Below are 56,641 nucleotides of genomic sequence, written 5' to 3' on the forward strand. Positions count from 1 at the left end.
CCTGCACCGAGATTTTCTATGACCACGGCGACCACATCTGGGGCGGCCCTCCGGGATCGCCAGAAGAAGATGGCGACCGCTTCATCGAAATCTGGAACATCGTTTTCATGCAAAACGAGCAGTTCGAAGACGGCTCCATGCGCGCGCTGGACATGCAGTCCATCGATACCGGCATGGGTCTGGAACGGATTGGCGCGCTGCTTCAGGGTAAGCACGACAACTACGACACCGACCTGATGCGCTCGCTGATCGAAGCATCCGCTGATGCCACTTCGTCCGACCCCGATGGTCCGGGCAAAACGCATCACCGCGTGATCGCCGACCACCTGCGGTCTACGTCCTTCCTGATAGCCGATGGCGTCATGCCGTCGAACGACGGTCGCGGCTATGTTCTGCGCCGCATCATGCGCCGTGCGATGCGTCACGCGCACCTGCTGGGCGCGAAAGACCCGCTGATGCACCGCCTTGTTCCCGCGTTGGTCCGTCAAATGGGCGCGGCCTACCCTGAACTGGGCACCGCGCAGGCTCTGATCGAAGAAACCCTGCTGCTGGAAGAAAACCGTTTCCGCCAGACGCTGGATCGCGGTCTGAAGCTGTTGGACGAAGAGCTTGCGAACCTTCCCGAAGGTGCCGCCCTGCCCGGCGAAACCGCGTTCAAACTGTATGACACATACGGCTTCCCGCTGGACCTGACGCAGGACGCGCTGCGTGAAAAGGACCTAACGGTCGACACCGACGGTTTCGACACAGCCATGGCCGAACAAAAGGCCAAGGCGCGTGCGGCATGGTCTGGCACAGGCGAAGCGGCCGATGCTGCCATCTGGTTCGACATCGCCGAAGAACACGGCACGACCGATTTCCTTGGCTATGACACCGAAACAGCGGAAGGCCAGATCATGGCCATCGTCGCGGACGGTGCAAAGGTCGACGGCGCCAAGGCTGGCGACAAAGTACAGATCGTTCTGAACCAAACGCCGTTCTATGCAGAAAGCGGTGGTCAGGTTGGCGACACAGGTGTGATCACCACTGATGGCGCCAAGGCGACCGTCACCGACACACGCAAAGTGGCCGATGTGTTCATCCACTTCGCAGACGTCACCGAGGGTGAGATCAAAGCGGGCGATGCTGCAAAGCTGGACGTGGATCACGCACGCCGCACCAACATTCGTGCAAACCACTCGGCCACGCACTTGTTGAACGAAGCCCTGCGCCGCGCGCTGGGTGATCACGTCGCACAGCGCGGGTCGCTGAACGCAGCAGACCGCCTGCGTTTTGACTTCAGCCACGCCAAGGCCCTGACGGCAGACGAGCTGACAACGATCGAGCGTGAGGTGAACGATTACATCCGCCAGAACGCACCGGTCGAAACCCGCATCATGACGCCCGACGATGCCCGCGCGATGGGTGCGCAGGCGCTGTTTGGTGAAAAGTACGGCGATGAGGTGCGTGTTGTGTCCATGGGCACCGACGCGTCCTCGGGCAAAGGTTCAAACCGCGACACGTATTCGCTCGAACTCTGCGGTGGTACGCACGTGGCACGCACCGGTGAGATCGGTCTGTTCGTGACACTGGGCGACAGCGCGTCTTCTGCCGGCGTTCGCCGGATCGAAGCGCTGACAGGTGAGGCCGCGATGGATTACCTGCGCGGTCAGGACCGGATCGTTTCAGAACTGGCGGGCGAGTTGAAAGCCACGGCTGCTGACCTGCCCGCGCGGGTCAAAGCGCTAATGGACGAACGCAAAGCGCTGAACAACGAAGTGGCCCAGTTGCGTCGTGAACTCGCAATGTCCGGTGGCAGCGGTCAGGCCCCTGCTGAGGCGAAAGAGATCAACGGCGTGAAGTTCCACGCACAGGTTCTGTCGGGCGTTTCCGGCAAAGACCTGCCCCCGCTGATCGACGAGCATAAAGCACGTCTGGTCAGCGGTGCGGTTCTGTTGATTGCTGATACAGGCGGCAAAGCGGCTGTTGCGGCGGGCGTGACCGACGACCTGAAAGACAAACTGTCTGCGGTCGATCTGGTGCGTGCAGCGGTTCCGGAACTCGGTGGCAAAGGCGGCGGTGGCCGTCCTGATATGGCGCAGGGTGGCGGTGCAAGCACGGACAACGCCGAGGCTGCGATCAAAGCTGCCGAGGCCGTGGTGGCGGGCTGATGCCCGCCTACATCATCGCCCGGATCACCGTGACCGATCCGGACGATTACAAAGAATATGCCGCCCAAACAGTTGCCTTGGCCGAGGCTGCGGGCGGCAAATTTTTGGTCAAAGCAGGTCGGCAGAAAATTGTCGAAGGCAGCGCGCCGGAACGGCACGTGATTGTCGAGTTCCCGACATTGGAACAGGCCGAAGCCTGGTACAACTCGGACGCTTATCAAGCCATTCTACCAATCGCGCTGCGATCTAGCGAACGCGACATCATTATTGTGGAGGGACTATAAATGCCGGCACTCTGGATTGCCCACGTGCACGTAACCGACGCCGAATCCTACGGCAAATACGCCAAACTGGCAGGCCCAGTGATTGCTGAACACGGTGGTCATTTTCTGGCCCGTGGCGGTGACTACCACATTCTGGAAGGCGCACAGCGCGAACGCCATGTGGTTGCACAGTTCCCGTCGAAACAGGCAGCCATCGATTGCTACCATTCGGACGGCTACCAAGAGGCGCTGAGCCATGCGCGCAACGCGTCTGAACGGGATCTGATCGTCGTCGAAATTACCGACTGATCGAGAAATAGTCGGCTAAATTAAAAAAACCCTCCCCCGTTCTGGGGGAGGGTTTTTCTTTTGTTATTAGGCTTGTTTCGCCATCCGCTTACGCTCATGCGGATCCAGATAGCGTTTGCGCAGACGGATCGACGACGGAGTAACTTCGACCAGTTCATCATCGTTGATGTACGCAATCGCCTCTTCAAGGCTGAAGTTGATGTGTGGTGTCAAACGAACCGCATCGTCGGTGCCGGAGGCACGAACGTTGGTCAGCTTCTTACCCTTCAGCGGGTTCACCTCGAGGTCGTTGTCGCGGGAATGTTCACCGATGATCATACCCTGATAGACCTTGGCCTGCGGGCCCACGAACATGCGGCCACGCTCTTCAAGGTTCCACAGCGCATAGGCCACGGCCTCACCGTCTTCCATCGAGATCAGAACACCAGCGCGACGGCCCGGGATCGGGCCTTTGTGCGGTGCCCAACCGTGGAACACGCGGTTCAGAACGCCTGTGCCGCGCGTGTCGGTCAGGAATTCGCCGTGATAGCCGATCAGACCACGGGACGGAACGTGAGCAACGATACGTGTCTTACCCGCACCGGCCTGTTTCATCTCGGCCAGTTCGCCCTTACGCGCACCGGTGATCTTTTCGATAACCGCGCCCGAGTATTCGTCGTCCACGTCGATGGTAACTTCTTCGATCGGCTCGATACGCTGACCGTTTTCGTCTTCGCGCATGATAACCTGCGGACGCGAGATCGACAGTTCGAACCCTTCACGACGCATGTTTTCGATCAGAACACCCATCTGAAGTTCGCCACGACCGGACACCTCAAATGCTTCGCCGCCCGGCGTATCTTCGATCTTGATCGCGACGTTCGATTCCGCCTCTTTCATCAGACGTTCACGGATGACGCGGCTTTGAACCTTTTTGCCTTCGCGGCCAGCCAGCGGGCTGTCGTTGATGCCAAAGGTCACTGTGATTGTCGGCGGATCGATGGGCTGTGCTTCCAGCGGCTCGTCAACGGCCAACGCACAGATCGTGTCGGACACGGTCGATTTGGACATACCGGCCAGCGAAACGATGTCGCCTGCCTGTGCCTCTTCGATGTCCTGCTGGGCAAGACCACGGAACGCGCGGATTTTGGTCACGCGGAACTGTTCGATTTTTTGGCCGATACGGGACAGAGCCTGAACGGTTGCACCAACCTTCAGCGTGCCGGACTCAACGCGACCAGTCAGGATGCGGCCCACGAACGGGTCAGAGCCCAGAGTGGTCGCCAGCATGCGGAAATCTTCGCCCTGACGGGACACCTGACGCGGACGCGGCACGTGGTTGACGATCAGGTTAAACAGCGCCGCAAGATCCTTGCGCGGACCGTCCAGTTCGGCATCGGCCCAGCCGGAACGACCGGAAGCATACAGATGCGGGAAGTCCAGCTGGTCTTCATCGGCACCGAGGCTTGCGAACAGGTCAAAACATTCGTCCAGCGCACGGTCGGGTTCCGCATCAGGTTTGTCGACCTTGTTCAGAACAACAATCGGACGCAGGCCCAAGGACAGCGCCTTGGAGGTCACGAATTTGGTCTGAGGCATCGGGCCCTCGGCGGCGTCAACCAGCAGCACAACGCCGTCCACCATGGACAGGATGCGTTCAACCTCGCCACCAAAGTCAGCGTGGCCGGGGGTATCGACGATGTTGATGCGCGTGCCTTTCCATTCGACCGAAGTCGCCTTGGCCAGAATGGTGATGCCGCGTTCACGTTCCAGATCGTTCGAGTCCATGGCGCGTTCAGCAACGGCCTGGTTTTCCCGGAACGCGCCGGATTGTTTCAAGAGTTCATCCACCAGCGTTGTCTTGCCGTGGTCCACGTGGGCAATGATCGCAACGTTGCGAAGATCCATGGGAATAAGCCTTTTCAGTGTGTCGGGCGTCGCGTAGCCCCCTAACGCACAAAAGGCCAGCCCCTAAAGCGTCACAGGGGTGGAAAAGCGCGGAATGTGACTGATGCGACGTGGCGTAGGGCTGAAAGCCCCTGATTTGGTCGCTTAGAAGGCGACCTTGGCGCCCTCGGCAATTGTGCGCGGTGAGGCGTTCAGCGTTTCAATGGCGAACCCGGCAGCAGCCTTGTAGCGGGCCATGAATTCACGACGCTCGTCCTCGGGCACGACATCGTTGATGTCATCGAATTCGCCACCACAGCGTTCGTCGATCAGGTTCAACAGGCCGAACGGCCCTGCCCCGCGGTTGCGCAGCACGACTTGGGACACGTCTTCGCAGAAACGCGCGTCAAAATCGTCGAAGGCGGTTTCGTTCAGCCCGTGCGCGATCAGCGATGCGCCCAGATTGCGCGCGTCAACGATGGCCTGGCTCGCGCCGTTCGATCCTGTGGGATACATCGGGTGTGCGGCGTCACCGATCAGAACCACGCGGCCATCGGCCCAGCTGGGCACAGGATCGCGGTCGATCATCGGGTATTCGTAGACAGTGCCTGCTTTGGACAGGAATTCGGGCACGTTGATCCAGTCGTATTCCCAACCATCAAAATGATGGATGAAATCTTCGATCTCGACCTTTTTGTTCCAGTCGCCACCCTTCCAGCCTTCGGAATTGTCGACGGTCACTTCCGCGATCCAGTTGACCTCGGACAGGCCGGTTTCGGGATCGGCAGGTGAGATCGGGTAGAACACGATCCGGTGGCGTGCACGCCCCAGACCAACGAAGGACGCACCTGTGCGAATTGGGGCTGCAGGGCTGGTGCCACGCCACATGATCGCGCCGCCCCAGTGGATCGGGGGCTGGTCAGGGTACATCTGCGCGCGAACTGCGGAATGGATACCATCGGCGGCGATCAGCATGCTGGCCGTTTCTTGCGCCGTTGTGCCGTCAGCGGCGACGGTTTCAACCGTCACCGTATCGTCGTCATTGTTGGTGTATCCGGTCACGCGCACGCCCAAACGGACCGCATCCGGGCCAAGACGATCCAGCACTTCTTGGTACAGCAACATCTGCAACTTGCCGCGATGCACCGAATACTGTGGCCAGTTATAGCCCGCTTCCAGTCCGCGCGGTTCAGAGTAAACAGGGTTGCCCTTTAGCCCGACCAACGCCCATTCACGGCATTTCACGCCGATCTGGTCCAGCTTTTCTGCGCCAATGCCCAGATCGAACAACTCGCGCACTGCGTTCGGTTGTACGTTGATACCAACGCCCAATGGCTTCAGTTCGCTCACCGTTTCCAGAACAACGCAAGGGACGCCGATTTGATGCAGCGTCAAAGCCATGCTCATACCCGCGATACCGCCACCGGCGATCAGAACTTTGGGCTGGGACATGGCACACTCCTCAAACTAGCCGTTTCCGCGCGCCTCGTGGCTAGCACAAGGCACGCCGGAAAGGCCAGATTGGAACTGCACTTACTATTTGGTCTCTTCGAACAATTCGCGACCAATCAGCATGCGGCGGATTTCGGACGTGCCCGCGCCGATCTCATACAGCTTGGCATCGCGCAGAAGACGCCCCGTGGGGAAGTCGTTGATATAGCCGTTGCCACCCAGTGTCTGGATCGCTTCCAGCGCGACCTGAGTTGCTTTTTCCGCAGCATACAGGATGCAACCCGCAGCATCTTTACGGGTGGTTTCGCCACGGTCACAGGCAGCAGCAACGGCATAGACGTACGACCGGCAGGCGTTTAGCGTGACATACATGTCCGCCAGTTTGCCCTGCATCAGCTGGAAAGTCCCGATGGGTTTTCCGAACTGTTCGCGATCATGCACGTAAGGCACCACCACATCCAGACAGGCCGCCATGATCCCCAAGGGGCCCGCCGCCAGCACGACGCGCTCATAGTCCAGACCGCTCATCAGAATACGAACGCCCTGGCCCTCTTGCCCGAGGACATTTTCAAACGGCACTTCGCAGTCTTCAAAGATCAGTTCGGCCGTGTTCGACCCGCGCATACCCAGCTTGTCCAGCTTTTGACCGGTCGAGAAACCTGCCATTCCCCTTTCGATCAGGAAAGCTGTGATGCCCTTCGGGCCGGCGTCCGGATCGGTTTTGGCATAAACGATCAGCGTGTCGGCATCGGGACCGTTGGTGATCCACATCTTGTTACCGTTCAGAATGAAACGGTCGTTCCGTTTTTCCGCCCGCAGACGCATCGACACAACATCAGAGCCCGCGCCCGGTTCGCTCATGGCAAGTGCACCGACGTTGTCGCCACTGATCAAGCCCGGCAGATACTTTTCTTTTTGTTCGTCAGTACCATTCCGCCGAAGCTGGTTCACACAAAGATTGGAATGCGCGCCATAAGACAGCCCAACAGAAGCAGACGCTCGGCTGACTTCTTCAACCGCAACACAATGGGCCAGATAGCCCATACCGGTTCCGCCATCTTCTTCAGAGACGGTCATACCGAGCAAGCCCAGATCCCCCATCTTTTTCCAAAGATCTGTGGGGAATTGGTTGTCTAAATCTATCTGTCGCGCGAGTGGCGCGATTTCTGTTTGTGCGAACTTGTGAACGACGTCACGCAACGCCTCAATCTCATCGCCCAAAGCGAAGTTCATGGATGCTTGGAACAATCCGGTCTCCTCCCAAGAGGCAGGTGCTGGACTTATTCTTGGATTCCAACACTCTGCAATACAGCCTGTACGTAACAGTCAATCACCTGATCCCTGTTCAGTTCACCGTCTTCACGGAACCAAACAGTGATCCCTGTCATCATCGCCAACAGTGCACGTGTTTGAACGGCAGCATTTGCGACTTTGAAAGTGCCTTCCTTGACACCTTGTTCCAGAACCTCGCGCAGGATCGCCTCGTATTCGTCGCGCTTGACGTAAACGTCCTGACGGCCCGTTTCCTCAAGGCTGCGCAACTCCATGTAGGCGATAAAGACGTGATCTGGAAAATCCAGCTGATAGCTGATGTGGAAACGGGCAAAGGCGACCAAGCGGTTCCTTGTTCCCTCCACACCCTCCATGGCGTCATTTGCCGCAGCCAGAAGATCAACCATGTGGGTCATCATCAGATCCACAAGGATGTCCTGTTTGCTAGGGAAGTGGTTGTAGATTGCTCCGGGCTGTATCCCGACCGCATTCGCAATGTCGCGCATGGACACAGCGCTATAGCCGCTTTTGGCAAAAAGACGGAGGGCATTCAGCCGGATCGTCTCTTTCGTGTCTTTCGAGCGCTGTTGCAACATATGCGTCTGGTCCGCTTATTACGAATGGGCGTTCATTTATTGAACGACAAATGCCCGTTTTCAAGCCACTGCTGAAAAAATACTCACCCTTTCAACTTACTACTTTCGGGTCCCTAGCCCTTGGCCCATAGGGCCGGTGTTTTATTCAGAAAGGCCGCGATGCCTTTTTCGGCACAATCGCTTTCCCAAGCGTCGGCCAATTGTTCGATGGTGCCGTCGATCACCGAAGCGTCGATTTGCGCCCCCAATGACCGGATCAGGCGTTTAGTCCGGCCCACCGCTTCTTTCGGAAGCTTCAGATAGGGTGCGACGGCTTCTTTGATTGCCATGTCCAACTGGTCTGCGGAAACAGACCGCGCAACCAGTCCCAGTGCGACCGCACGGGGGCCTTGGAAAAGCTCGGCATTCATCATGACCTGACGCGCGGCCCCCTCCCCGATCCGTGCAAGGACATAGGGCGAAATCGTCGCCGGAATGATGCCAAGGCGTGTTTCGGTAAAGCCGAAGCGACAGTCATCGGCCGTAACCGCCATATCGCAAACACAGGCCAGACCTGCGCCGCCGCCCATGGCCACGCCTTCCACCCTCCCGATCAAAGGAACAGGCATTTCGTTCAACGCTTTCAGCATGTTGGCCAGACGACGCGCCTCGGCCATGCGGCCCGCACGATCCGCTTTGATCTGCGTCATCATCCACGACAGATCACCACCGGCGCAAAACACACCCTCTGCGCCCTGCAAGACAACAACGCGCATCTCCGGCGTGTCCGCTGCCAATGCCGCGAACGCGACCAGTTCATCCATCATTTCGGCCGAAATGGCGTTTTTACGGTCGGGACGGTTCAGGATCAGATGGGCGACACCATCCGCCCCCAGTTCGACCTTCAACGTGTTGAATTGGTTCATACTGTGTCCCCCCGAAGGCTACGCGCGAATTCAGCGGCAACCATCATTGCGTCACGGTCCAGACCCGTTTCAAATCCCTCAGCCGTCAGCATATCAAAAACAGCTTCGGTCGCGACATTCCCTTTGGCTCCCGGTGCATAGGGACATCCGCCCAAACCGCCAACCGCCGCGTCAAAGACGCGGAGGCCATGGCCAACGCTGACACGGATGTTGTCGATGGCGCGACCGGCGGTGTCGTGGAAATGTCCCGCCAGCCTTTCAGCTGGCACGCGTTCTGTGACCGCCCGCAACATCGCATCCACGGTTTCGCTCGTGCCCTGCCCGATGGTGTCGCCAAGCGAGACCTCATAGCAGCCCAGTTCAATCAAATCCGCCGCGACCCGCGCAACCTGCTCTGGTGGTGTACGTCCGTCATAGGGGCAGTCGGTTACGCAAGACACATAGCCACGCACCGGAATGTTGGCCTTTCGAGCCGCCTCAACCACTGACGCAAAGCGTTCAAGGCTTTCCGCGATCGAGCAGTTGATGTTTTTCTGGCTGAACCCTTCCGAGGCCGAGCCGAAAATCGCAACCTCATCTGCCTTTGCGTCGATGGCGGCCTCAAGCCCCTTCATGTTGGGCGTCAGCGCCGTGTAGCGCACCCCGTCAACCCGCGTGATCCCGGCCATGACGTCTGCGCTGTCCGCCATTTGCGGCACCCATTTCGGGGACACGAAACTGGCTGTTTCGATTTTGCGTAAGCCAGCCTGCGACAGAAGATCGACCAGTTTGATCTTGTCCGCCGTGGCTATCATTGCCTTTTCGTTTTGCAGGCCGTCGCGCGGGGCCATTTCGAACAGGGTGACGAAATCAGACATGGCTTATTCGTCCTCCTGCATACGCACCAATAGTGCGCCCTGTTCGACCTGATCGCCTTCGGACACCAACATTTCCGCGATAACGCCGTCTTGGGCTGCGGTGATGGCGTGTTCCATTTTCATGGCTTCCATAACCAGCAGCCGATCCCCTTCCGACACGCTGTCGCCCGCCTTGGCAACGACTGCGATCACATTGCCGGGCATCGGCGCTGTCAAAGCCCCCGCCTTGCCAGAAGACGCGGATGCGGACGGATCGAAGAACTTGAAGAAACGGTCGTGCCCTGCGGTTTGGACAAGCACACCATGGCCAGTTTTGTGGACGATGGCCCGCGATTTCACGCCGTTTTCCTCGACCCAAAGCTCTGGCCCATTTCGCAATACGGCTGAAAACGTCACCTCGCCCAGAGGCGTGGTCACGTTGGTTTCTGAGGCAATGGTTTCGACAAAGATCGAAATGTTCGGATCGCCTTCAAATGTCACCACCTGACGCGCAGCACCCCATAGACGGAAGTTAGCAAAGGGATCTTCCGCATCAGCAGGTCGCACCGCGGCAAGCGCGGCCAGCGCCAGAGTTTGCGCTGTCGGATCGGGTCGTGCGGTCAGGTCTGCGCCTTTGCGGTCGATCAGCCCCGTATCGACGCGACCAGCGGCGAAATCCGCATCAATGACCAAGGCCGACAGAAACGCGCGGTTCGTCACGCAACCGTGGACGACCAGTTCCTCTAAAGCCTTCGACATCTTCAGCAATGCCGCGTTGCGGTTCGGGCCTGTTACGATCAGCTTGGCAATCATGGGATCGTAATGGGGCGAAATCACATCGCCCTGCCGCACGCCCGTATCGACCCGCACACCGTTGTCGGCAGTAGGAAAAACCAGAATGTCCAGCGTGCCAGTTGCCGGAAGGAAGCCGTTTGACGGGTCTTCGGCATAAAGGCGCACTTCGAACGCGTGGCCTGTCGCGGTGATCTGATCTTGCGTCACAGGCAGGGCCTGCCCTTCGGCAACGGCAATCTGCATCGCCACCAGATCAAAGCCTGTGATTTCTTCGGTCACGGGATGTTCGACCTGAAGGCGTGTGTTCATTTCCATGAACCAGAAGCCATCGGGCCGCAGCGGACCAGAGCCGTCAACGATGAATTCAACCGTACCTGCGCCCTGATAATTCACGGCCTTAGCGGCTGCGACCGCCGCGGCGCCCATGGCCTGACGGACATCTTCGGGCATATCTGGCGCGGGGGCCTCTTCGATCACCTTCTGATGGCGGCGCTGCATGGAACAATCGCGCTCGAACAGATGAATGACGTTGCCATGCGCATCGCCCATCACCTGCATTTCGATGTGACGCGGGTTCTGGATGAACTTTTCGATCAAGCAGGCGGGATCACCGAAACTGGACTGAGCCTCACGCTGGGCCGAGGCCAAGGCATTTGCAAAATCAGCTGGCTTTTCGACCAGACGCATGCCCTTGCCACCGCCACCTGCGCGCGCTTTGATCAGGACCGGATAGCCGATCTCATTAGCTTGTTTTGCTAGAAAATTGGCATCCTGATTGTCGCCGTGATAGCCGGGCACGACAGGCACACCTGCCTTTTCCATCAAGGCCTTAGCTTTGTCTTTTAAACCCATCGCACGGATCGCGTCGGCGGATGGGCCGATAAAGATCAGACCCGCTTTTGCGACGGCGTCAACAAAGTCAGGGTTCTCAGACAGAAAGCCGTAACCCGGATGAATCGCGTCTGCGCCAGTGCGCTTGGCTGCGTCGATGATCCGATCGCCAAGAAGGTAGCTTTCGCCAACAGGTGCGGCACCGATGTGTACCGCTTGATCAGCCAGTTCCACATGCATCGCGTTAAGGTCAGCATCGGAATAAACAGCAACCGTTTCGATGCCCAATTCACGCGCGGTGCGGATGACGCGGCAGGCAATCTCGCCTCGGTTTGCAATCAGGATTTTCTTGATCATGCTCATCCCCATCACATCCGGAACAGGCCAAAGCGCGTTTCTTCGATCGGCGCGTTCAGCGTTGTGGACAGCGACAACCCAAGGACATCGCGGGTTTTGGTGGGGTCGATAATGCCATCATCCCACAGACGCGCCGAAGCATAGAGCGGGTGACTTTGTTCTTCGAACATCTCTTCCGTGGGTTTGCGGAAGGCAGCTTCGTCCTCGTCGCTCCAGACCTCGCCGCGTTTTTCCATCGCGGACCGTTTGACCTGCGCCAACGTCTTGGCGGCCTGTTCGCCTCCCATCACGGAAATCCGGCTGTTGGGCCACGTCCACAGGAACCGCGGCGAGTAGGCCCGCCCCGCCATTCCGTAATTGCCCGCGCCGTAGGAACCGCCGACCAGCATCGTGATTTTGGGAACCGATGTCGTCGATACAGCAGTCACCAACTTTGCGCCATGACGGGCAATGCCACCCGCTTCGGCCGCTTTGCCCACCATGAAACCGGTAATATTCTGCAGGAAGACCAAGGGAATACCGCGCTGGCTGCACAGTTCAACAAAGTGCGCCCCTTTGACGGCGCTTTCCGAAAAGAGAACACCATTGTTGGCGATGATCCCCACGGGGATGCCATGGACATGCGCAAAGCCACAAACCAGCGTTTCGCCGAACTGCGATTTGAACTCATCAAAGCGCGATCCATCCACGGTTCGCGCGATGATCTCGCGGATGTCATAGGGTTTCTTCGGATCGGCAGGCACGATGCCCATGATCTCGGCCGGATCATACGCTGGTGCTTCGGGCGTGGTGCGAGTGATCGTGGCCTTGGGCTGGGTACCCAGATTCGACACAATGCGCCGCGCGATTTGAAGAGCATGGGCGTCGTCTTCGGCCAGATGGTCGGCGACACCTGATGTGCGCGCATGCAATTCGCCGCCGCCCAATTCTTCTGCGGTGACCGTCTCGCCTGTTGCCGCTTTGACAAGTGGCGGACCGGCAAGGAAGATCGTTCCCTGCCCGCGCACAATGATCGTCTCGTCGCTCATGGCAGGCACATAAGCGCCGCCGGCCGTGCACGAGCCCATCACTACAGCTATCTGCGGGATGCCGCGCGCGCTCATGTTCGCCTGGTTAAAGAAGATGCGGCCAAAATGGTCGCGATCCGGAAAGACCTCATCCTGATTGGGAAGGTTCGCGCCACCGGAATCCACCAGATAGATGCAGGGCAGGTGGTTTTCAGCCGCGATTTCTTGCGCGCGGAGATGTTTTTTGACCGTCATCGGATAGTAGGTGCCGCCCTTGACCGTCGCGTCATTGGCCAGAACCATGACATCACGACCCGCGACACGCCCCACGCCGGCAATCGCGCCGCTTGCGGGAATGTCTCCACCATATAGACCGTGCGCTGCAAATAGACCGACTTCCAAGAACGGAGAGCCTGGATCCAAGAGAGCCTGCACTCGATCACGTGGCAGCATTTTCCCACGGGAGAGATGACGCTCTTTCGAACGTTCATTGCCACCCTGTAAAGCGTGTTCCGCTGCATGCTGCACCACATCCATCTGCGCCTGCATGGCCGCGCGATTCTGCGCAAAGTCTTCTGAACGCGGAGAAATCTGGCTTTTTATCATTGCTCACCATTTATGAATGATCATTCATATTTCTTCTACTTTTGCCGCGATTTTAGGCACTTGTCCAGCATGCAAATGCGCCATGGAAAATTACGCAACGGCGCAAATACAGGTCGAAAGCTGCGAACTCTTTGAAAAGGAACTTGATTTTTATCCATTGGCAGAGTTTCGATTGCACAGCGCGACGGCGCCTGCCTGACACCGCAAGGAAAGACCCATCCATGCCCATCCAGAACGCCCCCTTCGAACAAGCCGAATACGATCGACGCATCGCCCTGACCCGCAAAGCGATGGTCGAGGCTGGAATCGAAGTTCTTTTTGTCACCAACCCGTCCAACCAGAATTGGCTGACCGGCTATGACGGTTGGTCGTTTTACGTCCATCAGGGCGTAATCCTGACACATGATGGACCGCCAATTTGGTGGGGCCGGATGCAGGATGCGAATGGCGCGAGACGCACTGTCTGGATGGAAGACGAACAAATCATCTACTACGCCGACCGCTATATCCAAGCGACCGACATCCATCCGATGGAAGACCTTGCCAGCCATCTGCGTATTATGGGCTATGGCGACAAGCGCATCGGTATCGAGATGGAGACGTATTTCTTTACCGCCAAGGCATTTGCCGTGCTGGCAGATACTCTTCCCGAAGCGACCTTCATCGACGCATCAACCCTTGTGAACTGGCAACGCCTGATCAAATCGGATGCCGAAATCGGCTTTATGCGCCGCGCCGCTCGGATTTCGGAACTGGTGATCGAACGGGCCATCGAACTGGCAGAGCCAGGAATGCGCAAACATGATCTGGTCGGTGAATTGTTCAAAACCTCTGTGCAGGGTGAAGCGGACAGTTGGGGCGACTACCCCGCGATTGTGCCCTTGCTGCCCTCGGGCGAAGATGCCTCGGCCCCGCACCTGACATGGAATGGTGAGGCACTGAAATCTGGCGAGGCAACGTTTATTGAACAATCCGGCTGTTACCGCCGCTATCACGCACCCCTTTGCCGGACGATTTTCTTCGGAAAACCGCCGACCCATTTCAGCGATGCATCCAAAGCGCTGACCGAGGGGCTGAATGCGGGCATCGAAGTGGCCCGTGCAGGCAACCGTGCCTGTGACATTGCGCGCGCACTCGATGCCGAACTGCACAAAGTCGGTATCGAACGTCCCAACCGCTGCGGTTATGCCGTGGGTCTCAGCTATCCTCCCGATTGGGGTGAACATACTGTCAGCCTTCGCGCCTCCGATGAAACCGTGCTAGAACCGGGCATGACGTTCCATTTCATGCCAGGCTTGTGGATGGATGACTGGGGGCTGGAGACCACCGAAACCATCGTGATCCGCGAAGACGGCCCAGCCGAGCCCCTGTGCAACATTCCGCGCCAGCTGTTCATCAAGGACTAAGCCATGACCCCTGCCCGTCTGGACCACTGCAAAGAGATTCTTGAAAGGCTGATCGCCTTTGAAACCGTCTCGACGGACAGCAACTTTGAAATGATCCACTACCTTGCCGGCCTTTTGACCGAATCCGGTGCGACCGTGGATGTGATGACCTCGCCTGAGGGTGGAAAGGCGAATATTTTTGCGACTTTGGGCGAAAGCCGCCAAGGCGGGCTGCTTTTGTCCGGTCACACCGACGTGGTGCCTGTCGAGGATCAGGCTTGGTCCAGTGACCCGTTCAAAATGGTTGAAAAGGATGACCGTCTTTACGGGCGCGGCACCTGTGACATGAAGGGGTTCATTGCCGCCTGTATGGCGTCGCTGGATGTGTTGAAGGACGCGTCGCAATACCAGCCAATCCATTTCGCCTTTACCCACGACGAAGAAGTCGGCTGTCTGGGCGCACATACCTTGGTGCAGGAAATGCGGGAACGTGACCTGCGCCCCCGCTTGGCGATTGTGGGCGAACCCACGTCGATGCGGATCATTGAGGGGCACAAAGGCTGCTGTGAATACACCGTTACGTTCTCAGGAACCGACGGCCACGGATCGCGCCCCGAGATCGAGGTCAATGCAGTCGAATACGCCACGCAATATGTGACGCGCCTTTTGGAAGTTCGCAAAGAACTTGAGGCCCGTGCACCGGAAGGATCGCAGTTTGTCCCGCCATGGAGCACGATCAATGTCGGGGCCCTACATGGTGGCAGCGCCCATAATGTGATTGCATCCAAGGCAACGCTTGAATGGGAAACGCGGCCCGTCAACATGGCCGACCTGAACTATGTCAAAGACGAAATGGCCGCCTGTCAGAATGCCCTGATCGACCGAATGCATTCTGTATCGAGCAAAGCGGATATTCATCTGGAAATCATCGGGGAAACCCCCGGATTGGAACCGATGAAAAACAACGAAGCACGCGATCTGGTAAGCACTTTGACCGGTGCCAACGGGTCTGATCTGGTCCCCTTTGGCACAGAAGCAGGACTGTTTCAGGGACTGGGGATGGATGTGGTTGTTTGCGGGCCCGGCTCGATCGAACAAGCGCACAAGGCAGATGAATTTGTCAGCCTTGAACAGCTGGATCTTTGTCTGGATATGCTGGCCAGACTGCCCCGTGCGCTGGCGGCAAGTGCCTAAAGCAGCGGACAGGCGATACTGATTTCGGTCTCTTCTATCGAAACATCAGCTGGTAACAACCTGTGATGTTTTAACAAATGCAATGCGACCCGCCGTGCATCCTGTCGAAAATCATGGTGCAGAACAAAGCTTAGCCGCCCCTCATCCAGAAGACGCCGGTTGGTGTCATCCAAGTCATGCGCGGCAAACACATCGATGTCGCGCCCGGCTTCGGAAAAGGCCTCAAGCACGGCGCGGTTGCCGCCGCCAATCGAATAAACGCATGTGATATCGGGGGTCTGCGCCAAAGCTGACAGAACGCTCGCCTTGGTCGTCGTATTCATCCCCAAGCCTTCCGACACCGTTATGATCGGCGTGTCAGGCAGATGACGCGCCATGTGGTTAGCAAAACCAACTCGCCGGTGCTCTTCCCCCAAAAACAACTGGCTGGAAAGCGTGATCAGAATACCGCCATTGCGCTGTCTCATGCGCTGCATCAGATAGCCCGCAGTCGCCCCAGCCTTGCGGTTTTCCATGCCCACATAGGCCAACCGCAGCGGATCGGCGACGTCGGTTACATAGGTAACAACAGGTATCCCCCGCTCTGCGATTTGGGACAGGCAGGCTTCGATCCTTGGGGTCGCAGGACATTTCAGAACGATCCCATGACTGCCCCGCCGAGCGATGGCTTTCAGCTTTGCGACGATATCCCTGTCATCAATTCGTTCAAACAGATGGAACCGCGCGCGGATCGAGGCGGGCTTGACCAGTGGCAGCTCTGCCTCAAACGCCCAACGCACGGCCGAGAAAAAGCGCCGTGGCGACTGGATGAAAACATCGATGGTAAACCGGCGCCCTTCGATCCGGCTGGCTGCATATTGCCGTTCCAGTTCTTCAATCGCGGCGGCGACACGATCCTTGGTGATCTGGCGAACATGCGACCGCGCATGCAGCGCCCTATCGACGGTCGCAGCGCTCAGTCCCGCCTGAAAGGCAATTTCCTTGATCGTGAATTTCTGAGTCATACCGGATTTGAGGTCTTTTTGAGGTGATTTACAACTACTTTTACCAAGTAGACGCACGCATCCTTGGCGACGAGGAGGATACAGCCATGACACTTCAGGAAAGACCGTCCAGACCCGTTTGGATCACCCAAGACAGCGGAGATTTCGAGCATTTCAAAACGCTTGTGTCGCAACGCACGCAGCCCAGCAGCGTCCCGAACGCGGCGATGGTTGTTGAAAACGTGCCCGTCTACGAGGGCACAAAGGTGGATGCCGCTGCAAACAACCCCGAGGCCCGCAAGGCGCTGATGGCGGAATGGGCGCAGGTGTTTTCCGACGGCGCGGGCATTATCGTGGTAAAGCAGGCCCTGCCCGATCACGCGGTGATTGATGAGGCCTCCGAGGTGTTCGATCGGATCATCGAACGTGAAAAGACCGAAAACCAAGGCGGCGGCGACCATTTCGCCAAGCCAGGCGCCAACGACCGCATTTGGAATTCACTGGAAAAACATTGCCTGACAGACCCCGCCAATTTTGCGGCCTATTACAGCAGTCACACGCTGGCGATGGCGTCCGAGGCATGGTTGGGGCCCGCCTATCAGATGACGGCGCAAGTCAACCGAGTGAACCCCGGTGGCGCTGCGCAGAAACCGCACCGCGACTACCACCTAGGCTTTATGCCAGAGGCGCGAATGGCACAGTACCCGTCACACATTCATGGTGTGTCGCCCCTTTTGACTCTGCAAGGTGCGGTGGCGCACTGTGACATGCCGGTTGAAACTGGCCCGACCCTATTGCTGCCGTTCTCCCAGCAATTTTTCGAAGGATATCTGGCTTTTAACCGCCCAGAATATCAAGCGTACTTCGCAGAAAACCACGTGCAGCTTCCGCTTGAAAAAGGCGATGCGGTGTTCTTCAACCCTGCAGTGATGCACGGCGCGGGGCACAACAAGACGACCGATGTCAAACGCCTTGTGAACTTGCTGCAGGTGTCTTCCGCATTCGGACGAGCGATGGAAAGCGTTAACAGAACCGCGATGTCCAAGGCCGTCTTTCCCGCCTTGCAGCAAGGTGCGGACATGTTGAACATTGCCAACGTGATCGCAGCCACAGCCGAGGGCTATCCCTTCCCGACAAATCTGGACCGCAACCCACCAATTGGCGGCTTGGCCCCTAAAACGCAGGCCGAGTATCTGATCGAAGCCGTGCAAGACGGTTGGGATTTCGCAAAGCTGTCCGAAACGCTGGACGCCCTAGAGTTCAAGAACGCCACCTGAATGTAAAAAAGGGCGCGCCGTTGTCGGTGCGCCCTCTGATTGTTTATGCGGCCAGCGAAATCGGATCGCTGCTTTCGGCTTCAAAGAAGGTTCCGTGAAGCGCCTGAATGGCTTGGTCACGCACGTCGCGTTCGACAATGAATTGCGTATCGACGTTCCGTGGCCCATGTGCGGCGCCGGTGGGATCAAGCCCCGCCTCAGCCAAAGCAACCAGCCCGCGCGACAGCACGTTCAACCCGTTCAGGTCACGACCAATGACCGAAACCAGGGCCAGCTTCCGCGCAACGATTTCGGCCTGCGGGTACTTCGCAGCCAGATCGGCCTCGACCCGCCGCATGGATTTAAGCGACCCATCCACATAGTGCGTGATGGTGTTGGCGTTGGACACTTTGGCCACGATCCGCACGTTGTGCCGCGTCAACGCATCCAGAATGGCCGCGTCATAGCCTTTGACACCAACCATGTCCTGTTCGAACACCTCAAAGGCGATGATGTCCAAACCAGTGACCATTTCGACTGCAGGCTTATCTGCCGGCGCTTCATCAATGACCGTGCCCGGATCGTCCGGTTCGAACGCATTGGCGACACGCAGTGGCACCCCTGCCCGACGCAGCGTTTTGGCCGCAGACGGGTGGATCGCCTCCATCCCGAGGTTCGCCATCTGGTCCGCGACGTCGTAGTTCGTGTGACCCAGTTTACGCACCGCATCCTGCCCGACCACGTTGGGATCGGCCGATGACAGATGGAATTCTTTGTGAATGATCGCCTCGCGCGCGCCTGTTTGCGCGGCGAGCTGCGAAAACGTCACTTCGGAATAGCCCCGATCATAGCCGCGCATCAAACCTTCGCTGCACTGGGCATAGCCCGTCACAATGGGCATCTCGGATGCCAGATCAATGCCGTCCATCGCATTCGCAATGCGGGTTTCAAGCGTCACGTCGCCTTCGTCGCGCCAACCGGACAGGTCGACACAGCGCGCGTTCACACCAGCCCGTTGTAGCATAAGTGCCGCGACATAAGCTGAATGCGCTTCGCCCAAGCCGGACAGCAATTCGCGCACCTGCATCAGATGTGCTGTCAATTGGAAGTGCCCGTAAGAACAAAGACGCTGCAAATCGATCAGGCAGTTGCGCGCGCCTTCGATGCGATCCTGCACAAACGTGGTCGCCTGTGCGATGTCCGCGGAATGATCCAGAACCGCCGTGTGGGCCTCAATCATCGCCTGCGCGGTGCGGGTCAGTGCCTCGTGCCAGCCGTGATCGTCATCTGCATTGGCAAAAGCCGCATAGACGCCGGCATCGCCTGATTTTTTGTGCTCTAGCAGAAGGTTGGTGATGCCGCCAAAGGCAGACACCACAAACACGCGGCCATAGTCGGCCTTCCCGTTCCGCAAGAACAGCGTATCGCGCAGTTCATCGAGGCGGGACATGGATGTCCCGCCGATTTTCTCAACTGTATGGGTCATATCAGGCGTTTGCGTCCTCGGGCGCAGCATAGGACCCGTCTTCGCGGTGCACCTCGGTGCCAGTGACCGGCGGGTTAAAGCAGCAGGCCATGACCAGCTCTTCTTCGGACCGCAGAACGTGGCGGTCATGCTGATCCAGCGCATACATCACGCCCGGTTTGATCGCATGTGTTTCGCCGGTGCCCAGATCGGTAATCGAGCCCTTTCCCTTCATGCAGTAGACGCTTTCGAAATGGTTTTTGTATTCGAACGTGTGTTCGGAACCGGCCTCAAGCGTGGTGATGTGAAACGAAAAACCCATGCCGTCATTGGCTAGCAGCATGCGCACGCTCGTCCATTTCGCGTCCGAGACAACGCGATCCTGATCCGAGGTCATGATTTCATTAAAGTCACGTACAATCATGGTGTTACTCCGCTGCAATCTTTGTTGTTTCGGTCTTGGCTGCTGCCGCTTGGATCAGAATATCCAAGCCTTTCGCCAGCGTGCCATCCTCAATTGTCAGAGGCGCGAGGATTTTGACAACTTCATCGTTGGGGCCAGATGTTTCGACGATCAAGCCATTTTCAAAGGCTTCGGCGCAAATTGCGCCCGCCAGATCACCCGATCCGACGTCGACACCACGCATCATGCCACGGCCTTTCAGATAGGCACCCGGCACCATGTCGGCGATTGTTTTCAGTCCGTCTTCGATCAGTTTGGCGCGGCGCTTGATGTCGGTCTTCAGCGTGTCGTTTGACCAGAATTTTTCAATGGCAACGCGCGCCGTGACGAATGCATGGTTGTTGCCACGAAACGTACCGTTGTGTTCCGCAGGGCCCATCACGTCGTGATCGGCACGCACCAGAACCAAGCCCATAGGCAGACCAAAGCCCGACAAAGATTTCGCCATCGTCACGATGTCAGGCTGGACGTCCATATCGTCGAAGGAAAAGAACGAACCCGTCCGGCCACAGCCCGCCTGAATGTCGTCAATGATCAGCAGCGCACCATGCTTTTTCGCCAGTTCGGCAATACGACGAACCCAAGGGCCGCTTGCGGCGTTCAGACCGCCCTCGCCCTGCACAGTTTCCAGAAGGATCGCAGCCGGGGCATCAAGGCCTGAGGACGCGTCCAGCAGCATCTGCTCGAGCAGATCAGCTGTGTCGACGTCCTTGCCCATGTACCCGTCGTAAGGAAGACGTGTAACGCCAGACAGCGGCGCGCCAGCACCACCGCGGTGATAGCTGTTGCCAGTTGCCGCCAGCGCGCCCTGCGTCACACCGTGGAAACCGTTGGTGAACGCGATGACGTTCGTGCGACCCGTGGATTTACGCGCGATCTTGATGGCGGCCTCGACCGCGTTGGCACCCGTCGGACCAACGAACATCAGCTTATGATCCATGGAACGCGGCTTCAGGATGTGGGTTTCGAACGTCTCGATGAACGCACCCTTGGCGCCGGTGTGCATGTCCAGACCATGGGCGACGCCATCATCCATGATGTAGTCAACCAGCGCGGCCTTCATGTCCGGATCGTTATGTCCGTAGTTCAGCGAAGAACAACCGGCGAGAAAATCAATGTAGGTGCGCCCCTGCGCGTCTGTCATTTCGGCGTTCCTCGCCGAGGTGAAAACCGTATCGAAACCACGGCAGTAGCTGCGGGCATCAGATTCACGGCGTTTAAAAATAGGCATGGTGGAGGTGCTCGTAGTCATTACGGCCTCTTTTCTTGCTATGGAAAGGGTTGGAGAGTGCGCGCGATCAGGCAGCGCGTGCCAGTGCTTCGGGCAACTCGATGATCACGAGGTTTTCCGAGCTGTGGCAATCTTGGAAGTGCTGGTCTTTGGTGTAATGCGACTTGCTTGTCAGGTCGCCACCGCTGATGCGGCTGAATTTCCGGAACAACGCCCAAGACGCGTCGTTGTCATCGGTAATGGTGGTGTGAAGCCGTTCAACGTCGCTTGTGACATCGCGATCCAGAATGTCTTTCAACATACGGACGCCCACGCCGTGGCCGCGCGCCTCGGGGGCTACGGCGACCTGCCAAACGAACAAAGTGTCGGGGTCAGACGGCACCAGATAAGCCGAGATCCACCCGACCATCTTGCCGTTCAGTTCGGCAACCACGCATGTTTCAGCAAAGTGGTCACACTGGATGATGTTACAGTACATCGAGTTTTCATCGAGAGGCTTACAGTTCCGCACCAAGTCCCAGACCTTCGCTCCGTCAGTGGCACTGGGTGTGCGCAGCCGAAGTGTGTCCTTTTGGGTCTTTGAGCGAATACTGTCCATCTTCACCATCCATGTTTGCTTCGCCGATCTAAGTATCATGCTCTCAAAAAATTTCAAGAAGCTAAGTAAAATTTGCGACAATATGAGCAGCTTGGCGCAAAATGCCTTAATTTACTGAGTAAAGTCCATAGAAACGCTAAGCACTTCGCTTTGATAAACAAATAATTTGTACTCCTTCAAATCGGAATATAAATATGTATACTTCGTAGACCTAAGCACTTTGAGGACTGTATGGACCGTATCGACACGAGCCTGATTGCCCTGCGCCGCATTTTGCGGGCCACTGACCTGTTTGACCGTGAGATCAAACAAGCCACCGGCATCACGCCCGTTCAGTTTCGCGTCCTTCAGGTCATTGCCGAGAAAGGGCTGGCAACGGCCAAGGAAATCTCGATCCGCATGCGGGTTAGTCAGGCGACGGTTACATCGTTGATAGATAAGCTGGTGCGTGTGGGCATGGTTACGCGCGAAAAATCGGCGTCAGACCGTCGTCAGATCAACATCCACATCACTGACATTGGACAGCAAACAATCAAGGATGCACCCGATCCATTACAACAGCGGTTCGTACGAAAATTCGATGCGCTGGAAGATTGGGAACAGGCCATGCTTGTAGCAAGCCTTGAACGCGTCGCGGCCATGTTGGACGCTGACGAGATTGATGCGTCGCCAGTTCTTCATGCCGGTGACATCAAACATACCCACGACGCCTAAGCCAACCAGCACAACCCTAGAAACGTGTGCGCCGCGCGTTGCAGCACAGATACGTGTATGGCGTTTACAAATTCCGTCCTAGTGCCGACGGATCATCACGATCGATCCAAAAGCGTCGCTAGAGACCGTAGCAGTGTCGCGTTCAGACCCGACACTATCCAAAGGGAACCAAACACTATCTGTGGAAGTTCCGAAGACAATAAATGCAATAAGTGAACAGGGGGAATTACATGACTGACACTTCCAGCGACCCATCCGACGGCATTCGAAGCCCGGACGGCGCTGCACACCGCATTGAGACCGACTACGAGATCGGCCAGCACAATGTCGAAGGCAGCGTCGGACCTTTTGGGTTCGATATCCACAATCCAGTTTTTGCCATCTCGGGCGCGGCAATCGTGGCGTTCGTTTTCTACACACTCGCCCTGCCCGATCAGGCAGGCAACCTGTTCTCGTGGCTGTTTAGTGCAGTCACCAAAGGCTTTGACTGGTTCTTCCTTGGCGCGGCGAACATCTTTGTCATTTTCTGCCTTGTGCTGATCGTGACACCGCTCGGCAATGTTCGGCTTGGCGGCGTGGAAGCGCGCCCTGACTACAACTATGTCGGCTGGTTCGCGATGCTGTTCGCGGCGGGCATGGGCATCGGCCTGATGTTCTATGGCGTGTCCGAACCGATGAGCCATTTCTCGTCTTCAATGGGCGGAACAGCGGCTGAAGGCGGCGTTCGCACAGACTGGGCCCCCCTGGGTGCCGCAGCCGGCAACGAAGCTGAAGCTGTTCGTCTAGGCATGGCGGCCACGATCTTCCACTGGGGCCTGCACCCTTGGGCGATCTACGCGGTCGTTGCGCTGGCGCTGGCCCTGTTCAGCTACAACAAGGGCCTTCCCCTAACGATCCGTTCGGCCTTCTACCCGATCTTCGGTGACGCCGTATGGGGCTGGGTTGGTCACGTCATCGACATTCTTGCCGTGTTCGCAACGCTCTTTGGCCTTGCTACATCGCTTGGCTTTGGCGCAACGCAGGCAAACGCGGGTCTGAACGAACTGTTCGGCATTCCGACAGGTTCGACATCAGAAGTGATCCTGATCTCGGTCATCACGTCCATCGCGCTTGTTTCCGTGCTTCGTGGCCTTGATGGCGGCGTCAAAGTCCTGTCGGAAATCAATATGGGGCTCGCGTTCCTGCTGTTGATCTTCGTTCTGCTGGTTGGGCCGACTGTGTTCCTGATCTCGCTCTTCTGGGACAGCCTGGTTGCCTACCTTCAGTACCTGCCCGCCCTGTCAAACCCGATTGGCCGTGAAGACGTGAACTTCTCGCAGGGTTGGACATCGTTCTACTGGGCGTGGTGGATTTCCTGGTCGCCGTTCGTTGGTATGTTTATCGCCCGTGTTAGCCGTGGCCGCACTGTCCGTGAATTCGTCATCTGCGTTCTGCTGATCCCGTCGATGGTCTGCGTACTTTGGATGGCCGTATTTGGCGGCACAGCCCTGCATCAGGTAATCACAGACGGCTATACAGTCGCTCAAGATGCGGCCCTTGAACTGAAGCTGTTCAAGATGCTGGATGGCCTGCCCTTGGCAAGCATCACATCTTTCATCGGCATCGTTCTTGTCATCGTGTTCTTCGTGACATCGTCGGACTCCGGTTCGCTGGTGATCGACACGATTACGGCTGGTGGCAAAATCGATGCGCCGGTTCCCCAGCGTGCGTTCTGGTGCATCTTTGAAGGTGCCGTTGCGATCGTACTGCTGCTGAGTGCCGGTGGTCTTCAGTCGTTGCAGTCGATGGTCATTTCCACAGGCCTGCCGTTTACGGTGGTTCTGCTGGTCATGTGCTTTGCGATCTACAAAGGCCTGATGACAGAGCATCATCACGTTAAGAAAAAAGCCTAAAAAATAACTCTAAGGGCTTGCAGTGTAGCGTCACCGCAGGCCCTTTTTGTGTCAGATGGCTTTTCTTGGTGCCATCAGAGGCAGGCTAAGGTAAGGACGCGCCATTAAATGACGACTATCATTTGATGAATTTACGCAGCTCCAAGAACCAAGATCCGAACACCGTATGCCAATCACCCACCTCGTCACCCATTCCGGCGGTTTTCACGCTGATGAAGTCTTGTCCACGGTTGTCCTGTCTCGGCTCTTTCCCGAAGCCACGCTGGTCAGAAGCCGTGACGCCGAATGGATCACCCCGGATTCAGGCAAGATCATCTATGATGTCGGGCGCGCTTACGATGCTGACACCGGGATATTCGACCACCACCAGAAACCGAACCCCTTGCGCGAAAACGGCCAGCCATACAGTTCATTCGGCCTGATCTGGCGGCACTTCGGCAAAGACTATCTGGCCGCGCTGGATGTGCCCCAAAGCGATATCGACGAGGTCCATGCAAGCTTTGAACAAAGCTTTGTGCTGCCCGTCGATCTACTCGACAACGGCGCGATTGATCCATCTGCTGCTGGTCCCCTTTCGGGTTTGACCCTGCCTGTCCTTCTGGAAACGCTGAAGCCGTCTTTCGACGACATCCGCGATGAGGCGGATAACAGCGCATTCGTAATGGCTGTAGATGTAGCCCGTCATTTTGTCGAAGCAGGCATCCGCGCAAAATCCGCCAAACAACGGGCCGAAGCATTGGTAAAAAAAGCCATCAAGGCAGCTGGTGATGGCCGTGTTCTTGAATTGCCAACCGGAATGCCCTTCCGCTCGGCCATCGAAAGCACAGGCGCGGATCACCTTCTTTTCGTCGTGCATCCCCGCAACGACGACTGGACGCTGACAACAATCCGCAAAGGTGCTGATACGTTCGAAAATCGCGCCGACCTGCCCGCGACATGGGGGGGCCTTACAGATGCAGCGCTTGAGGAGGCAACTGGCGTACAAGGTGCCAAATTCTGTCACAACGCCCTGTTCATCGCTGTGGCCGATAGCCGTGATGCCATTATGGAAATGGCGCGTCTGGCTGTTTTGGAAGTGGAAAACTAGGCCTTCACCCGGTCGCGGCTGACGGCCCCAAGTCAAGCTTTTCACCGTCAAACGCTTTGATCAAAGCGGCATTCAGTTCGTGGACATCAAACGGCTTGTTCACCACCCCGTCTGCGCCAGCCTCCATAATCCTGTCCAACTCGTCCGAAACCGAAGACGCGGACATGCCGATGATCTTAGCCGTTCGCCCTTGCGCACGAAGCTCTTTGACCAACTCGATCCCATCCATTTCCGGCATGAAAACGTCGGTCATGATCAGGTCAAAGTCCTGATAACACACCGCCAGCAACGCCTCGCGTCCGTTTGTTGCAACGTCGACTTTCGCGCCAATCTTTTCCAGCATGCTTTGCGCCAGCACGCGGATGGTAAGGTTGTCATCGACAACAAGAACAGATTTGCCTTTCAAATGATCGCCACCTGTCTTTTCCTTGTGAAGAGAACTTACTTTACCACTGATGGCGGCCTTGGCAGAAAATTCCAAGATAAACCTGCTACCGCCCTTCGGATTGGGTTCATATCGCAGATCACCACTCAGCTTTTTTGAAATTTCACGGGTAATGCTCAGCCCCAGACCGGTGCCGTCAGCACGGGTATCCCCACGCTCGAATGCATTGAACAGCCGCTCGGCCTTTTCAGGTGCGATGCCGTGACCATTGTCTTCAACCACAATTGTAATGGTTTTCAGGTCTGGTTCGACATCACGATCACTGGCCGAAACCAGAACCTGATCCCCCCCAGAATGAAGAATGGCATTGTTTATCAGGTTGCGGAGAGACTGCTGAATAAGCTGGCTTTGCGTCAGTATGCACCCATCCCCAAGGCGAGAAAAATCTGACGCCAGACCAACACCCTGATCACATGCGATCACCCCCATCAGCTCGACCTGATTTTGAAGGATTTCGGTCAAATGAACAGGACGCGTTGCCGTCAGCAGCATTTCCTCGGGTCTGGCCACACTGCGCAATGAATCCAACACCTCAAGCAACTGATCCGACAGACCGCCGATCAAGGAATAATCGACGCCATCCTTCTCCTGATCCTTGCTGTCCAAGATCATTTTCAGAATGGCTGCCGGCGTGCGCAGTTCGTGGGCAATCACCGCATACATCTGCGCCTGCCTTTGGGCCTGATCATCCAAAAGCTCTTGTTGCGCGATCAGTTCCTCATTCGCCAACACCAGCTCCTGTCGCCCGACCTCAAGCGCCGCATTGGCCGCTTCAAGATCAATCTGCTGCTGCCTGCTTTCCTCAAGACGCTGCTTTGTAAAGCGCACAAACATGTGAATCCCTACAATCAACATCAGGTTACAAATAAATAGCCTGATAAATAAATTCTCATCATATGCCGCGCCTGAAATGATTGGCACGGAAAACATAAACAAAAAACCACTGGAAAGTGTCAAACCCAACTTATTCGATAGTAGCAATATAGGAGTGACGGATAAAACGGGTAAAATAGATAAATAATAGAGCCCGTTGTACCAAGTCCCCATAATTGAGATCGGATATAAAATCAGAGACAATGTCATTCCAAGGATAAATCTCTGCTCTCGCCAAACGAGCCCAGCTACTCCGATCGCAAAGAATATTCCGGTGCCTGTCCATACAACGGCAAGGCCCTCGAGCGGCGCGACGGTAAGAATGAGCGCGAAGAGGACGGACGCGAAAACGTAGAACCCGAAAACGGCGTCGCCGACCTTCGAGTTCAACAATATACGCTCTTCCGCAACAGAAGACGCTGTCAATGACATGACCAGCCGATCCCTTCCGAACGTTCACAACGAACATTTGAACGAAATAACAGAACTTTAGACGACGAACCCATTCTGCGAAGTGCTTCACCAGCACCAAAATCGTCTGAGGCCACGAGACGTGGTAAAACGACACAGGAGTTTTCACCAGCAAAGCAGAACGATCAGATTAAGGTGAACTCGATAAGAATCGAGGAAATCATCGCCCTTGATTACGCCAAGGTCGCGTGACAATCTCCTACCCCCAACCAAAAGAGTAATGTTATCAAAAGAATATTCAACCCCCTTCGCAAGATAAATAATTTTCTATCTAAAGGGGAAATCGTACGACCTTCATACCAAATAGGAAATGAAGCTTGCTCTACGTTCATACGTCATAATCAACCAACAGCGAGCCTGTCCATCGTTCAAATCGAAACTGCGGGGCCTGAAGGACGGCAGTTCAAGGCACAATGGGTGCGTTTAGTACAGTTATCTTACTTCCATTCTTCTTTCAATATTTGAGCTGTTCGCAGGATTTAAAGTATTTCTCCGGTAGACACGCTATTTTTCACCTTGATGTGGAACGGAATCTCTAGCTACCAGTCGTGTCAGCACCAACCAGCTTTTCGATAATTTTATAGATAGGGTTGGCAAGCATTATTTCTTTAGCAATCGCTATATCTCACGCAGTTTCTTCTGTGGCCCAATCGGTTAATTAGTGAGGCACGGAAGTGAGGTATATGGCTATCTCTATCTCTTCCATTTCTACCGCTTTTTCAGCCTATTTTCGAGACAATGCATTTGAGCCAAGAAGGGCAAACGAATAGCCCCGCTTTTCTTAGACCATATGTCTTTGTGTCTTCTGCCGCTCGAAGCCGACAGGTTACAGCATTTCATTATAGGTACTCTTGCGCTTCGGGTTGTAGTACACTGCTATTTACTCGAACACGATGTGCCATGCCTCCTCTAGAGTTCGGTATGCCCTTCGTCTGATCAGCTCTAAGTTGAGCAGATTCAAGAACCTTTCGGAAACTGCATTGTCTTGTAAGTTTTCGCGGCGGCTCATCGAGTGCTGTAGATTGTGGCCCCACAGAAACGCCGCTCGGTCCATGTCGGTGATTCTGCTGCCCTAGTCCTAGTGGATCAGAACCTTTTCTTTTGCGTTCTCCGCCACGTCGCAAACAACCGCGCTTGTAGCACGAGATCGGTCGTCTGACGGCACTGCATCGATCAGCCGACTGTACGCCGGGAATAGAAATTGATGACGACGGCCTGGTAGGCGAAAACCCACTGCGTCTAGATATAGGTGATGTCGGTTACTCAGACTTTGTCCGGCGCCGCAACGTCAAGCGGCCGATCCAGGCTGTTGTCGACAGTGACAGAAGGTTTGCCGCCATACATCTCGAGACAGCGATTGTAGCCGATCTGCGCAGTGATCCCGACCATCCAGGTCAAGCACGCAGCGCGGTTCAGACATACGCCTTCACCCTGTTAGAGAAGATCGTCGTGCACCTTTTGGTACCGATAGACCTCTCCGCTTTCGACCCAAGTTTCCTTAAGCAGCTAGGTTTGACAGGCCTCTTCACCAAAACGCTTGCTCGACGGCACTTCGACCGTGCATATAAGATGCTCGGCAGGAGGTGCAGACATATCGCTCGACTGGGCAATCGCCCGCGATGCTCAGTCACGAACGCGTATAACACCTTGCATCCTTGCCTAAAAACTATCAAAGAGAAGCGTCCAGGATACACAGGGCTATTCAAACCAATACGTTTGAATACATACAAAGACTATTTTGTCATTTCGAGATGCATATCATCTGAAGTCTCATAAACCGTTTCGTAGCCTAGTGCGTGGCACATTGAAATCACATCTTGCTTCCAATAGTCTCGTGCCACGACTTCGATCATAATGTACTTAGGTAATAAGTCTTTGTTGGCTTGGTCCAAAAATGGCGCCAACACCTCAGCCTCGAAGCCCTCGACGTCAATTTTCAACACGTCGATTTGATCGATGCCTGCATCTTCCAAATAGGAAATAAGTGGCCTAACGGGGACGTTAATGCCCCCCGAGCCGTCGTCGCCCGCTAGATTTGGAACCAAAGTGTTGCGTCCAACATTGTGCGATGAAGCGTTAAACAGCGGTAAGTAACCCTCTTCAGAGCCCACCGCACCGTGAATGACGGTAACATTTTTAGCACCGTTGAAATCCAGATTTTGGCGCAGCTTACGAACGGTGCGTGGGTCCGGCTCAAATGACAAAATTCGAGCGCTGGGGGGCATTCTCTGGCGTGCGATTAAACTGTAAAGCCCCACGTTTGCTCCGATATCAACAAAGACCCTGGCCTGCTTTAACAAATGATCAACGCGCTCTAACTGTTCACTAGCTGGATGAGCACCGTACATGACCAACTTTAGGTCGCAGATATTTTCCGCAGGATAGAGCCTTAGCTTTAAAGAATTGTACTCCAGGTCAAAAACAGGCTTTTTCCTTCGCAAAGTTTTGCGCAAAGGATCCTTTTTTTGTGATTCCGAAGCAGGTAGCTGACCATTTTTTCGCTTAGAAAGGCGCCATTTCCAAAGCCACTTTGGCCTTTTTGCCCCATATGGCGCGTCATCTAAAGGCTTGATCGTTATAATCTTGTTCATAGTCCGACACCTAGTACTGGTTAAAACGCACTAGACCAGATCCTAGCCCGTTGACAACCGGTTATAGCCTATTTCTATAGGTTGCCGGACCTCGACGAGATAGCCATGCACTATGCAGGTTTGCACAATACCCCAAAGCCCCCTATCACCCCATTGTCTTTCGTAACAAACTCAAAGCACTCATCACAGGGCAATAGAATGATCGTCTCAAAAAAAGCGTATTACCTCGACTTGGGTAAAACCGGTACGTCTTACGTTGAAGATGTGATCGATCGAGCAAGCGCGTCAGAGTTTTTCTCTCCCAAAGGTGAACGCCATCGCGGCTTTGCACGTCGACCAAGCGACCGAGCGCTACGCAACATGTTGATCATTACCTCGATCAGAAATCCCTATAGCTGGTATGCGTCACATTTCACATATGGACGCAAAACGAACGGCAGGGTTTGGCGCACTTTGGTCCAACAAGGATTCTCTGATCCGCAACCAGATCAAATAGAACCTTTCTTGACTGCCATTCTGGCAGACCGACTTGAACTGCCAAAACGCAACCATAACAATCCAGAACAGGCCGCTTGGCGCAACTTTCCTGAGAACCTCGGCATGATGACACTGCAATATGTTCTTCTGCTTGACCCTAAGTTCCTTCTGCGTCGCCGTCGCAGTGTCGCCGATATTAAGGCCTGGTACCGAGACAATTGGTTTGCGCCCGAGCGCAAAAATTTAATTATGTTTGGACAAAAAAATCTAACCCAAGAAACCGTCGAACTGGTGCGTGAAAACTCCGAATACTTTGACCTCAAGCCCAATTACCTTGAAATCTTGAGTAAGATTGAAAATGAACAAGCCGATGCCGAATTACACAAGGTGCAAGGGATTAAATCTTATAAATCCTATTTCAGCGATACAGCACGGTTTCTTGTGGAGCACTATGAAAGGCTATTATTCGAGCAATTCGATTTCACCTTTGAGGAAATCTAAACTAGAATTTTTTGACCTAGGTATTTCTTTCGCTTGGGCGCAGGTAGGGCAATAATTTTGGATTCGTTCTGGGCAAGAAAATCAAAGGCTAATTGACAATCAATACCGCACTCCAAGATATCGTCGTACCACTGTTCTGACAGGGCTATCGCCGCAGGATCATGCAAATCTCTCAAACCATAACCGGTCATGAACATCCGATCTGTCGCTAAACTTTTCCCAGCATCTAATTGCGCCAAAAGATAGTGCAACATCCGGTGCGCTTGCGTGCGGTAACGCGCCTGCATCAATGAATCGGTGAATTCCCACAACACATTTTCTGCAACATGTGGGCTTAGCTTCAAAGCCAAGGCCGCGCCCGACTGGGTTAGCAGCTGGATCTCACCCGGGATGGCAGCGTGATAAATTCTTTGTTTATCGTCAGAATATACCAAAAAACGATACTTCCGCAGGTCCGGAAAAAAATGCGGTAGAGCTTTGGCGATTTTGGCTTGCTGTGCCGCCTCAACTGGATTGGCCACGATGGGTAGGTCCAAAAAAATTGGACGCCAGCCAAAATCGGTTACAATTTCCAAGACTCGTCGGTTGTTAGAAACGAAGTAATGCGGATAATCACGAGCGCTGTTGTTGCGATCAAAGCTAAATGAGCGTGTGCGGCCGCAATAGGTCGAAAAAATCGCTGTATCGCCGCGCGCCGTTGCATGAGTTGGCGACGCCGGTATCACTTTTTTAAGCTCACTGCGCGCGAGCGGAGCACGGTCGTATGCATCAGAAATTGGGTATACCGAATAGGAAACGCTGTCGACTAGATTCCTTATCCTACGTCGCATCTTGTGTCTGTGACGTGCGAGGCGCAATGTGGCGCGTTCAAACATTTGCTTCGCTCCTAAAATTATTTTTATCGAAAGGCATAAGGCCAGCGAATTTAAATATCTGCTCCATCTGATATTCGGACGGCAATTTATTTAACGCCAATTTTTGCATACGTGCCCCCTTCATTAGAGCCTGTATATCATCTCCTGTCATCTCAGCGTATCGGCGCTTCCAATGCCGAAGCATCAACTCTTTGTACGAGGGCAGTTTAGGCACTTGCCCCCATAGCGCACGAATCTCTGGTGCCTCTTCCAGCATCAAATCAAAGAGGTAATGCGGCCAAAAGTAGGGGTGAAGTGGGCGCTGTGCGCCGCCTTCAGGTTTCACCGACCAAATCCGGTCCTTAGGTTCGATCACCCGCTTAGGCCTACGAGCAGGAGAAGCTGCGCCATTTGATCGGCCAACCGCCAAAACATCTCGGCGTGCCGCTAGAACCCCGAGCCAGCCTGCGTCCAAGCTACGTTTACAAGTTTGGATACCCCTAGGCCTATCCCAATAACCAACAATTTGCCGCGCCCATGAACGCATGATTGGATCTCCAGGCTCACAAGCAAGAAACCAGTTTTCCACGGAACGTTTTCGGTATGGGTCATGGAATAAAAATGCACCGCGCGTAGTTAGATCATGAATCCATTGATCTAAAGGCAGTATTGGCACTGTTGCGGCGTCCACGTATACGCCGCCATGTGATGCCAAATTCAGCACCCTAAAAATATCCGCCTGCCCCTGTAACGTAAGTGGCTCATGTAGAATGCCTGCCGCCTTGAAAGTTTTTTTTGCGACTTCACTGTCGGCGACTATAATCTCCCAACCTGGGTTCTTCTCACCCCACGCCCTCCAACATCGTTGCACTACTTGTGGCGCTGCCGCAGCCCCTTGCGCCCAGAAAAAAACGATGCGCTTTGGTAAGGTCATTAACTCACGATCCTTAGTCGTTTCGGCCTTTGTTTAGCCGTAATCAAAAGTAGCGAACGAATACAACCCATTGTCTACTATCAAAGCCATACAGAGTACTTGAGTCACTCACATAGCAAACTTTGCATCAACGAACCAACGAACCTCTTCTGGAGTAGCCACCTGAAAATGGTCCACAAATTGGAGGATCAGCGATGGCTGGAAAACGTCAGAAGACCGAAGATATCGTATCGAAGCTTCGGCAGATAGAAGTGTTGCAGCGACAACGGGACGGAATTGACCAGCATGGCAGTGCTCAGATGGTGCCAGGCGACCCGGATTGACTGGCACTACATCGCGCCAGGCAAGCCGATGCAAAATGCCATTCTCGAAAGTCCCAACGGCAGGTTTCGGGACGAGCGCTTGAACGAAACCCTGTTCTCGTCACTGGCCGAGGCGCGCGACAAGATCAACGCATGGAAGGAGGACTACAACCTGATCAGACCCCACTCATCCCTCGGCAATCTCACGCCGCAGGAATTTGCAATGAAATCGAAACTGGAAACCAGGGCCTCATGAGACCAGAAATCAACCGACGGATTCTCCCAAAGGCTGGAGGGAAGTCGGGTCTCAGGTCAGCTTTTTCACTTCCACATAAGCAAAATGGGCGTTGTGGGAGCAAAGATTTAGATGCGAGCTGCCGGGACCATTCGCGTGACTCGCGTCTGCCCCCCTCAAAGCGTTACATTTTTTGATTTAGTTCCAGCAAGTCATTAAAATCGTATTGAAAAATGCGTGGTTAACAGGTCCGGACAATGTAGGGGCGAGAGAGCGGGATTGTTGGGGCAAGATGGGGCCTGATAGCGTTTTGCAAAGAACGGCGCTGACGCTATAGTCTTCAACTTTAACGGATTTTTTCGGCCACAGACTGTTTGGAAAAGGGTTACAAAAGGCGGGGTGGCGGAGGGAATGGGTCTGGCCGCCAACCCTCTCTGGTGCCAGTGTCGGTCGGTGGCGGTTCATACGAGGTTCTGCGCGCACCAACATGTAGCTATTGACTACATAGTAGCCGCAGGCTACATAGAGGCATGAAGGAAATCGCGTACTCAAAAACCGCCCAGAAAGCTCTCATGCGGATGCCACGAAATTGGGCGATACGGGTTCGCGATAAAGTAAACGCTTACGCCTCGGACCCTGCCTCACAAGCGAACAATGTGAAGGCGCTACGAGGCACCAATGGTATGCTGAGATTACGTGTCGGGGATTGGCGCGTCGTTATGTGTGACGGTGTTGTGCTCGAAATTCTCGACGTCAAGGCACGCGGCAGCGCCTACAAGGAGTGATGCAGATGAATGAAATGGTAACTATTCCCAAGGACGAATACCTCCGCCTAAAGGCTATTGAAGAGGACATGTCCGACCTTCATAGCGCGACCCAGACTCTTGAGCGGATCAAGGCAGGTACCGAGGAGCTGATCCCTTCTGCTGTCATTGACCGCCTTCTCAACGGTGATGCACCGCTTATGGTTTGGCGTGAACACCGTCTGCTTTCTCAAGCGGAACTCGCCCGGCAATCCGGCGTAAATCGGATTCAAATTATCGATATTGAAGCAGGCCGTAAGACTGGATCGGTCGCCTCTCTCAAAAAATTGGCGACCGCTCTGCAAATCGACATGGATGACTTGGTCGTCGCCGACGACGAATAGCATCCTACTTTTGCCGCGCGCGGCAGATCAGGTCAGCTTCAACCTCTCGCGACATGTCCCACATCGGGGCATGTGGGCTCAGCGGCACGTTCTCGGCGATGAACTTGATCCCCCAAAAGATCACGGCGACGATGGCTTCGAAGGCTGGATGCCTGATGGAAAGTCTGGCACATACAAAACTATGAAACGGTCTTTTTGCGGTCTTCATGCCACTGGGCGATACAGTATATGACGGGAACAATACTCGAATGAATGGGCAGTTTGTTATTTCGCTGGATTTCGAGTTGCTCTGGGGTGTCCGCGATCATGCCGTTCGAAACACGTACGGCAAAAACGTGCTCGGTGCTCGGGATGCGGTCCCAAGAATGCTGGAGCTTTTCGCCCAGAATGAAATCCGCGCCACGTGGGCGACCGTCGGTTTTCTGTTTTGCGAAGGCAAAGAGGAATTACTGGCCTCTTTTCCCAGTGAACTCCCGGCCTATTCAAATCCGCGTCTGTCAAACTTTTCCTATATTGACGAAATCGGCAAGGACGAACGTTCTGACCCCTATTACTTTGCGCCGTCCTTGATTTCGGCGATCCATCAAACGCCAGGACAGGAAGTCGGGACACATACGCTGTCTCACTACTACTGCCTTGAGGATGGTCAAAATACCTCTGCTTTTGAGGCGGACATTGTAGCGGCCAAGAAACTGGCGGCTGCGCGCGGGATCGACCTGAGGTCCATCGTGTTCCCGCGCAACCAGTTTGCAGCGGAGCATCTGAACATCTGCGCCAAACATGGGATCACTCATTATCGAGGAAACCCCACACCTTGGGCCTACCAAGCCGCGAAGGGCGCCGAGCAGACATCAATGCGCCGAGCCCTCCGTTTGCTTGACGCCTATTCTGGGGCCTTGGGATCACAAACCTTCGAGGCTAATGCAGGTCAACCAAAGGATGTTCCCGCCAGTCGCTTCCTGCGACCCTGTGCGGGTCGTTTGGCCCCGCTTCATCCTGTGCATATAGCCACGATCAAGCGTGGTATGACAGCTGCCGCGCGGGACGGGAAAGGCTATCATCTGTGGTGGCACCCGCATAACTTCGGACAGAACCCCGAGGCAAACCTCGATGGCCTCGGTCAAGTCATCAGCCATTTTGCAACGCTGCGCGACCGCTACGACATGAAATCCCTGACGATGGGAGAGTTTTGATGACGGATCCCGTCATTTCCATTGAGCCGCTGAGCGACGAGTTGATGGACGCATATTTGGCGTCCGGCATGGAACGTGGGAAATCAGGCCGGTTCGCGGTCGAATGGACTTTTGAAACCAACCCAGCCCCTTTTGCCGTGGCAAGATTTGATAGTCAGATCGTCGGGATTTCGGGGTACATTCAATCCCGCATGCAGTTTGGGTCGGAAACCGGTGTCGCGTTTCAGGCGGTGGATTCTTTCGTGTCAGAGAGCATGCGCGGCAAAGGCATCTTCACTCAGCTGGCGCGCGCCTATGACGCGCATACCACCAGTTCTGGCGGCGACCTCGTCTGGGGGTTTCCTAATGACAATGCCGCACCGGCCTGGTTTGGCAAGCTTGACTGGCACAGCCACGGGCAGGTTCCCTTTTTGATCAAGCCGCTACGTGCCGGTTTTTTCAGCCGTAAATTCCGCCTGCCATTCGACTTTCCCCTGACCCGTGCGCGTGATCAGAAATTACCTCCCGTCACCGAGGTCGGTGAATGGGGCGATGCCCTTTGGGACTCCGTGGCGCCAGCTATCGGCGTGGGCACGGTACGTGATAGGGCATTTCTGAACCATCGCCTCTTCAATGGCCCACAAGCAGGGCACTACCGGGTAGTGGCGTCTTCCGATCAAGCGGCACCAGCCATTGTCGCCACACGGGAGGCGGAAAAGCACGGGGGCCGGATTGCTTATGTGATGGAGGCGTTGGGCGGGGCGTCTCTCGAACCACTCGTGATGTCCGAACTGGGACATCTCGCGTCGCGAGGTGTCGAACTGGCGCTAGCCTGGTCGTTTCCATGGTCTCCAAACTATCGCACGTTGCGCAAAGCGGGCTTTATGCCTTTGCCTGAACGCCTGCGCCCGATCCACATCTGGTTTGGCAGTAGACCGAAGTCGGGACTGGCCGCTCCTGCGGACCATCAAGGCCAGTGGTATCTCAGCTATCTCGACAGCGATACAGTGTGATCCTTGTTTAGCTTTTTACGCCTGGCGATGGGCCTCTTTACGCGCTTCAGAAAGGCGATCCCATGCACATTTTGATGACGGTGAATGCCGCCTGGAACATCTGGAACTTTCGGCGCCCCGTGGTCGAGGCGCTTCTGGGCGGTGGTCACCGTATCACGGTCCTCGCGCCTCCCGATGATGCCGTGTCTGAGCTTGAAGGCTTCGGCTGCCATATACGCCCGCTGGAGATGAGCGTGAAGGGTCTCAATCCGCTTGAGGACATGAAGCTGCAGCGCCGTTTCAAACGCATATTTAGTGAAGAGCAACCAGACGTCGTGCTGAGCTACACCATCAAGAACAACATCTTCGGCGCACGGGCTGCCCGTGCGGTGGGTGTGCCGTTTCTGCCCAATGTGACCGGGCTGGGCACCGCTTTCCTGTCTGGCAAGCTGCTGCAAATTGTGACCGAGCAGTTGTACCGACGATCCTTCAGCAAACTGCCGACTGTGTTTTTCCAGAACGAAGACGATCGTGACCTGTTTCTCGATCGCTCGATGGTTCGCCCGGATCAGGCCCGTCTGCTACCCGGCTCAGGCATCGATCTGGTTCGCTTTGCACCAGCCGCAATGCCACCAGCGGAGGGCGCGCCTGTCTTTCTGATGATCGCCCGGCTTTTGCGCGACAAAGGCGTGCTGGAATTTGTCGATGCGGCCAGACAGATCAAGGCGCGGTACCCGAAAGCGCGGTTTCAGCTGCTTGGAGCCGCCGGTTCGGAAAACCGCAGCGCCATTGACCGCGCGACGCTCGACGCTTGGGTCGCAGAAGGCGTGGTGGAATATCTTGGTACAACAAGCGATGTGCGCCCTGCGATCGCAGCCGCCAACTGTGTGGTTCTGCCTTCCTACCGCGAGGGCGCGCCGCGGACCTTGATTGAGGCGGCCGCCATGACCCGCCCGGTAATCACGACGGACGTGCCGGGCTGCCGGGCTGTGGTCGACCGTGATGTCTCGGGTTTTCTTTGCGAGGTGCGTAGTGCCGAGAGCCTGGCTGCCGCGGTCGAGCGGTTTCTTGCACTTCCGCCTGAGGCGCAACAGGCCATGGGTCAGGCCGGTCGTGCCAAGATGGAACGCGAATATGACCTGGCCATCGTGGTTGACGCTTACCGCGAGGCGATCGCACGCCTTGTGGAAACCCGGCAAGGCCAGTGACGATGGATACGGCCTTTTTCATCGCCTCAAAACTGATCGGTGCGCTTTTGCGCCCGGACACGTGGATCATCATCGGGCTGGCCATCGTGGTGCTGGCGCTCATCACGCAGCGTCGCCGTCTGGCACTTTGGGTCGGCTGCCTGACGCTATCTGTTCTTGTGACGCTGGCAATCCTGCCGCTGGGCAATCTGCTTCTGCAACCCATCGAGCGAAGCTACCCTGCAAACCCGCCTCTGTCACAGGTCGATGGCATCATCGTGCTCGGCGGCGGTGAAGATGCCCGCGCCAGCGCCTATTGGGGCCAGATGCAGTTCAACGAAGGCGGCGATCGTTTTGCCGCCGGAATTGCACTTGCTCGGCAGTTTCCGGATGCGCGGCTGCTCTTCACTGGTGGCAGCGGCGCGCTGCGCGACCTCGCTGGGGCGGCTGTTTCCGAAGCTTCCATCGCCGAGCAATTTTTCCTCGATCAGGACCTTAATCCGGAACGCCTCCTTCTCGAGAGCCGCTCGCGCAACACCGCTGAAAACGCCAGCTTCAGCCTCGCCCTCGCCGATCCCGATGAGACATGGTTGGTGGTTACAAGCGCTTTCCACATGCCCCGCGCCATGCGGAGTTTCGAGGCGGCCGGATGGTCGGGCCTTGTGGCTTGGCCTGTCGATTATCGCACATCGCGGTTTACCGATGACATAGGCTGGGATCTCACGCGCAACCTGCAGGTCCTGAATACGGCGATCCGCGAGCAGGCCGGGCAATTGGCGTACAGGCTTACGGGACGATAGACAGGCGGCGACCCAGACCAAACGCCGGTTCAGCTTATCGGTCCCGCGTCAAACCGTCCGCAACTGATCCGCCGTCACCGCAACCCGGGTCTGCCCGCCCATAATCTCCATCAGCACCCAGACGCGGCGGTCCGGGGCGATGGTCTCGATCGTGGCGACAAAATCCGCGATCGGGCCGCTGGTCATGCGCACCCGGTCACCGGGCTTCAACAGCTTTGGCGGCAGCAGCTTTCCGGCGGTATCACAGCGCAGCATCAGCTGGCTGACGATATCCAGCGGCACCATGGCTGGCTCCTTGCCGAAACTGACCAGCCGCGTGATGCCATAGGTGGACTGGATCTTGCGCCAGAGTCCACCCGCGACATCAAAGGACACGAACACATACCCCGGAAACATCGGCCGCAGGGTCGAGACGAACCGGCCCTTGCGGTTCCGGGTGCCCCCCTCCATCGGCAGGAAGGTCCGGAACCCCTGCTGCTTGAGGTTGCGGTCGGCAATCTGGGCGCAGTTCGGTTTTAGCTGTGCCAGAAACCAGCTGTTGCCGCGGTCGTGGTAGGTCATCGTATTCCTCGGGTGCTACTCTGAGCCTCTTATCGCTCAAGTCCGAGCAGATGCTCGTCACAGTTTCAGGGAATTCCGTGAAGATTTGGTGACGGCCACATGCGAAGAACGCTCCATCATGTTGATATAATGCGATAATCTCTACTTCTCAAGTTTATAGACCGCGCCACCTACGCAAACGTCCAGCCAATGAAAATGTGAATTGGAGGCTGAGTTGGATGGGAGTGGCGAAATTACCGAGTTTCGGGCGGCGCAATATTTGCGCATGTCAACGGCGCACCAGCAGTATTCGACCAACAACCAGTCCGACAAGATTCGCGAGTATGCCGACAAGCGTGGCATCGAGATCGTCAAGACATATGCCGATGACGGCAAAAGCGGACATTCAATCGGCGGCCGCGCCGCTTTGCAAAAGCTGCTCAGCGATGTGGAATCCGGTCGTGCTGATTTCAACTTGATCCTGGTTTACGACATCAGCCGTTGGGGCCGGTTCCAGGATGCGGACGAAAGCGCTTAATACGAATATATCTGCAGGCGCGCAGGCATTCCAGTCGCGTATTGCGCCGAGCAGTTCGAGAATGACGCTCGCCGGTGTCGACCATCGTCAAGGGCGTCAAACGCGCCATGGCCGGTGAATACAGCCGCGAGCTTTCAGTCAAGGTGTTCACCGGGCAATGCCGGTTGATTGAGCTTGGGTTCCGCCAAGGCGGCACGGCAGGCTTCGGCCTGCGCCGGGTGCTGCTCGACGAGCGCGGCATTATCAAGGGCGAGCTGAAACGCGGCGAACACAAATCGCTGCAGACCGACCGCGTTATTTTGATGCCCGGCCCCGGCGAGGAAGTGGCTTGGGTCAACAAGATGTATCGCTGGCTGATCGAGGAGGACTCGTCCTTCCGCGAGATTGCCGACCGACTGAACGAGGCAGGCGTGGCCACTGATCTGGACCGGCCTTGGACCTCGGGGACTGTGCGCACCGTCCTGACCAATGAGAAATACATCGGCAACAACGTCTATAATCGCAGTTCCTTCAAGCTGAAGAAGCTGCATGTCGACAACCCACCCGACATTTGGATCCGCAAGGAAGGTGCGTTTGAGGGGATCGTTCCGCTGGAATTCTTCCTAACGGCCCAAGAAGTCATCACGGCACGCCCTGCCCGCCTGTCGGACGAGGAATTGCTGGATCACCTGAAACGCTTTTATGCCGATGCGGGCCAGCTGTCCGGGGTGCTGATTGATCAGGCGCCTGATATGCCCTCGCCCTCCGTTTTTCGCAACCAGTTCGGGTCACTCGCCCGCGCCTATGAGATGATTGGCTATCGCTCGGACCGGGATCAAGAACGCATCGCGCTCAACAAGCGCCTGCGCGCCATGCACCCAGAAATCATTGCGCGGACCGAGGCCGCCATCGCCTCTGTGGGCGGCACGGTGGTGCGCGATCCCAAGACTGACCTGCTGACCATCAATGACGAGATGGTCATCAGTCTCGTGCTGGCGCGCTGCCAGCCGCAGGCTGACGGGCGGCTGCGATGGCGCATCCGGTTTGACCCGATGCGCTATCAGGCCGACGTCACGCTGGCCGTGCGGCTCGATCCCGAAAATCGCGAAGAGCTGGATTATTACCTGCTGCCTTGGATCGATCTGCCCCGGCAGGAAATTCGGCTGTGCAACCGCAGCAGCATTGCCTTTGAGGCCTTCCGCTTCGAGGACCTCGGCTTTTTCTACGGCATGGCAGAGCGCGTTGGCATTCGGCGCAAATGGGGCCAGACGGAATGATCACAACCACACCGGAAAGGACCGCACCATGAACCCACCCAAACCAAGGAGCCAGCCCATGCAGAATGACACCCCCGAGAGCGTGACGCTCGTCCCCATCGATCGCATCGAGGTCCTGAACTCGCGCGACCGCAACATGAAGGTCTTTGAGGAAATCGTTGAAAACATTCGCAGCATCGGCCTCAAGAAGCCGATCACGGTGACAGAGCGCGAGGGTGCCGATGGCGAGACCGCCTTTCTGCTGGTTTGCGGCGAAGGGCGACTGAATGCCTTCCGCCTGCTGGGTGAAACCCACATTCCAGCGCTGGTGGTCAATGTCAGCGACGAAGACGCCTTCATCATGTCGCTGGCGGAAAACATCGCCCGGCGCTGCCACCGCCCGCTGGAAATCCTCGCCGACATCGAGCTCTTGCTGGCGCGCGAATACACAATCGACGACATCATCCATCGCACGGGCCTTTCGCAGAAATACGTTCGCGACATCGCCTTCCTTCTGGAAAAGGGTGAAGAGCGGCTGATCGAGGCGGTGCAGAATAACACCATCCCGCTGACAGCGGCGCTCTAGATCGCACTCGCCAAGAACGACGATGGCGATCTCGGTGACATGCTGGAAGAGGCTTACAAGTCAGGCCAGCTCAAAGGCCACCAGCAGACGGACGCCAAGCGCCTGATGGAAAAGCGCCGTGACAAAGACCCCAAATCCAGCGCGCGGCCCAAACTGCCGAAATCCGCGCATTCGCTGGTCAAGATTTACCAAAAGGAGGTCGCCCGCCAGCACAAGATGGTGCTGAAGGCCGAACACGCACATCAGCAGCTCCTTCTGGTAGTTCAGGGCCTGAAATCCCTCTTTGCCGATGAGAACTTCGTCACGCTCCTGCGCGCCAAAGGCCTCGACACACTGCCCAAATACCTCGCCGACCGCATTGAAACCATCTGATCCCGGAGATCCCCATGACCCAAATTAACACCGTAAAGCCCATTTACCCCGGCGCCTTCCCCCCACCCAACGATGAGGATGATGCGGCACCGCGCTACCCCACGGCCCCGCTGAACCTGACGCTCGGGTTTGATCTGGAAACCTATCAGATCCCAATTGAAGAGCTGATGCCCTCGAAAAAGGTACCGGACGGCGTGATGACCACCCGCAAGTTCAAGCAGATCCTGTCCTCGATCCGCGAGATAGGGCTGATTGAGCCGCTTTCCGTGATCAAGACAGACCCGGACGCCCCCGGCTTCCTGCTGCTCGATGGCAATCTGCGGGTGCTGGAGCTGAAGGAGCTGGGTCAAGACGTAGCCCCTTGCCTGATCGCCAAGGATTTTGAGACATACACCTTTAATCACCGGATCAACCGGCTCTCGACTGTGCAGGAGCATTATATGCTGCGGCGCGCCATCGACAAAGGCGTCAGCAAGGAGCGGCTGGCGCGCGCCTTCAACGTCAATCTCTCCACGATCAACAGCCGGATCAACCTGCTGCACTGCATCTGCCCACGTGCCACCGATTTGCTCAACGACCACCAGTTCACACCGGATGTGACGCGGCACCTGCGCAAGATGAAGGCCGCTCGCCAGATCGAAGCGGTCGAGCTGATGATCGGGGCAAACAGTCTCACGGCCGCCCACGCGGATGCGCTTTTGAAGGCCACACCGCCTGAGCAGCGCACCGACTACACCCCGCCCAAGCCAGAAGAACCTAAAGGTGACCCGCTGGAACAGATTGTCCGGCTTGAGCGCGAGATGAACAACGTGCAGTGAAAGTACAAGGATGCCGAAAAATCCTATGGCTCAGAGCTGCTGAACCTTGTGGTCGCCAAGGGCTACATTACCAAACTTGTTGGAAACGAGGCCGTCCGGTCGTGGCTTACGCGCACAGCGCCCGAGATGCTCGAGCAGTTCGATCTGGTGATCAACACCACCAGCATGGAAGAAGCCCTTGACCAGCAGGCACAAGAAGAGGGTCAGTCTGGGCCCGCGGGGCAGTCAGAGGATGATGCGACGGGTCCAGAGCAGGATATCGCCGCCGAGTAGCGCAGATCGCGCGAGGCGCGTGACACGGCGGTCAATGATCGCTTCTCGCCGGACGGCGATGGCCTGAGGCATCGTTAAGGACAGATTGTCTTCGCAGGTGCAGCAATTTGAGATTGCGCACTCTCGGAGCTTACGTTACCTTCAGAACTGAGCATGGCAATCCTTGCTTGCCACCGCTTGATCTTGGAGTGAACCGACGTTGGTTCACTGAGAGCGAAAATCACTGAAAATCAGAAATTCCTTATTGTGCTTTGATGCAGAAGCCGATAACGCTCGAAACTGAGCAGTTATGTCTACTTTGCGTCACATTGCAAACACGGATCCGACGAGGCGCCTTGCAGGCAGTCCTTGTGCGGCAGCCTGAATGAAAGCTATTCAATTATGACCACACAACGCGACAAGCTGCGCGAAGATGTGCAGTTCCGGATCCTGCGACTTCTGCAGGACAACCCTGAAATGAGCCAGCGCGACCTGGCCAAGGCCGTCGGCGTCAGTACGGGCGGAATCCATTACGTGCTCAACGCACTCCTGGACAAGGGCCTGCTCAAGCTGGGGAACTTCACAGCGGCCGAAGACAAACGGCGATATGCCTATGTGCTCACGCCCAAGGGCATCGCCAAAAGGGCCGATCTGACCAAACGGTTTTTGGTACGCAAAATGGCGGAGTATGAGCAGCTGAAAGCCGAGATCGACGAGGTTCGTGGTGATCTGTCCGATGCGGAAATAGCTGAGTTGAAGACCGCCTTGAAGAAGGGGTGAAATGAAATGCTATTACCAGAAAATTGAAAATGAGAGTTTTTAGATGGCTGAAGTTGCTTCAAAAAAGCGTGTTTTAATCACCGGCACCGCCGGGTTCATCGGGTTCCACTTGGCTAAGTTGTTGCTGGCCGAGGGTTTCATCATTCACGGCTATGACGGCATGACCGATTATTACGATATCGCCCTCAAGCAGCGTCGGCATCAGATGCTGCGGCAGAACCCGAACTTCGCCGCAACCGAGGGGATGCTGGAAGATCAGGCACTGCTCGACCGTGTCGCCGATGACTTTGCGCCTGATGTGATCGTTCATCTCGCGGCACAGGCTGGTGTGCGTTACAGCCTCGAAAACCCGCGCACTTATCTCGATGCCAACGTCATCGGCACGTTCAACGTCATGGAGGCTGCGCGCCGCCTCGGCGTGCAGCACTTGCTGATGGCATCAACCTCTTCGGTCTATGGGGCCAACACCGAAATGCCCTTCACCGAGACGGAAAAGGCCGATACGCAGCTGACCATCTATGCTGCGACCAAGAAAGCCAACGAGAGCATGTGCCATGCCTATTCGCATCTTTACGATTTGCCGACCACGATGTTCCGGTTCTTTACTGTCTATGGCCCGTGGGGGCGTCCGGATCTGGCGCTCTACAAGTTCGTCGGTGCGATGCTCGACGGGCGACCAATCGATATCTACAACAACGGCGAGATGTATCGCGACTTCACCTACGTCGACGATCTGGTGGGCGCGATACGTCTGCTGATTGATGTGGCGCCCGTCCGCCCGGAAGACGGCGTAGTGCCCGAAGGCGACAGCTTGTCGCCCGTTGCCCCCTACCGCGTCGTGAATATTGGCAATTCCGACAAGGTGAAGCTGTTGGATTTTGTCGATGCGATAGAGGACTGTCTGGGTGAAAAGGCAGAACGGAATTACATGGGGATGCAGACCGGTGATGTGCCCGCAACCTGGGCCAATGCGGATCTGCTGAAAACCCTAACCGGATATCGTCCGGAGACGGATTTCCGTGATGGCATCGCACGGTTTGTTGAATGGTATCGGGAGTATTCTGGGAAATGACATATAATATGAAAACGATTGCTGTCATTGGTCTTGGCTACGTCGGGCTTCCTCTTGCGGTCGAGTTCGGGAAATCCCGGCCCGTGATTGGCTTCGATATCAATGAAGCGCGGATCGAGGCGCTGCGCGCTCAACGGGATGCAACACAGGAGGTGCCAGCGGATGAGCTGGCTGCGGCCGAGCACCTAAGCTTCACCACTGATCCGGCTGATCTGGCTGCGGCGTCCATCTATATCGTCACGGTGCCCACGCCGATCGACGCGCACAAGCGCCCGGATCTGACCCCACTGATCAAGGCCTCTGAAACGCTGGGCCGGGTGCTCAAGCGCGGCGACATCGTGATCTACGAGAGCACTGTTTACCCCGGCGCGACCGAGGAAGATTGCGTGCCCGTGCTGGAGCGCATCTCAGGCCTCACGTTCAACGTGGATTTCTTCGCAGGCTATTCCCCCGAGCGGATCAATCCGGGCGATAAACTCCACCGCCTGCCCGATATCCGCAAGGTAACATCCGGCTCCACACCCGACATAGCCGAAGAAGTTGATCAGCTTTACGCCAGCATCATCACCGCCGGAACATACAAAGCCGAGAGCGTCCGCGTCGCAGAGGCCGCCAAGGTGATCGAAAACACGCAGCGCGACCTCAACATCGCGCTCGTCAACGAATTGGCTATCATCTTCAACAAGATGGGCATCGATACCGACGCGGTGCTGAAGGCGGCCGGAACGAAGTGGAATTTCCTACCCTTCCGTCCCGGTTTGGTAGGTGGGCACTGCATCGGCGTGGACCCGTATTACCTGACCCACAAGGCTGAGGCGATGGGCTATCACCCGCAGGTAATCCTTGCTGGGCGGCGTATCAATGACGGGATGGGGACATATGTGGCCGGCCAACTGGTCAAGGCGATGCTCAAACGGCGGATACAAGTAGAAGGCGCGAGGGTATTGGTTCTTGGTCTCACGTTCAAGGAAGACTGCCCAGATATACGGAATACGCGTGTTGTCGATGTGATCCGCGAGTTGCAAGATTATGGCATTCAGGTTGATGTGCACGACCCGTGGGCAAACGCGGATGAGGCGCGCCATGAATACGAGCTGGACCTTGTGCAGCCCCCGCAAGCTGGCGGTTACGATGGGATCATTCTAGCCGTCGCGCATGACCAGTTCAAAGCATTGGGGGCGGACATTATGCGCGGTTTGGGCAAGGCTGATCATGTACTCTATGACCTGAAGAATGTTCTTGAAAAACAGGAAAGCGATCTTCGACTGTGACTTATCCGAAACTAAGTGTCTTAAGCCTTTAAATCGTTACAGTTTAAGACAGAAGAAGTCCTTCCTCTTTAGGACCCTCTGTGAATATTGCACTACAAGCGTCAAGGGCACAAAAACTTCCTTAAGAATAGTAAAAAATTACATGAGTATCGCGAAACACACAACGTTCAATCTAGTGGGAGCCATCCTCCCGCTGGCAATTTCGCTGCTTACAATTCCAATATATCTGAATTTGATAGGAGAGGCACGGTACGGCGTGCTGGCAATCGCCTGGCTCCTCCTTGGCTACTTTGGATTGTTTGATCTGGGCCTTGGTCGCGCGACGGCCCAGCGGATAGGTTTTCTGCAATCAGGAACAGCGGACCAACGTGCAACGGCTTTTGGCACAGCCTTTTGGGTCAACCTTGCCTTGGGTATATTGGGTGGCCTTATCATTTGGCCAGTCGCACATTATGTCTTTAGCTTCGTCGTCGACATCGAAACTGACCTGCGCGCAGAAATCGTGGCAATGGTTCCTTGGCTTGCCATTTCGTTACCCTTCGCCACCTTATCGGGGGTGCTGACTGGAGCACTGATTGGCCGAGAGAGGTTCCTGGAGTTGAATGCCATTTCAGTATTTGGCGCAACTCTTATACAATTACTCCCGATTTTCGCCGTGCTGATTTTGGGACCCAAGCTTACTGTGATCATCCCAGTGGTCCTATTGAGTAGGGCATTGACCCTTTTAGTTCTATTTCAACGCTGCCTTCATCATATCGTTAAAGGCCACCGAATTGGCTTTGAGACAGCAGAGGCGAGCCGTCTCTTGACCTTTGGTGGCTGGGTCACTGTCACGTCAATCGTTGGGCCAATGATGGTAATATTGGACCGTATGGTGATTGGCGTCGTTTCTGGCGCAGCAGCGGTCACGCTCTACACGATACCGTTTCAGCTTGGGGAGCGCACAACCTTATTGGCGCGGTCGGCGGCGAATGCACTATTTCCAAGGCTCTCGGGACTAGAAGAGAATGAGCGCACGCACATGGCGCGTGAAGGGCAAAGCGCATTGATCGCAATTATGACCCTGATCACAGCAATCGGAATACTTTTGATCGAGCCATTTTTAGCGCTTTGGATATCTCCGCAGTTCAGCAACGATTCTAGACAAATAGGGATCATCATCTTAGCTGGCTTTTGGGCAAATAGTTTGGCGATTATTCCATATGTGCTTATCCAAGCAAGAGGGCGACCTGACCTTGTTGCAAAAGTACACCTCTTTGAAGTACTCCCTTATTTCGCGATGCTATATATCGGACTTCAAATTTTTGGGCCACCGGGGGCTGCCATCGCATTTTCCATTAGAGCTTCAGCAGATGCACTATTGTTGGGCTGGGTCGCAGGCCAACTTCGCAGCTCCTTCTCATTGATCATCAAACCAGCGTTGATAATAGTCGCAACTATTGTTGTTGCAACCATGCTTGTGCCTGGGACGCTGGCATGGTTTATATCTTCATTTTTCGTTCTTTCTTTGACACTACTCCAAGCTTGGATAACAGCACCCAACAAACTGAAAAAAATGGTTCTCTCCTCTATCAATCGCATCAAAAGATATAACCGGAGCACTGATTAAACATGAGCGAATCCATGAAGTTTAGCACAGACGCCAAAGACATTTGGGAAGCACCGTGGCCTATGGATGGCCTCGAAGCACTGAATAATTGCCCAATCTGCGGAGATAGTCAGCGAAAAAACCTCTATGATGGGCTCGTGGATAATACTTTCTTTTGTGCACCAGGTAAATGGAGCCTTTGGTCCTGCATTTCCTGTAGCGTCGCCTATCTTGACCCAAGGCCATCGCCTGCAACAATCAGTCTAGCATATGAAAAGTATTACACACACACCAAAGACAATATATCTCAAAGCTCGTATGAAGACCTTAGAAAATTTCGTAAACTGCGGCGACGATTGGTTAATGGTTACACAAACTGGCGGTTTGGTACAAAAGAAGAAAATGCGAATGCATTGGGCGTAATCATCGCGCTTCTCATTCCTTTCGTTCGCAAGCCTATCGACAACAGATACAGAAATTTACCAAAGCGGGATAAAAATGGCTCTCGCCTCTTAGATTTGGGCTGTGGAAACGGAACATTTCTGAAAACAGCGAGGAACTGCGGCTGGGACGTTGTGGGAGTGGATCCTGATCCAAAAGCGGTTAGGGAGGCACAAGACAATGGCTTTGAAGTGCATCATGGCAGCATCGATATTTTTGCGGGCCAGAAAGACTTATTTGACTTTATTTGCATGAGCCACGTTATCGAGCATCTGCATGACCCGATCAAAACGCTGGCCGATTGCCACCGCATTCTAAAGCCAGGCGGCACCATTTGGATCGAAACACCAAATATTGATAGTTTTGGTTGTCAATATTTTGGCATTAACTGGCGCGGGTTAGAAACTCCCCGGCACCTCGTCATACAAAGTAGCAAGTCTTTGGCTTTTTCGCTCAAGAAAAGTGGCTTTTATGCAATTTCTTGGTTGCGCGATAAGAACGTGTACAGGGGAATGTTCAAGAAAAGCTATGAAATGAGCAAAGATTGCTCTCCCAATGAGTCACTGCCATTGCCGATCAAGTTCGCCTGTCGGGCATATAAAGCAAAATATCTTGGATTGTTTTTTGTCGGTCGGCGTGAGTTTCTGATCATCACAGCACGAAAGCCCAAAACATGATACCGCGTGTCTCAATCGCTATGGCTAGCTATAATGGTTCCAAATACATTGTGAACCAATTGCAAAGCTTCGCTGCGCAACGCCGGTTGCCAGATGAAGTTGTTGTCTGTGACGATCGCTCAACGGATGGTACATTCGATTTACTGCAGAAGTTTCAAAAAAAGGCACCATTTGAAGTTCGACTACATCAGAATGATCAAAATATTGGATATAGTAAAAATTTCGCAAAGGCGCTTAGCCTGTGCTCTGGTGATGTGATCTTCATAAGTGATCAAGACGATTTTTGGCAGCCATCCAAAATTGAATTTATATTAAAAGTTTTTGAGAATGAACCAAAGACGCAGTTGGTCGTTAATGATATGGTTCTGACTGACACAAATCTGACGCCAACTCCATATACCCAATTGGGAAACATCCTGGCTGCTGGCGGAAAGGCTGACGAGTTCTACTCAGGTTGTTGCATGGCATTGCGTCGTCCACTGTTGGATTTGGCAACACCGTTTCCTGAGAATTTTTTTGCTCATGATAACTGGATTAATCACCTTGCGGTACCGCTTGGCGTCCGTTCGTTGATTTCGAAACCTCTACAGCTCTACCGCCGTCATGATCAGAATGCCTCGAACTGGATGCTCAGCAGTCCGACAGGGGTATCTCAGTTCAGTCGTGCCCGTGCAGCCGGGCTTGGTTCAGCTGCGGAAGGGTGGAAGGATCAGATCGAACGATATCAGATCACCCTTGAACGGTTAGCATCACGAACCAACGTGCCGGGGGCTCACGATGATGCCCTTCAAAACTTGCAATTCCGTATTAAAAACCTTGACGCACGTTTAACCCTTTGCGCGAAATCCAGAGTAGTGCGGTGGCATCTTGTATTGGCGCTCTGGCTGCGGGGTGGATACACTGATTTTGCCGGGTGGAAAAGTGCAGTAAAGGATTTGATCCGCCCATGACCAAAAAAACAGTTTTACATGTCGTAGAATCTCTGAATTTCGGCGGCGTGGAATCTCATATTCGAACTATCGCACTAAATACACAGGAGACTGCATTCGAACACAATATTTGTGTCATTGCCGAAGGCGGTGCCATCGCGGACGAACTGATTGCTGCTAAGTGCCCTATTGTCGTGCTCCGAGAACGATCAAAGATCCCGTCACTTGGCGCGATTCTAGCGTTGATCAAAGAAATCCGGTCACGACGCCCGTCAATAATCCATTGTCACGGTGCAGAGGCTAACTTTCATGGTCTAATTGCGGGCCGCATTTGTGGTGTCCAGGTCTGTCTGGCCGAAGAGATCGGAATTCCACAACACTCACGTAAGGCCCAAATGGTTTTCTTCTGCGTTTATAGGTTGGCTGATGCAGTCGTTGCAGTTTCGGAGGGCGTCAAAAAAAGACTAATTGACCTGCGGGAGGTTCGTCCAGAACGTGTTCATGTCCTGCTTAATCCCACTCAAATGCAAAGCGAGCGTGATCAGCCAGAGTTGTCGGATCGCTTCAGGTTGGGGTTCGTGGGGCGCCTTGAAAAAGTAAAAAACCCGTTGGCCTTGATCCAAGCCGCCGCACTACTGAGAGAGCGCGGGTTAGCGGTGCAATTGACGATAGTCGGTGACGGCAGTCAGCGGGGGCTGCTTGACGACGCGGTGAAGCTGCTTGATCTTGAAAGTGTGGTCGACTTAGTAGGCTTTGACCCTCAACCGTTTGATCGTCTGAGCAACGTAGATCTATATATACAACCATCGATCTCTGAAGGCTTCGGTTTAGCACTGGTCGAAGCAATGTCGGCAGGAATCCCCGTTCTGGCAACACCTGTAGGCGGCACGCCGGAAATTGTCATCGATTGTGAAAACGGCTGGCTGCTCTCAGGAACAGACCCAACCGCAATTGCTGACGGAATTGAGAGATGTGCCGTACTGTCCCCCGAAACACTGGATACCATAGGCCGAAATGGTCGCAAATCGGTTTTCTGCCGGTTTTCTTCTGCCACATATTTCGCCGCCTGCGACGCTTTTTATGCACGTCTTCTTTTGGAGCGCAGTACATGAGCCGCATCCTTTTCATAACTTGGGACGGCCCCCAGACAAGCTATCTAGAAGGGCTATTTCTTCCCATTTTCAAGGCTCTCGCCAAACATGGACACCATGTGCATGTTCTGCAATTCACTTGGGCCAACGCGGATAGTACCGAATACGCTAAAAATATATGTGAGGCTTCAGGAATCCCTTATCGGGCAGCCCCCATTTGGAGAAACTTCGGAAGTGTGGGTCCTTTTGCTTCTGCTGTTTTGGGACGCAGTCACATCCTGCGTGCAATACGTGATTGGAATATAGATACGTTAATGCCAAGGAGCCTGATGCCTGCATTGGCTATTTTAATGTTGGGCTACCGCAGGGAATTGAAATTGATCTTTGATGCGGATGGGTTTGCCGTAGATGAGCGAGTGGATTTTGGAAGGCTGTCTCCGGAAAGCGCAACTTATCGGATCTTGCGGGCTGTCGAGACGCATATAGTTCGGGTCGCCGATCGCGTCCTTGTCCGGACGCCGCGCGCCATCGATATCTTGGTAGATCGCTCAAAAACTGACAGAGCAAAATTTCACGTCGTCGGCAATGGCCGTGACCCGACACCCTTCCTCAGCGGTTGGCCACGGCGGATCGATAACGAGTTCCGACTTTGTTATGCTGGTTCTCTTGGTTCCCAGTATTGCCCTGACCAAATGATGGCAGTGGCGCAATGCTTACGTTTTCATATTCCCAATCTGGTGTTTCGTATCTTCACTGGTGACAAAGCTAACCTTGATGCCGCCCTTGATCGGTTAGGCGTCTATGATCGAAGTTGGATTGAGGTCTCGCGGCTGCCTCCAGGGGATATGCCCGCCGCATTGATGCAATGTGATCTCGCACTGGCTCTCCGCCAGCCAGCTTTTTCGACACAGGGCGTTGCACCAATAAAGCTCGGCGAATACATGTTGGCAGGGCTGCCGGTCATAGGCACAGAGGGTGTAGGACTAGTCGATCCTCTGATTGCGTCAGGAGTGATGTTCCCGTTAAAAGAGGACCTTTCGCAAGTTTGGCCTTGGGTGCGCGATAATGTCATTTCGCACCAGAATTCACTTCGTGAACGAGCACAAGCATTAGGCTTGGCTCATTTTTCCCTAAAGACGTCGGTAGATAGCTATTTGCCCGCTTTGAATACAGACATAGGAGCAAGCCCTTGCCAAACATTCTAATAACTGGAGGAGCGGGTTTCATCGGAAAACGCCTGGCGCTGTCGCTGCGCAATGCTGGGCACAGTGTCACCGTGTTCGACAACCTCCACCCTCAAGTTCACCCTGATCCAGAGGGTGCGGTTGCGGAACTAAAACAAGCAGGCGCGCGCTTTAGCCGTGGCGACGTGCTTGACGGTGGCGCGCTCACCAAGGCAATCATCGTCGCGGAGGCTGACATTGTCATCCATCTCGCGGCAGAGACTGGTACAGGTCAGTCATATGACCTTCCAGTGCAATACTGCGACGTTAACGTGACCGGGACCGCACGTTTGATAGAAGCAATTAGGGCAGCCCGCACCGAAGGGATCGACGTAAGCCGAGTAATCCTCGCCGGATCTCGCGCAGTCTACGGTGAAGGCGCCTGCCGCGATGGCAAAGGCCGCGAGGTGACTGCAGTGCCGCGTCTGTCAGCGGACCTAGCTACCGGCGATTTCGCCCCCAAGGATGCTCAGGGCCGCACGTTAGAACCGATCGCAAGCTGCGCCGCGACAACAGTGCCTGCGCCTGCTTCTATCTATGCATCGACTAAACTCATGCAGGAATATTTGCTTCGACAAGGTCTCGAGCAATCGGGCATTGAAGCCTCAATCTTGCGCCTGCAGAACGTCTACGGTGCCGGTCAGTCGCTGCACAATCCCTATACCGGCGTACTGTCGATCTTCGCTCAACAACTGCTCGAGGGCAAAACCCTGAACATCTACGAGGATGGTGAGATCGTGCGCGATTTCGTCCATGTTTCGGATGTGGTCTCCGCGTTCCATCGGCTGTGTGAACTTGAACTAGTGCCTCAAGAGACGGCTGACATCGGCTCAGGCAAAGGTGCTTCGATCCTGGAGGTTGCCCAGACGATGATCGAAGTGCTTGATCTTGTCGGAGAGCGCCTGACGATCAGCGGGCAGTTCCGTCCGGGAGACGTCCGCCATGCTGTTGCCGACATCTCTGCCGCTGAACGCTACCTTGATTGGAAGCCGCAAGTCAGCCTGAGTGACGGGATCCGCGATTTGATCGACTGGGCGCGCAAGACAGGATGATAGGTTCAGTCGCCATTGCCATATCAGCCTTCCACTCCGATGACGCTGTCATTTCTCTTCTTGAGGTAATCTTCGCGGACCCCCACCCAGAAGTGAGGTCGGTCATCGTGGTCGACTCGCTAGGCAGCGGCATGATCGCTGAGATTGCTGCTGCACGGCATTGGCAGCTACAGTACGAAAACGCGAATACCAATCTTGGCTCGGCCGGCAACCTCGCGCGACGCATGGAGCTCGCAGCAGAAACAGGCGCCGAGTGGTGTCTGTGTCTCAACCACGATGCGAATTGGGAGGCCGACCGATTATCGGCGATGCTGTCAGCAGCGCGTTCCCGCCCGCGAGTGGGCGCAGTCTACCCCATGATTGATCACAGCCCGCGCGAACCGCGCTGGGAAGACGGTCGGCGACATTTCAGGCCATCTGCTGGAACGAGGCTGTCTGAGATCCCCACGGACGAACCTGCCGCAGAAGTTCTTTGGAGTAGCTCGAATTCAGCGCTGTATTCTTTGGCACCACTTGCTGAGAATATCACCGTAATGTCTGACCTTTGGATGGGTTACGAAGATCTAGCATACGGGTTTGCCCTTTATCAGGGCAACTGGATCCAGCTTTCATGCCGCGCTGCTCGGTTGATCCAAGTGTTCGATTACGTTCCACGGAGATTGCTCGGTCGCACACTGCATATTCCTGACAAGCCAGTATGGTATTCTTATTATAACATTCGCAATCTAATCTTGATATGGCGAAAGTATGGCTCTAAGGGAGTTTCTCTTAGGGCTATTTCATGGAAACTAATGCAGACTAGTATTCGGACGTTGCTGCTCGAAGACAAAAAAATCACTCGTCTCCAGATGTTATACTTGGGTGCTCTAGCTGGAATCACTGGTAAAACTGGTAAGGGGCCCTATCCGTGATACCCATATGGGCAACCGCGCTTGTCATTGATCCCCAAGCTGGTTGGCGAATGCCTCAGGCTGGACCCGCTAAGTTTTTATTGATTTTGCGTCGCGTGGCAAATGACGGGCAGCGCGGCTGATGTTGTATCTCGGGTTGGCCATTTTTTTGTTTCTCTTGCGCTTTGCGCTTGCGCGGAATGGAGCACTGCGGAAACAGATTTATTTCCTGGTTCTGGCAAGCCTCTTTGTGTTCTCAGCCTTCCGGTTTCAGGTCGGCTGTGATTGGTCGGGTTACTATTATCAGTATCTGGGCGCCGCCGATTTTGAATGGTCATCTGTCACAGAAATCCGAGAACCAATCTGGTGGGCGATCCTTTCGTGGATCCGAGATATGGGTTTGCCATACCCCTTTATCAATATTTTTTCTAGCGCGATTTTCTTTTTGGGCGTTCATGTACTGGCGCGACGGCAGCCTGACCCACTAGGTTTTCTGGCTCTTCTCTTTCCGATTCTGATCATCAACTTGCCGATGTCTGGCATTCGCCAAGGGGCAGCAATTGGCTTTCTGTGTATTGCCTTTGTTGCGTTCATTGATCGGCGCCCTTTGTGGTTAGCTCTATGGGTGGTGCTAGCCGCTGGGTTCCATGTCAGCGCGCTGATATTCATATTGCTTTTGCCCGTTGCAACGGGGCGATACACTAGAAACCGCTTGATGCTTGCCGCGATCCTTGCCGTCCCTGGCGCGTTCTTTCTCGCCTTGGGCGACGCCGCAGAAATCGCGACCAGTCGCTATGTCAACACAGGAGTCGACGCCGCAGGTGCAATATTTCGTGTTGGCATCCTTGGGCTTTCGGCATTGTATTTTTTCCTGTTTGTACGCAAAAAATGGCTGCGGACATGGCCTCAGGATTATAGCCTGGCCAGCATCGGGGCGATTGGTATGACACTGGCGATACTTCTCGTCCCGGTCTCCTCAGTAATCGGCGACAGGTTCGGCTACTATCTAATCCCGATCCAAGCCATGATCTTCGCGCGACTTCCCTTTTTACCATTTCGCGCGAACGCGGCGCTGCATGCGGCCCTGCCATATCTGGGTCTGTTGCTGGTTTTCACAGTCTGGGCGCAACTGTCCGGGCATTTCAGCCAATGCTACATCCCATATCAAACTTGGATTTTTGGCTTTCCGGGTGGCGACCCGTTTGGTTTCTGATGTTCATGTATCGCAACTGCAGAAAAGAATATTGAGTGATGAACGTTCACAAGACTGATCTGGCGGGAGTACTGGTAATCGAACCTGATCGTTTTGGCGATCATCGTGGATTCTTTGCCGAAACCTATAGCCAACGGGTTTATGCCGAGCTTGGCATAGATGTCTTCTTCGTTCAGGACAACCACTCGCTCTCGGCATATCCGGGCACGGTACGGGGGCTGCATTTCCAAGCCCCACCGCATGCGCAGGCTAAGCTGGTGCGCTGCGGTCGTGGAGCAATTTTTGACGTTGCGGTTGATGTCCGGAAGGGAAGTCCAACCTTCGGCCAGTTGACAGGCTATGAGCTTAGCGCCGAAAATGGCGCGCAGCTGTTTATCCCTGCCGGTTTTGCCCATGGCTTCGCCACTCTGCAGCCCGATAGCGAGATCGTCTACAAATGCAGCGATTATTACGCGCCTGAGACCGAGGGCGCTCTCCGCTGGGATGATCCGGCCATTGGCATTATATGGCCCTTGCAGGGCGATCCAATCCTCAGCAGCAAGGATGCTGTGGCACCGCTTCTGGCCGATCTGGACAGCCCATTTGTTTTTTAAGGTTTGAACACATGAAAATTCTCGTAACCGGCGGCGCGGGTTTTATTGGCTCAGCCGTGGTGCGGTTGGCGGTGTCCCGTGGCCATTCTGTGGTAAACCTCGATGCGCTGACCTATGCCGCGTGCCTTGCCAATGTGACACCCGTGGCAGACAACCCGCTATATGCCTTCGAGCAGGCCGATATTCGCGACCGCCCGGCTTTGGATAGCGTCTTTGACGCCCACCAACCTGACATCGTCATGCATCTGGCTGCGGAATCTCATGTTGATCGCTCAATCGACGGCCCGGGAGATTTTATCAAGAGCAATATCACGGGTACTTTCAGTATGCTGGAAACAGCGCGCAAATACTGGGTCGAGCGCGGCAAGCCGAACGGGTTCCGCTTTCACCACATCTCAACAGACGAAGTCTTTGGCTCACTTCCCGCTGATCCTGCTATGCTGTTTACGGAAGACACGCCCTACGATCCGCGCAGCCCCTATTCAGCGTCGAAGGCCAGTTCCGACCATCTGGTACGCGCCTGGCATGAAACCTATGGCCTGCCTGTCGTGCTGAGCAATTGTTCCAACAATTATGGCCCTTATCACTTCCCGGAAAAACTTATCCCCGTTGTCATTCTGAATACACTGGCTGGAAAGTCACTGCCGATCTATGGCGATGGCAGCAATATTCGCGATTGGCTTTACGTGGAGGATCACGCTGATGCGCTGCTTCTTTTAGCCACCCAGGGCAAGGTGGGGCGCAGCTACAACATTGGCGGCGAGAACGAGCGCACCAACTTGGAACTGGTGAAAACTATCTGCCAGATCCTCGACAGACTCAAGCCACGCGCTCACGGAACCTATGCTGATCTAATCACCTTTGTCACAGACCGACCCGGCCATGATGCGCGCTATGCGATCGACCCCAGCCGCATCCGTGACGAATTGGGGTGGCGCCCCTCGGTCACCGTTGAAGAAGGGTTGGAGCGCACCGTGCGTTGGTAT

The 56,641-nt window shown here is 55.2% G+C and carries 54 protein-coding genes and 2 pseudogenes (2 of these 56 only partly in view); 37 read left to right on the plus strand and 19 right to left on the minus strand.

Annotated elements, in window-relative coordinates; translation table 11 throughout:
• The 3 genes in view from alaS to C4S59_RS08895 are tightly spaced (each overlapping or abutting the next) and all read left to right on the plus strand, a layout consistent with a single transcriptional unit that may run on beyond the window.
• Positions 1-2,150, plus strand: partial view of an alanine--tRNA ligase gene (alaS, locus tag C4S59_RS08885; RefSeq protein ID WP_103910094.1) — the 3' portion only. 508 nt of this gene lie to the left of the window's left edge; the window shows 2,150 of its 2,658 coding nt (coding positions 509-2,658); the start codon falls outside the window, past its left edge; the stop codon is at positions 2,148-2,150.
• Positions 2,150-2,434, plus strand: coding sequence for a DUF1330 domain-containing protein (locus C4S59_RS08890; RefSeq protein ID WP_103910095.1), 285 nt, complete (start codon positions 2,150-2,152; stop codon positions 2,432-2,434). Before alaS ends, C4S59_RS08890 begins: the two co-directional genes overlap by 1 nt.
• Positions 2,435-2,722, plus strand: coding sequence for a DUF1330 domain-containing protein (locus tag C4S59_RS08895; RefSeq protein WP_103910096.1), 288 nt, complete (start codon positions 2,435-2,437; stop codon positions 2,720-2,722). It abuts the gene before it with no gap.
• Between the two features lie 66 nt (positions 2,723-2,788).
• Here C4S59_RS08895 and typA read toward each other — a convergent pair whose 3' ends face one another.
• The 8 genes from typA to C4S59_RS08935 form a co-directional block, all read right to left on the minus strand.
• Positions 2,789-4,609 (minus strand): translational GTPase TypA, encoded by a 1,821-nt coding sequence (typA, locus tag C4S59_RS08900; protein ID WP_103910097.1) that lies wholly within the window; start codon positions 4,607-4,609, stop codon positions 2,789-2,791.
• Between the two features lie 144 nt (positions 4,610-4,753).
• Positions 4,754-6,040, minus strand: a complete 1,287-nt coding sequence (locus tag C4S59_RS08905) for a flavin-dependent oxidoreductase (RefSeq protein ID WP_103910098.1) — start codon at positions 6,038-6,040, stop codon at positions 4,754-4,756.
• A gap of 84 nt (positions 6,041-6,124) precedes the next feature.
• The gene (locus tag C4S59_RS08910) at positions 6,125-7,288 is read right to left on the minus strand and encodes an isovaleryl-CoA dehydrogenase (RefSeq protein ID WP_103910099.1); all 1,164 of its coding nucleotides are present in this window, start codon (positions 7,286-7,288) and stop codon (positions 6,125-6,127) included.
• A 32-nt stretch (positions 7,289-7,320) separates the two neighbouring features.
• Positions 7,321-7,908, minus strand: a complete 588-nt coding sequence (locus C4S59_RS08915) for a TetR/AcrR family transcriptional regulator (protein ID WP_103910100.1) — start codon at positions 7,906-7,908, stop codon at positions 7,321-7,323.
• Positions 7,909-8,021: 113 nt separating this feature from the next.
• Positions 8,022-8,813, minus strand: a complete 792-nt coding sequence (locus C4S59_RS08920; RefSeq protein WP_103910101.1) for an enoyl-CoA hydratase-related protein — start codon at positions 8,811-8,813, stop codon at positions 8,022-8,024.
• Entirely contained in the window at positions 8,810-9,670 is an 861-nt protein-coding gene (locus C4S59_RS08925; RefSeq protein WP_103910102.1) for a hydroxymethylglutaryl-CoA lyase, read from the minus strand. Before C4S59_RS08925 ends, C4S59_RS08920 begins: the two co-directional genes overlap by 4 nt.
• Positions 9,671-9,673: 3 nt before the next feature.
• Complete coding sequence (locus C4S59_RS08930) at positions 9,674-11,632, minus strand: acetyl/propionyl/methylcrotonyl-CoA carboxylase subunit alpha (RefSeq protein WP_103910344.1); 1,959 nt, start codon at positions 11,630-11,632, stop codon at positions 9,674-9,676.
• A gap of 11 nt (positions 11,633-11,643) precedes the next feature.
• Positions 11,644-13,245 carry a carboxyl transferase domain-containing protein gene (locus tag C4S59_RS08935; protein ID WP_103910103.1) on the minus strand — a complete coding sequence of 534 codons (1,602 nt, stop codon included), beginning with the start codon at positions 13,243-13,245 and terminating at the stop codon, positions 11,644-11,646.
• A 16-nt stretch (positions 13,246-13,261) separates the two neighbouring features.
• On the opposite strand from C4S59_RS08935, the gene C4S59_RS19495 reads away from it, so the two are divergent.
• From C4S59_RS19495 to argE, 3 genes are read left to right on the plus strand one after another with little or no spacing between them, the layout of a single operon-like run.
• A complete protein-coding gene (locus C4S59_RS19495; RefSeq protein ID WP_146064523.1) occupies positions 13,262-13,444 on the plus strand; it encodes a hypothetical protein in 183 nt (60 codons plus the stop codon).
• Positions 13,445-13,466: 22 nt separating this feature from the next.
• Positions 13,467-14,651 carry a M24 family metallopeptidase gene (locus tag C4S59_RS08940; protein WP_103910104.1) on the plus strand — a complete coding sequence of 395 codons (1,185 nt, stop codon included), beginning with the start codon at positions 13,467-13,469 and terminating at the stop codon, positions 14,649-14,651.
• A gap of 3 nt (positions 14,652-14,654) precedes the next feature.
• Complete coding sequence (argE, locus tag C4S59_RS08945) at positions 14,655-15,824, plus strand: acetylornithine deacetylase (protein ID WP_103910105.1); 1,170 nt, start codon at positions 14,655-14,657, stop codon at positions 15,822-15,824.
• Here argE and C4S59_RS08950 read toward each other — a convergent pair.
• Positions 15,821-16,828, minus strand: coding sequence for a LacI family DNA-binding transcriptional regulator (locus C4S59_RS08950; RefSeq protein WP_103910106.1), 1,008 nt, complete (start codon positions 16,826-16,828; stop codon positions 15,821-15,823). The genes argE and C4S59_RS08950 overlap by 4 nt on opposite strands.
• 86 nt (positions 16,829-16,914) lie before the next feature.
• Between C4S59_RS08950 and C4S59_RS08955 the strand changes: the two genes are divergently transcribed.
• Complete coding sequence (locus C4S59_RS08955) at positions 16,915-18,084, plus strand: phytanoyl-CoA dioxygenase family protein (protein ID WP_103910107.1); 1,170 nt, start codon at positions 16,915-16,917, stop codon at positions 18,082-18,084.
• 43 nt (positions 18,085-18,127) lie between these two features.
• Here C4S59_RS08955 and C4S59_RS08960 read toward each other — a convergent pair whose 3' ends face one another.
• The 4 genes from C4S59_RS08960 to ectA are packed head-to-tail and all read right to left on the minus strand — an operon-like array spanning position 18,128 to position 21,820.
• Positions 18,128-19,549 (minus strand): aspartate kinase, encoded by a 1,422-nt coding sequence (locus C4S59_RS08960; RefSeq protein ID WP_103910108.1) that lies wholly within the window; start codon positions 19,547-19,549, stop codon positions 18,128-18,130.
• 1 nt (position 19,550) lies between these two features.
• Positions 19,551-19,952, minus strand: coding sequence for an ectoine synthase (locus tag C4S59_RS08965; RefSeq protein ID WP_103910109.1), 402 nt, complete (start codon positions 19,950-19,952; stop codon positions 19,551-19,553).
• Between the two features lie 4 nt (positions 19,953-19,956).
• The gene (gene ectB, locus C4S59_RS08970; protein ID WP_103910110.1) at positions 19,957-21,243 is read right to left on the minus strand and encodes a diaminobutyrate--2-oxoglutarate transaminase; all 1,287 of its coding nucleotides are present in this window, start codon (positions 21,241-21,243) and stop codon (positions 19,957-19,959) included.
• Positions 21,244-21,289: 46 nt separating this feature from the next.
• Complete coding sequence (gene ectA / locus C4S59_RS08975) at positions 21,290-21,820, minus strand: diaminobutyrate acetyltransferase (RefSeq protein WP_103910345.1); 531 nt, start codon at positions 21,818-21,820, stop codon at positions 21,290-21,292.
• A 231-nt stretch (positions 21,821-22,051) separates the two neighbouring features.
• Here ectA and C4S59_RS08980 point away from each other — a divergent pair, with 231 nt between their 5' ends.
• From C4S59_RS08980 to C4S59_RS08990, 3 genes are all read left to right on the plus strand, one after another.
• Positions 22,052-22,534 (plus strand): MarR family winged helix-turn-helix transcriptional regulator, encoded by a 483-nt coding sequence (locus tag C4S59_RS08980; protein ID WP_103910111.1) that lies wholly within the window; start codon positions 22,052-22,054, stop codon positions 22,532-22,534.
• Positions 22,535-22,764: 230 nt separating this feature from the next.
• On the plus strand, positions 22,765-24,426 hold the full coding sequence (locus tag C4S59_RS08985; protein WP_103910112.1) for a BCCT family transporter: 1,662 nt from the start codon (positions 22,765-22,767) through the stop codon (positions 24,424-24,426).
• A gap of 166 nt (positions 24,427-24,592) precedes the next feature.
• On the plus strand, positions 24,593-25,513 hold the full coding sequence (locus tag C4S59_RS08990) for an MYG1 family protein (protein ID WP_103910113.1): 921 nt from the start codon (positions 24,593-24,595) through the stop codon (positions 25,511-25,513).
• A 4-nt stretch (positions 25,514-25,517) separates the two neighbouring features.
• Here the strand turns inward: C4S59_RS08990 and C4S59_RS08995 are convergent, their stop codons facing one another.
• From C4S59_RS08995 to C4S59_RS09000, 3 genes and pseudogenes are all read right to left on the minus strand, one after another.
• The gene (locus C4S59_RS08995; protein WP_103910114.1) at positions 25,518-27,263 is read right to left on the minus strand and encodes a response regulator; all 1,746 of its coding nucleotides are present in this window, start codon (positions 27,261-27,263) and stop codon (positions 25,518-25,520) included.
• An 865-nt stretch (positions 27,264-28,128) separates the two neighbouring features.
• Positions 28,129-28,969, minus strand: a pseudogene (locus C4S59_RS19790) (DDE-type integrase/transposase/recombinase); the annotation flags it as partial.
• Positions 28,970-29,035: 66 nt separating this feature from the next.
• A complete protein-coding gene (locus C4S59_RS09000) occupies positions 29,036-29,893 on the minus strand; it encodes an FkbM family methyltransferase (RefSeq protein WP_103910115.1) in 858 nt (285 codons plus the stop codon).
• Positions 29,894-30,091: 198 nt separating this feature from the next.
• Between C4S59_RS09000 and C4S59_RS09005 the strand changes: the two genes are divergently transcribed.
• On the plus strand, positions 30,092-30,871 hold the full coding sequence (locus C4S59_RS09005; RefSeq protein WP_103910116.1) for a hypothetical protein: 780 nt from the start codon (positions 30,092-30,094) through the stop codon (positions 30,869-30,871).
• Here C4S59_RS09005 and C4S59_RS09010 read toward each other — a convergent pair.
• Positions 30,868-31,746 carry a hypothetical protein gene (locus C4S59_RS09010; RefSeq protein WP_146064524.1) on the minus strand — a complete coding sequence of 293 codons (879 nt, stop codon included), beginning with the start codon at positions 31,744-31,746 and terminating at the stop codon, positions 30,868-30,870. The genes C4S59_RS09005 and C4S59_RS09010 overlap by 4 nt on opposite strands.
• Positions 31,739-32,659 (minus strand): glycosyltransferase family 32 protein, encoded by a 921-nt coding sequence (locus tag C4S59_RS09015; RefSeq protein WP_103910118.1) that lies wholly within the window; start codon positions 32,657-32,659, stop codon positions 31,739-31,741. The genes C4S59_RS09010 and C4S59_RS09015 overlap by 8 nt, the downstream gene beginning before the upstream one ends.
• A 258-nt stretch (positions 32,660-32,917) precedes the next feature.
• Between C4S59_RS09015 and C4S59_RS09020 the strand changes: the two are divergent.
• From C4S59_RS09020 to C4S59_RS09055, 7 genes and pseudogenes are all read left to right on the plus strand, one after another.
• Positions 32,918-33,217: pseudogene (locus tag C4S59_RS09020) on the plus strand (integrase core domain-containing protein); the annotation flags it as partial.
• Positions 33,218-33,726: 509 nt separating this feature from the next.
• Positions 33,727-33,981, plus strand: a complete 255-nt coding sequence (locus C4S59_RS09025; RefSeq protein WP_103910119.1) for a type II toxin-antitoxin system RelE family toxin — start codon at positions 33,727-33,729, stop codon at positions 33,979-33,981.
• Between the two features lie 5 nt (positions 33,982-33,986).
• The gene (locus C4S59_RS09030; protein ID WP_103910346.1) at positions 33,987-34,343 is read left to right on the plus strand and encodes a helix-turn-helix domain-containing protein; all 357 of its coding nucleotides are present in this window, start codon (positions 33,987-33,989) and stop codon (positions 34,341-34,343) included.
• 206 nt (positions 34,344-34,549) lie between these two features.
• Positions 34,550-35,536, plus strand: a complete 987-nt coding sequence (locus tag C4S59_RS09040; protein ID WP_103910121.1) for a polysaccharide deacetylase family protein — start codon at positions 34,550-34,552, stop codon at positions 35,534-35,536.
• Positions 35,536-36,528, plus strand: a complete 993-nt coding sequence (locus C4S59_RS09045) for a hypothetical protein (protein WP_103910122.1) — start codon at positions 35,536-35,538, stop codon at positions 36,526-36,528. Before C4S59_RS09040 ends, C4S59_RS09045 begins: the two co-directional genes overlap by 1 nt.
• A 62-nt stretch (positions 36,529-36,590) precedes the next feature.
• Positions 36,591-37,715, plus strand: coding sequence for a glycosyltransferase family 4 protein (locus C4S59_RS09050; protein WP_234994721.1), 1,125 nt, complete (start codon positions 36,591-36,593; stop codon positions 37,713-37,715).
• A 2-nt stretch (positions 37,716-37,717) separates the two neighbouring features.
• The gene (locus tag C4S59_RS09055; protein ID WP_103910123.1) at positions 37,718-38,494 is read left to right on the plus strand and encodes a YdcF family protein; all 777 of its coding nucleotides are present in this window, start codon (positions 37,718-37,720) and stop codon (positions 38,492-38,494) included.
• A 48-nt stretch (positions 38,495-38,542) separates the two neighbouring features.
• Here C4S59_RS09055 and nusG read toward each other — a convergent pair whose 3' ends face one another.
• The gene (gene nusG, locus C4S59_RS09060; protein WP_103910124.1) at positions 38,543-39,055 is read right to left on the minus strand and encodes a transcription termination/antitermination protein NusG; all 513 of its coding nucleotides are present in this window, start codon (positions 39,053-39,055) and stop codon (positions 38,543-38,545) included.
• A 202-nt stretch (positions 39,056-39,257) separates the two neighbouring features.
• Here nusG and C4S59_RS19885 point away from each other — a divergent pair, with 202 nt between their 5' ends.
• The 19 genes from C4S59_RS19885 to rfbB form a co-directional block, all read left to right on the plus strand.
• Complete coding sequence (locus C4S59_RS19885) at positions 39,258-39,572, plus strand: recombinase family protein (RefSeq protein WP_327346203.1); 315 nt, start codon at positions 39,258-39,260, stop codon at positions 39,570-39,572.
• Between the two features lie 74 nt (positions 39,573-39,646).
• Positions 39,647-40,828 (plus strand): recombinase family protein, encoded by a 1,182-nt coding sequence (locus C4S59_RS09065; protein WP_327346204.1) that lies wholly within the window; start codon positions 39,647-39,649, stop codon positions 40,826-40,828.
• A 58-nt stretch (positions 40,829-40,886) separates the two neighbouring features.
• Positions 40,887-41,393 carry a ParB N-terminal domain-containing protein gene (locus tag C4S59_RS19655; RefSeq protein WP_200813188.1) on the plus strand — a complete coding sequence of 169 codons (507 nt, stop codon included), beginning with the start codon at positions 40,887-40,889 and terminating at the stop codon, positions 41,391-41,393.
• A 39-nt stretch (positions 41,394-41,432) separates the two neighbouring features.
• The gene (locus C4S59_RS19660) at positions 41,433-41,765 is read left to right on the plus strand and encodes a hypothetical protein (RefSeq protein ID WP_200813189.1); all 333 of its coding nucleotides are present in this window, start codon (positions 41,433-41,435) and stop codon (positions 41,763-41,765) included.
• 14 nt (positions 41,766-41,779) lie between these two features.
• Entirely contained in the window at positions 41,780-42,583 is an 804-nt protein-coding gene (locus C4S59_RS09075; RefSeq protein ID WP_200813190.1) for a ParB/RepB/Spo0J family partition protein, read from the plus strand.
• Positions 42,584-42,709: 126 nt separating this feature from the next.
• Entirely contained in the window at positions 42,710-42,856 is a 147-nt protein-coding gene (locus C4S59_RS19665; RefSeq protein ID WP_200813191.1) for a hypothetical protein, read from the plus strand.
• 381 nt (positions 42,857-43,237) lie between these two features.
• On the plus strand, positions 43,238-43,615 hold the full coding sequence (locus C4S59_RS09080; protein ID WP_103910125.1) for a MarR family EPS-associated transcriptional regulator: 378 nt from the start codon (positions 43,238-43,240) through the stop codon (positions 43,613-43,615).
• A gap of 43 nt (positions 43,616-43,658) precedes the next feature.
• The gene (locus C4S59_RS09085; protein ID WP_103910126.1) at positions 43,659-44,687 is read left to right on the plus strand and encodes an NAD-dependent epimerase/dehydratase family protein; all 1,029 of its coding nucleotides are present in this window, start codon (positions 43,659-43,661) and stop codon (positions 44,685-44,687) included.
• An 8-nt stretch (positions 44,688-44,695) separates the two neighbouring features.
• Entirely contained in the window at positions 44,696-45,958 is a 1,263-nt protein-coding gene (gene tviB / locus C4S59_RS09090; RefSeq protein WP_200813192.1) for a Vi polysaccharide biosynthesis UDP-N-acetylglucosamine C-6 dehydrogenase TviB, read from the plus strand.
• Positions 45,959-46,100: 142 nt separating this feature from the next.
• The gene (locus tag C4S59_RS09095) at positions 46,101-47,567 is read left to right on the plus strand and encodes a flippase (protein WP_160006814.1); all 1,467 of its coding nucleotides are present in this window, start codon (positions 46,101-46,103) and stop codon (positions 47,565-47,567) included.
• A 2-nt stretch (positions 47,568-47,569) separates the two neighbouring features.
• Positions 47,570-48,664 (plus strand): class I SAM-dependent methyltransferase, encoded by a 1,095-nt coding sequence (locus C4S59_RS09100; protein WP_103910129.1) that lies wholly within the window; start codon positions 47,570-47,572, stop codon positions 48,662-48,664.
• The gene (locus C4S59_RS09105; RefSeq protein WP_103910130.1) at positions 48,661-49,614 is read left to right on the plus strand and encodes a glycosyltransferase family 2 protein; all 954 of its coding nucleotides are present in this window, start codon (positions 48,661-48,663) and stop codon (positions 49,612-49,614) included. Before C4S59_RS09100 ends, C4S59_RS09105 begins: the two co-directional genes overlap by 4 nt.
• Entirely contained in the window at positions 49,611-50,705 is a 1,095-nt protein-coding gene (locus C4S59_RS09110; protein ID WP_103910131.1) for a glycosyltransferase, read from the plus strand. Before C4S59_RS09105 ends, C4S59_RS09110 begins: the two co-directional genes overlap by 4 nt.
• Positions 50,702-51,889, plus strand: a complete 1,188-nt coding sequence (locus C4S59_RS09115; RefSeq protein ID WP_160006817.1) for a glycosyltransferase — start codon at positions 50,702-50,704, stop codon at positions 51,887-51,889. The genes C4S59_RS09110 and C4S59_RS09115 overlap by 4 nt, the downstream gene beginning before the upstream one ends.
• Entirely contained in the window at positions 51,874-52,959 is a 1,086-nt protein-coding gene (locus C4S59_RS09120; RefSeq protein WP_234994722.1) for an NAD-dependent epimerase/dehydratase family protein, read from the plus strand. The genes C4S59_RS09115 and C4S59_RS09120 overlap by 16 nt, the downstream gene beginning before the upstream one ends.
• Before the next feature lie 131 nt (positions 52,960-53,090).
• Positions 53,091-53,870: a glycosyltransferase family protein gene (locus tag C4S59_RS09125; RefSeq protein ID WP_160006820.1), complete on the plus strand. Its 780-nt coding sequence runs from the start codon at positions 53,091-53,093 to the stop codon at positions 53,868-53,870.
• A gap of 121 nt (positions 53,871-53,991) precedes the next feature.
• Positions 53,992-55,062: an EpsG family protein gene (locus C4S59_RS09130; RefSeq protein WP_103910133.1), complete on the plus strand. Its 1,071-nt coding sequence runs from the start codon at positions 53,992-53,994 to the stop codon at positions 55,060-55,062.
• Between the two features lie 38 nt (positions 55,063-55,100).
• The gene (gene rfbC / locus C4S59_RS09135) at positions 55,101-55,655 is read left to right on the plus strand and encodes a dTDP-4-dehydrorhamnose 3,5-epimerase (RefSeq protein WP_146064525.1); all 555 of its coding nucleotides are present in this window, start codon (positions 55,101-55,103) and stop codon (positions 55,653-55,655) included.
• 11 nt (positions 55,656-55,666) lie between these two features.
• Positions 55,667-56,641, plus strand: partial view of a dTDP-glucose 4,6-dehydratase gene (gene rfbB, locus C4S59_RS09140; RefSeq protein ID WP_103910135.1) — the 5' portion only. Its footprint extends 87 nt past the window's final position; only the first 975 of its 1,062 coding nucleotides appear in the window; the start codon lies at positions 55,667-55,669; its stop codon lies off the right edge, out of view.

Source organism: Thalassococcus halodurans (assembly GCF_900108225.1).
Lineage (GTDB): Bacteria > Pseudomonadota > Alphaproteobacteria > Rhodobacterales > Rhodobacteraceae > Thalassococcus > Thalassococcus halodurans.

What these genes read in the sequence shown, in the direction of transcription:
- C4S59_RS08890 (WP_103910095.1), top strand. Translation starts at nt 2,150, where the DNA reads ATGCCCGCCTACATCATCGCCCGGATCACCGTGACCGATCCGGACGAT.
- C4S59_RS08895 (WP_103910096.1), top strand. Translation starts at nt 2,435, where the DNA reads ATGCCGGCACTCTGGATTGCCCACGTGCACGTAACCGACGCCGAATCC.
- typA (WP_103910097.1), bottom strand. Translation starts at nt 4,609, where the DNA reads ATGGATCTTCGCAACGTTGCGATCATTGCCCACGTGGACCACGGCAAG.
- C4S59_RS08905 (WP_103910098.1), bottom strand. Translation starts at nt 6,040, where the DNA reads ATGTCCCAGCCCAAAGTTCTGATCGCCGGTGGCGGTATCGCGGGTATG.
- C4S59_RS08915 (WP_103910100.1), bottom strand. Translation starts at nt 7,908, where the DNA reads ATGTTGCAACAGCGCTCGAAAGACACGAAAGAGACGATCCGGCTGAAT.
- C4S59_RS08920 (WP_103910101.1), bottom strand. Translation starts at nt 8,813, where the DNA reads ATGAACCAATTCAACACGTTGAAGGTCGAACTGGGGGCGGATGGTGTC.
- C4S59_RS08925 (WP_103910102.1), bottom strand. Translation starts at nt 9,670, where the DNA reads ATGTCTGATTTCGTCACCCTGTTCGAAATGGCCCCGCGCGACGGCCTG.
- C4S59_RS08930 (WP_103910344.1), bottom strand. Translation starts at nt 11,632, where the DNA reads ATGATCAAGAAAATCCTGATTGCAAACCGAGGCGAGATTGCCTGCCGC.
- C4S59_RS08935 (WP_103910103.1), bottom strand. Translation starts at nt 13,245, where the DNA reads ATGATAAAAAGCCAGATTTCTCCGCGTTCAGAAGACTTTGCGCAGAAT.
- C4S59_RS19495 (WP_146064523.1), top strand. Translation starts at nt 13,262, where the DNA reads ATGATCATTCATATTTCTTCTACTTTTGCCGCGATTTTAGGCACTTGT.
- C4S59_RS08940 (WP_103910104.1), top strand. Translation starts at nt 13,467, where the DNA reads ATGCCCATCCAGAACGCCCCCTTCGAACAAGCCGAATACGATCGACGC.
- argE (WP_103910105.1), top strand. Translation starts at nt 14,655, where the DNA reads ATGACCCCTGCCCGTCTGGACCACTGCAAAGAGATTCTTGAAAGGCTG.
- C4S59_RS08950 (WP_103910106.1), bottom strand. Translation starts at nt 16,828, where the DNA reads ATGACTCAGAAATTCACGATCAAGGAAATTGCCTTTCAGGCGGGACTG.
- C4S59_RS08955 (WP_103910107.1), top strand. Translation starts at nt 16,915, where the DNA reads ATGACACTTCAGGAAAGACCGTCCAGACCCGTTTGGATCACCCAAGAC.
- C4S59_RS08960 (WP_103910108.1), bottom strand. Translation starts at nt 19,549, where the DNA reads ATGACCCATACAGTTGAGAAAATCGGCGGGACATCCATGTCCCGCCTC.
- C4S59_RS08965 (WP_103910109.1), bottom strand. Translation starts at nt 19,952, where the DNA reads ATGATTGTACGTGACTTTAATGAAATCATGACCTCGGATCAGGATCGC.
- ectB (WP_103910110.1), bottom strand. Translation starts at nt 21,243, where the DNA reads ATGACTACGAGCACCTCCACCATGCCTATTTTTAAACGCCGTGAATCT.
- ectA (WP_103910345.1), bottom strand. Translation starts at nt 21,820, where the DNA reads ATGGACAGTATTCGCTCAAAGACCCAAAAGGACACACTTCGGCTGCGC.
- C4S59_RS08980 (WP_103910111.1), top strand. Translation starts at nt 22,052, where the DNA reads ATGGACCGTATCGACACGAGCCTGATTGCCCTGCGCCGCATTTTGCGG.
- C4S59_RS08985 (WP_103910112.1), top strand. Translation starts at nt 22,765, where the DNA reads ATGACTGACACTTCCAGCGACCCATCCGACGGCATTCGAAGCCCGGAC.
- C4S59_RS08990 (WP_103910113.1), top strand. Translation starts at nt 24,593, where the DNA reads ATGCCAATCACCCACCTCGTCACCCATTCCGGCGGTTTTCACGCTGAT.
- C4S59_RS08995 (WP_103910114.1), bottom strand. Translation starts at nt 27,263, where the DNA reads ATGTCATTGACAGCGTCTTCTGTTGCGGAAGAGCGTATATTGTTGAAC.
- C4S59_RS09000 (WP_103910115.1), bottom strand. Translation starts at nt 29,893, where the DNA reads ATGAACAAGATTATAACGATCAAGCCTTTAGATGACGCGCCATATGGG.
- C4S59_RS09005 (WP_103910116.1), top strand. Translation starts at nt 30,092, where the DNA reads ATGATCGTCTCAAAAAAAGCGTATTACCTCGACTTGGGTAAAACCGGT.
- C4S59_RS09010 (WP_146064524.1), bottom strand. Translation starts at nt 31,746, where the DNA reads ATGTTTGAACGCGCCACATTGCGCCTCGCACGTCACAGACACAAGATG.
- C4S59_RS09015 (WP_103910118.1), bottom strand. Translation starts at nt 32,659, where the DNA reads ATGACCTTACCAAAGCGCATCGTTTTTTTCTGGGCGCAAGGGGCTGCG.
- C4S59_RS09025 (WP_103910119.1), top strand. Translation starts at nt 33,727, where the DNA reads ATGAAGGAAATCGCGTACTCAAAAACCGCCCAGAAAGCTCTCATGCGG.
- C4S59_RS09030 (WP_103910346.1), top strand. Translation starts at nt 33,987, where the DNA reads ATGAATGAAATGGTAACTATTCCCAAGGACGAATACCTCCGCCTAAAG.
- C4S59_RS09040 (WP_103910121.1), top strand. Translation starts at nt 34,550, where the DNA reads ATGCCACTGGGCGATACAGTATATGACGGGAACAATACTCGAATGAAT.
- C4S59_RS09045 (WP_103910122.1), top strand. Translation starts at nt 35,536, where the DNA reads ATGACGGATCCCGTCATTTCCATTGAGCCGCTGAGCGACGAGTTGATG.
- C4S59_RS09050 (WP_234994721.1), top strand. Translation starts at nt 36,591, where the DNA reads ATGCACATTTTGATGACGGTGAATGCCGCCTGGAACATCTGGAACTTT.
- C4S59_RS09055 (WP_103910123.1), top strand. Translation starts at nt 37,718, where the DNA reads ATGGATACGGCCTTTTTCATCGCCTCAAAACTGATCGGTGCGCTTTTG.
- nusG (WP_103910124.1), bottom strand. Translation starts at nt 39,055, where the DNA reads ATGACCTACCACGACCGCGGCAACAGCTGGTTTCTGGCACAGCTAAAA.
- C4S59_RS19655 (WP_200813188.1), top strand. Translation starts at nt 40,887, where the DNA reads ATGCAGAATGACACCCCCGAGAGCGTGACGCTCGTCCCCATCGATCGC.
- C4S59_RS19660 (WP_200813189.1), top strand. Translation starts at nt 41,433, where the DNA reads ATGCTGGAAGAGGCTTACAAGTCAGGCCAGCTCAAAGGCCACCAGCAG.
- C4S59_RS09075 (WP_200813190.1), top strand. Translation starts at nt 41,780, where the DNA reads ATGACCCAAATTAACACCGTAAAGCCCATTTACCCCGGCGCCTTCCCC.
- C4S59_RS19665 (WP_200813191.1), top strand. Translation starts at nt 42,710, where the DNA reads ATGCTCGAGCAGTTCGATCTGGTGATCAACACCACCAGCATGGAAGAA.
- C4S59_RS09080 (WP_103910125.1), top strand. Translation starts at nt 43,238, where the DNA reads ATGACCACACAACGCGACAAGCTGCGCGAAGATGTGCAGTTCCGGATC.
- C4S59_RS09085 (WP_103910126.1), top strand. Translation starts at nt 43,659, where the DNA reads ATGGCTGAAGTTGCTTCAAAAAAGCGTGTTTTAATCACCGGCACCGCC.
- tviB (WP_200813192.1), top strand. Translation starts at nt 44,696, where the DNA reads ATGAAAACGATTGCTGTCATTGGTCTTGGCTACGTCGGGCTTCCTCTT.
- C4S59_RS09095 (WP_160006814.1), top strand. Translation starts at nt 46,101, where the DNA reads ATGAGTATCGCGAAACACACAACGTTCAATCTAGTGGGAGCCATCCTC.
- C4S59_RS09100 (WP_103910129.1), top strand. Translation starts at nt 47,570, where the DNA reads ATGAGCGAATCCATGAAGTTTAGCACAGACGCCAAAGACATTTGGGAA.
- C4S59_RS09105 (WP_103910130.1), top strand. Translation starts at nt 48,661, where the DNA reads ATGATACCGCGTGTCTCAATCGCTATGGCTAGCTATAATGGTTCCAAA.
- C4S59_RS09110 (WP_103910131.1), top strand. Translation starts at nt 49,611, where the DNA reads ATGACCAAAAAAACAGTTTTACATGTCGTAGAATCTCTGAATTTCGGC.
- C4S59_RS09115 (WP_160006817.1), top strand. Translation starts at nt 50,702, where the DNA reads ATGAGCCGCATCCTTTTCATAACTTGGGACGGCCCCCAGACAAGCTAT.
- C4S59_RS09125 (WP_160006820.1), top strand. Translation starts at nt 53,091, where the DNA reads ATGATCGCTGAGATTGCTGCTGCACGGCATTGGCAGCTACAGTACGAA.
- C4S59_RS09130 (WP_103910133.1), top strand. Translation starts at nt 53,992, where the DNA reads ATGTTGTATCTCGGGTTGGCCATTTTTTTGTTTCTCTTGCGCTTTGCG.
- rfbC (WP_146064525.1), top strand. Translation starts at nt 55,101, where the DNA reads ATGAACGTTCACAAGACTGATCTGGCGGGAGTACTGGTAATCGAACCT.